The sequence below is a fragment of the Streptomyces sp. NPDC020299 genome (genome assembly GCF_044387825.1).
Taxonomy (GTDB): Bacteria; Actinomycetota; Actinomycetes; order Streptomycetales; family Streptomycetaceae; genus Streptomyces.
In genome coordinates this window covers 111,311-167,456 of sequence record NZ_JBIRWL010000009.1, presented here as the reverse complement: position 1 = coordinate 167,456, position 56,146 = coordinate 111,311, and the positions used below count along the sequence as shown (strand labels likewise).

Genomic DNA, 56,146 nt, shown 5'->3' with positions numbered 1-56,146 from the left:
GTACGGCGTCGAGTCGCCCGAGCAGTTCGGCATCCACCTCGCCCGGCACTTCGTGACCTCGCAGGAGCCGATCCACCGGGCCCGCATCCGCGTCGAGGAGTACGCCTGGGAGCGGATCGAGCACTCCGGGAAGGGCGCGCACTCCTTCGTCCGCAAGGGCCAGGAGACCCGGCTCGCCCAGATCACGTACGACGGCTCGTCGTGGGAGGTCCTCTCCGGCCTCAAAAACCTGACCGTCATGAACTCGACCGACTCCGAGTTCTGGGGCTACGTCAAGGACAAGTACACGACCCTCCCCGAGGCCCACGACCGCATCCTGGCCACCGAGGTCTGTGGCCGCTGGCGCTTCAACTGGACCGGCGACGAGCAGCGGGCACCCTCCTGGGACGCGTCGTACGCGCAGGTCAAGGACCACCTGCTGCGGGCCTTCGCCGAGACGTACTCCCTCTCGCTCCAGCAGACCCTCTACGCCATGGGTGCGCGGATCATCGACCACCGCGACGAGATAGACGAAGTCCGCTTCTCCCTCCCGAACAAGCACCATTTCCTGGTCGACCTGGAGCCGTTCGGGCTGAAGAACGACACCGCCGACGGAGCGGTGTACTTCGCCGCCGACCGGCCCTACGGCCTGATCGAGGCCACCGTTCTGCGGGAAGGGTGCGAGGCGAAGATCCCGGCGGACCTCACCAACCTCTGAAGGACGAACCATGGCAGCAGCCCAGCGCATCGTCATCGAGAACGCGGCGATCGCGACCGTCGACGCGAAGGACACCGAGTACGCCTCCGGACACCTCGTCATCGCCGGCCACCGCATCGAGTCGCTCGGCCCCGGCAGTGCCCCCGAGGGCCTGGAGGACGTCGTTCGCCGCATCGACGCCTCCGGGCACCTGGTCACCCCCGGCCTGGTCAACACCCACCACCACTTCTACCAGTGGATCACCCGGGGCCTGGCCACGGACCACAACCTCTTCGACTGGCTGGTCGCGCTGTACCCGACGTGGGCCCGCATCGACGAGCCGATGGTCCGCGCGGCGGCCCGGGGCTCGCTGGCGATGATGGCCCGCGGCGGCGTCACGACCGCCATGGACCACCACTACGTCTTCCCGGAGGGCTCCGGCGACCTCTCCGGCGCGATCATCCGCGCCGCCCAGGAGACGGGCGTCCGCTTCACCCTCGCCCGCGGCTCCATGGACCGCAGCGAGAAGGACGGCGGCCTGCCCCCGGACTTCGCCGTCGAGACCCTCGACGGCGCCCTCGCCGCGACCGAGGAGACCGTCGAGCAGTACCACGACTCCTCCTTCGACGCGATGACGCAGGTCGCCGTCGCCCCCTGCTCGCCCTTCTCCGTCTCCACCGAACTGCTCCGGCAGGGCGCCGAGCTGGCCCGCCGCCTCGGCGTGCGCCTGCACACCCACGGCTCGGAGACCGTGGAGGAGGAGAAGTTCTGCCACGAACTGTTCGGCATGGGCCCGACCGACTACTTCGAGTCCACCGGCTGGCTCGGCGAGGACGTGTGGATGGCGCACTGCGTCCACATGAACGACTCCGACATCGCCGCCTTCGCCCGTACGAAGACGGGTGTCGCGCACTGTCCGTCCTCCAACGCCCGCCTCGCGGCCGGTATCGCCCGGGTCCCCGACATGCTGGCGGCCGGCGTCCCGGTCGGCCTCGGCGTCGACGGCACGGCGTCGAACGAGTCGGGCGAACTGCACACCGAACTGCGCAACGCCCTGCTCATCAACCGCCTCGGCACTCACCGCGAGGCCGCGCTGAACGCCCGGCAGGCGCTGCGGCTCGGCACGTACGGCGGCGCCCGGGTCCTCGGCCGCGCCGCCGAGACCGGTTCGCTGGAGCCGGGCAAGCTGGCCGACCTGGTGCTGTGGAAGCTGGACACCCTCGCCCACGCCTCCATCGCCGACCCGGTGGCCGCGCTGGTCCTCGGCGCGGCGGCCCCGGTCACCGCGTCGTTCGTGAACGGCCGGCAGATCGTGGAGGACGGCCGTCTGCTCACCGTCGACGAGGACGAGATCGCCCGCTCGACGCGTCAGGAGGCCCATCGGCTGGCGCGGATCGCCGCCGAGGGCTGAGCGGACGAGGGCTGAGGGACGAGGGCTGAGCAGTGGATGGACTCCGGCCGGGGGGAGGGACGGCTCCCGGCCGGTCACCGTCCGCGGCGTGGCAGCGCGCAGGGCGTGGCCTCGGGCAGCCGGCCGGTGAAGTAGGAGCGGGGCGGGACGCCCATCAGGGTGCGGAAGTCGGACGTCATGTGCGCCTGGTCGTAGTAGCCGGTGGCGGCGGCGAGTTCGGCCCAGGCGACGCTCGGGGCCCGGTTCAGGACCGTCCGTACCCGGTCGATGCGGGCGTAGTGCTTGGGGGACAGGCCGACGCCCTCGGCGAACAGGTTGCGCAACTGCCGCTCGCTGACGGCGAGGTCGCGGGCCACTTCGCCCACCGGGCCGGGAACGCGGCCGAAGCGGACCGACAGCGCGTCGACACCGGCGCGGACCAGTTCGGTGCGTGCGGGATCGGCGGTGGTGGCGAGCCGCTCGGGAAGCACCTCCGCGAGCCGGTCCATCGCGTCGGCGGGCTCCAGCCGGCGCAGCTCCTGGGCCAGCCGGCGGGCGGCGGGACCGGGCAGATCGTCCAGCGGCACCGCACGGCCCACGAGGTCGACGGCCGGGACACCGAGCAGGGGGCGGACGGTGCCGGGCGCCAGCCGCACCTCGACGCACGAGACGAACCGCTTGCCCAGGTGGTACGAGGCACGAGCGCGCGGGCCGACGACCAGGGTGCTGCGCAGGCCGTCCTCCCCGACGCGTACGACCACCTTCGTGGCGGCGTCCGGGAGGTGGATGTACGGCTCCGACTGCTCGGCGGCCACCGAGACGGACCCGATGCCGGCGACCCACGGCCGCAGCACCTCCGGCGTCGGCAGGACCTGTCGGGACACGGTGTTCGCCACCCCTCCACCGTAAGCGGGGCGTGGGCTCGCGCGGGCCCGCGCGGCGACGCCAACCGTGCCGGAATTTACAAGAGTTGCGGGCCCGGCGCGCCGCATCGTGGTGGACATGATCCTCGTGACGGGTGCCACGGGCACCATCGGCAGTGAAGTGGTACGACAGCTCGCGGTGCGCGGCGAGAAGGTGCGGGCCCTGACCCGCGACCCGGCGGCGGCCTTGCTGCCCCCGGGCGTGGAGGCGGCGCCCGGCCACCACCGGGACCGGGCCTCGGTCGAGGCGGCGATGGCGGGCGCGGAGGCCGCCTACCTGGTCGGCGTGTTCGGGCCGGACGACGCCGAGCACGACCGTGGCCTGGTCGAGGCGGCGCGGGCGGCGGGCGTACGCCGGATCGTGAAGCTCTCCGCGATCGGCACCGGCGACCCACGGCTGGGCGTGTTCGCGACGTGGCACCAGCCCGGCGAGGAGGCCGTCCGGGCGAGCGGCCTCCAGTGGACGATCCTGCGTCCTTCGTCCTTCGCCTCCAACACGCTGACCTGGGCCCAGTCCATCCAGGAGGGCACGTCCGCGCCCAACCCGATGAGCGACGGCGAGCAGGGCGTCGTCGACCCCCGGGACGTGTCCGAACTCGCGGTGGCCGCCCTGCTCGACGGCCGGCACGCGGCACGCACGTACACCCTGACCGGCCCCGAGACACTCAGCGCGAGCCGGCAGGCCGCGATCCTCGGCGAGGTGCTCGGCCGCCCGGTCCGCCTCCGGGAGCTGACCCCGGAGCAGCGGCGCGACCAACTGCTCGCCGCCGGGCTGGGCGAGGCCTACGCGGACAGTCTCGTCGTCGCGGCCCGGTTCATCCAGGAGGGCGGCAACGCCGTCGTGACCGGGGACCTGCGGGAGACACTGGGGCGCCCGCCGCGCACGTACCGGGAGTGGGCCGAGGACCACAAGGGGATGTTCGCACCGGCCTGACCCCTGGGCGGGGGCGGCGGACACGGGGGCGGCGGCCAACGCGGCCCGACGCCCCCGCGGGATGGGGCGCGGGTGTTCTACAGCCCGAACAGGCTCAGGTCGGAGGCCAGTTCCTTGAAGATCTCCCCCGGATCAGCGACCAGCTTTCGCGCCTGGAGGTCCAGTATTCCGCCCACCCCGACGACCTCGGCGGCCACCGTGCCGTCGGCCTTGCGTATCTCCTGCCGCATCCGGAAGGTCTTGCCGTCACCCCACTCGAACTCGCACGTCACGTCGACCTCGTCACCGGCGACCAGCTCGCGCCGGTAGGCGATGGTGGTCTCCAGCGCCACCGGGCCCACACCCCGGCCGAGCAGCTCGGCCTGGCTGATCCCGGCCGCCTTCAGCAGCATCCAGCGGGCGTGCTCCGCGTAGTTGAGGTACACCGCCTGGTTGAGGTGACCCTGTACGTCGGTCTCGTAGCCCCGGACGGTCACCCGCACGGAAAACGGTTCGGCCACTGTTTTCCCTTCTCGCGTTCGAATCTCGGATCCACTCTCGGACCCACCGATCCTGGCACGCGCCTCACACCCGCCGTGGCGATGCCAGCAGATACCGCGCTCTCGTCCTGGGCTCCGTGTACTCACCGGCCTGCCAGCCCGCCCGCTCCAGCGTGGCCGCGCAGGCCCGCAGCGCCGCCCCGTCCGGCGCGTACACGGCGACCGCCTCCGGCTGCGGGGTCGCGCGCACCCGGTAGCCGTCGGCGCCCCCGCCCTCGGGACGATGCCCGGCCGCCTCCAGCGCGAGCGCGGCGGCCCGCACCAGGTGCGTCCGCTCCCAGGAGCACGGCCGGTCCGTGGCCCCGTCCGGGTTGGTCATCCGGCGCAGCTCCACGAGCCCCTGCCAGGCACTGTGCACCTCGCGCTCACGAGCCGGCCCCGCGGCGGCCTCCCCGTCATCCCCGTCATCCCCGTCCTCCCCTCCGACACGCGCCGCGAAGACCCCACCACCCGCGGGCCGTGCCACCGGCTCGGCGGGCGCGTCCGGCACCGCCTCCCGTATCCGGTGGCCGGCCGGCGTCAGGAAGTGGTCGTGCGGAGGCCGCGGATGCCGGAACGCCAGCCCCCGCTTGACCAGCGCCTCCAACTGCGCCTCCGTCCCCTTGAGCCGCCCGGTGACGGGGTCGGCGGCATCGATCACACGCCGCTGCGCGGCGGTCGGCGGTCGGCTCACGGCGTACTCCTTCCCGGGTGGTGGGCACGCTCCGCAGCCTACGACCGAGCACTGACAACGGGCCGGTCCGCGCCCGCCCCTACGCCTCCGCCCGGATGTTCCACCCGGCGATCACCGGCCGGCCATGCTCAGTCCCCAGCCGGCACAGTGTCCCGGTCGCCAACTGGAACAGCGCCCCGTCCCGCGCCGGCAGCCCCAGCCGCCGGGCGGTGAGCACCCGCAGGAAGTGACCGTGCGCCACCAGCAGCACGCCGCCCTCGGTGTCGGCTGCCTCCACCTTGGCCAGGACCCGGTCGGCGCGTTCCCCGACCTGCTCCGGCGTCTCGCCGGGATGCTCCGGCGGTCCCGGCGCGACCCCGTCGGTGAACAGGAACCAACCGGGCCGGGACTGCTGAATCTCCGGGGTCGTCACACCCTCGTACCCGCCGTAGTCCCATTCCCGCAGATCGCCATCGACCCAGGCATCATGCACCCCGATGAGCTCGGCGGTCTCCCGCGCCCGCCGCAACGGACTGACGAACGCCGCCCCGATCCGCTCCTCCCGGACCAGCGGCCCCAGCCGCCGCGCCTGCTCCCGCCCGTCCTCGGTCAGCGGCACATCCGTCCAACCGGTGTGCCGCCCGGACCGCGACCACTCGGTCTCACCGTGCCGGACGAGAAAGAGATCACCCATGTGGACAGGCTAGGGGCGGGATGCTCACACTCGGCGGCATCACACGCACGAAGCCGGAGGGGATGACATGAAGTGGCTGCGTAGGGGCGGCGGCAAGGCGCCTGGAGGAAAGGGACCGATCCCGAATGACGGGGTCTTCAAGACGGACGGGTCCGCGACCGTCGCCGACGGTTCGGGCCCGGTGCTGGTGGGTGCGGGCGGACCGGTGCTCCAGCGGCTCTCCGGCGACGGCAGCCGGGTGATGGAACTCGCCACCGGAGCGGAACCGGTCATCCTCGGCATCACGCACCACGGTTCCGGCCACTTCGTGGTGGACGCCCTGGACGACAGGATGCGCTCGGGCAGCCAACTCGTGTACACCGACGGCCCCTTCGCCTGCCGGGCCCTGGCGAACGCCGATGACCGTCCGGTGCGCGCGCTGCGGATCCAGGCGGGTGGTCCGTGGGTGGTCGAGGTGACCGGCCCGGACGACGCCGTCGTCCTCGACGGCCATGCCGAGCGCCGCGCCTCGGACGTCCTGCGTTACGAGGGCGGACCCGCCGTCGCACACCTGCGCTACACGGGGGCCCCGCGATCCTCCGACGGCGGCTACTTCCTCACCGACACCTTCGAGCCCGACGGCTCAGGCTTTCTCGACGAACTGGCCAACCACGTCGGCCCCTGGACCGGGGAGGTCCCACTCTCCGGGCCCTGCCTGGTGTACGCGCGGTCGGACGGGCCGTGGTCGATCAGCGTCCGGGCGATGGGCCGGCTGGGCAGTTGACCCGGTGCAGGACCGACGTATGCCTGAGTTACAGCTGCTTCGTCTGGATCACGCCGCCGCGCTCCTCGCCTTCGAGCTGGAGAATCGGGCCTACTTCGCAGCGTCCAGGCCGGGGTCTGCTACTTCCACGTGCTGATCGGCGCCGCGGGCGAGGTGCTGGGGCGGGCGAACCTGGTGGACGTGTCAGACGGCGGCGCCGAACTCGGGTATCGGATCGCAGAGCGGGCCGCGGGCCGTGCCGGCTCGTACAGGGTTTACCGTTACCGGCGAGACGCGGCTCTCTGGCCGCCCCGGCCTGACGTACCTTCGCAGCCTTGAGGACTTCTCTGCTCCGCACTGTCGGTCTTTGACATCAGCGGCGTGGTACGTCAGTGATCGGCGGTGTACGAGATGAAGGCGGCCCACCCCTGTGTCCCGAAGGCGAGTTGGGGGCCCTGGCTGTGCTTGGAGTCCCGTACGCGGATGGCCTTGGAAGCGAAGGCGACCTCAACGCACTCCGGGCCGTCGTTCGTGCTGTAGCTGCTCTTGAACCACTCCAGCGCGGAGCCGTTCCCCGTCGAGGGGTTGGTCATCGTGTCTCTCCCAGCAGTTTCTCGATGAAGGTCAGCGACTCACGGGGCGTGAGAGCCTGGGCGCGGATGATGCCATAGCGGATCTCGAGGACCTGGATCTCCTTGGGATGGGAGATCAGTCGGCTGGTGAGCTGGACCTCGTTGTGCCCCACTGTGTCTCCCTCCTTGAGCCGCAGTAGTTGGAGCGACCCCGCGAGACCGGCGTGGTCCTCGCGGTCGGTGGGCATCACCTGGATCTCCACGTTCCGCCGCTGGCCGAACTCCAACAGGCGTTCGAGCTGCTTCCGCATCACCATTCTGCCTCCGATGGGGCGGCGCAGGGTCACTTCCTCCTGGACGAAGCTGAAGACGGGTGCGGGCTTCCGGTCGAAGATGTCTTGCCGTGCCATGCGCGCGGCGACAAGCTGCTCCAACTCCTCCTCGGTGAAGGGCGGTCGGCGCACCGCGTACAGCGCCCTCGCGTACTCCGGAGTCTGGAGCAGGCCGTGTACGACCGAGTTGGCGTAGGCGCACAACTCGGCAGCCTCCCCCTCCAACTTCGCCAGATCCCGCACCTTCTTGGGATACCGGGCCTCCTCCACGTCCTTCCTCAGCCCGGCGATCATCCCGCCCGCGTCCAGCACCCGGTCGGCAGCCTCCAGGAACTGCGTCTTCGGTGCCCGCCGTCCCCGCTCGACCGAGGACACCTGCTCCTCGCTGTACCCGATGGCCGTCCCCAACTCGGCCTGGGTGAGTGCCTTCCGTTCCCGGCACATCTTGAGGACCTTGCCGACCGTCCGCAGTACGGCCGCCGACTCCTCGTCCTCGCCGCCGTATGACTCCATCCGCCCACCTCCACGTGCCGCCGGTGCCCAACGCCCCACCGGCCCGCCGCGTCACGCGTCACCCTCCGGACAAGCCCGGACAGCGACCGTACAGTGACGCTGCGTACTGTCGTCGTTGCTGTTCACCGTAGGGACAGTCGACCACGCTGGGTGACATGAACGCCGATATCGCCACCTTGACGGATGAACACCCCGCCCCCACGGAGCACTTCACCATCCGTCTCTCGGCCACTCCCAAGGGCGCCCGTCTCGCCCGCCACCTCGCGGCCGAGCGGCTCCACGCCTGGGGCTGGCCGTACGCCTGCGAGGCCAACCGCACGGCGACGCTGCTGGTGGCCGAACTCGCCACGAACGCGATGCTGTACGGCCGGGCGCCGGGCCGGGACTTCCAGCTGCGCCTCACCCTCTACCCGGAGAACCCCACGCTCCGTATCGAAGTGACCGACGCCCGCGCGGACCGCCGCCCACCCGCCCCCGGCGCGCTCCCGCCGGCGCCACCTGAAGGCGAGTCCGGCCGGGGCCTCCTCCTCGTCGAGGCGTTGTCCACCCACTGGGGAACGACCTGCCAGGACCCGTACACCAAGACAGTCTGGTGCGAGGTCGCCCTGGGCTGACCACCGACTGGCTCAAGACCTTCCGTTCGGTCGCGAACAGAGCTCGGTGGCGCTCGGGTAGTGGTGGCGAAGTTCGCTGAGCACGCGCTCGTCAGCGGCCCTGACGTCCCAAAATGAACTGTCCACTTCGGTCAGGACGACGACCAGCACGCCCTCGGCGAACCCACAGGCTTCGGCGTCGATCAGCTGGACCGCAGGTGTTGTCAGGGAGAGCAGCGTCAGGGTGTCCATCCCCTCGCCCGCGGAACGACGCTCCAACTCCGCGGGGAGGTCCCATTTCTCGTCGCACTCAACGCGCCACCGCAGCCCCAGGCCGTAGCTGCCAAGGTGAACCAGCAGTTCAGCAAGGGTTACATAGTGAGGTCCTTGCCAGGCGGGGAAGGTGATTCCTCGCATCCCTGCCTCGGCTTGAGCTGTGTACCACGACAAGTGATCCCCCCGTTCGACATCAGACACTGGATCACCCGGCTACTGCCGGTACCCGCTCAGGAACCGCCCGATCCGGCCGATCGCCGCCTCCAGGTCGTCCGCGTACGGCAGGGTCAGGATGCGGAAGTGGTCGGGGGTCGGCCAGTTGAAGCCGGTGCCCTGGACGACCTGGATCTTCTCCCGCAGGAGCAGGTCGAGGACGAACTTCTCGTCGTCGTGGATGGGGTGGACCTTGGGGTCGATGCGGGCGAAGGCGTAGAGCGCGCCCTTGGGCTTCACGCAGGACACGCCCGGGATCTCGTTGAGCTTCTCCCAGGCCACGTTGCGCTGCTCGTACAACCTCCCGCCCGGCAGGGACAGTTCGCGGATGGACTGGCGGCCGCCGAGCGCGGCCTGGATGGCGTACTGCGCGGGCGCGTTGGCGCACAGGCGCATGGAGGCCAGCATGGTCAGGCCCTCCAGGTAGTTCTTGGCGTGCTGCTTGGGGCCGGTCACCACCAGCCAGCCGGAGCGGAAGCCCGCCACGCGGTAGGTCTTCGACAGGCCGCAGAAGGTGAGGACGACCAGGTCGGGGGCGAGCGCGGCGGCCGAGTGGTGCACGGCGTCGTCGTAGAGGATCTGGTCGTAGATCTCGTCGGCGAACACCATCAGACCGTGCCGGCGGGCGAGGTCGAGGATGCCCTCGATGATCTCCTTCGGATAGACCGCGCCGGTGGGGTTGTTGGGGTTGATGATGACGACGGCCTTGGTGCGGTCGGTGATCTTCGCCGCCATGTCGTCCAGATCCGGGTACCAGTCGGCCTGTTCGTCGCACAGGTAGTGCACCGCCTTGCCGCCGGCGAGCGTCGTCACCGCCGTCCAGAGGGGGAAGTCGGGGGCGGGGATGAGGACTTCGTCGCCGTCCTCCACCAGAGCCTGTACGGCCATCGAGACCAGCTCGGACACGCCGTTGCCGAGGAACACGTCGTCGACGCCTACCTCCAGGCCGAGCGACTGGTAGCGCCCGGCCACCGCCCGGCGGGCGGAGAGGATGCCGCGCGAGTCGGTGTAGCCGTGTGCCTGCGGGAGCATCCGGATCATGTCCTGGAGGATCTCCTCCGGCGCCTCGAAGCCGAAGACCGCGGGGTTGCCGGTGTTCAGGCGCAGCACGCTGTGGCCCGCCGCCTCCAGTGCGTCGGCGTGCTCGATCACCGGGCCGCGGATCTCGTAACAGACCTCGCTGAGCTTGTTCGACTGCCGGAACTCCATGCGCTCTCGCCCCTCCGGTTCGATGTGTTGCTTGGTTTTACCAAGTTCGAGCTTGGAAAGTCCAATGACATGTCTAGACTGCGGGGCATGTCACCTCGCCGAAGCTACGACCAGTACTGTTCCGCCGCCCGCGCCCTCGACCTCGTGGGCGACCGCTGGACCCTGCTGATCGTCCGGGAGCTGCTCGCCGGTCCCCGCCGCTACACGGACCTGCACGCGGACCTGCCCGGCGTGAGCACCGACGTACTCGCCTCGCGGCTGAAGGACATGGAGAGGGATGGGCTGGCGACCCGGCGCAGGCTGCCTCCGCCCGGGGCCGCGTCTGTGTACGAACTCACCGGAAGAGGGCGCGAGTTGCTGCCCGTGTTGCAGGCGCTCGGGGAGTGGGGCGGGCCCGAGCTGGGGGAGCGGCGGCCCACCGACGCCGTGCGCGCCCACTGGTTCGCGCTGCCGTTGCTGCGGGAGCTGGAGGGGGAGACGGGGCTCGTCGAAGTCCGGCTGGAGGAAGGTGACTTCCATCTGTGCCTCGGGGCCGAGGAAGGGCCCGTGTACGGCGACGGAACGGCCCCGGCCGAGCCCGACGCCCGGCTCGTGATGGACGCCGGGACGTGCACGGCCCTCGCGCGCGGCGAGCTGGGGCTGCGGGACGCGGTGCGGGACGGGCGGGTCGAGGTGTCCGGGGACGGCGCCGTGGCCAAGGCGCTGCGGGAGGCATGAGAGGCCGCAATAAGGCGAAGGCCCGCCTGACGGCGGGCCTTCTGTCACGTCAGGCGTTCGGTGGCACCCCTCGCGGGCGTCCCGAGCCGCGGGTCAGCGCGTACCCGCCGATGCCGGCGAGCGCGGCCAGTACACCGCCGACCGCGGTCCACACCCAGCGGTCGGTCCACCAGCCGGAGGACCAGCCGTCGTCCGGCTCGATCGCGGACAGCACGGCCGACTTCCCCGTACCGTCCTCGCCGCTCTGCGACTTGACGGCGATCCCGGGGACCAGCGGCTTCGCCAGCGAACCGTCCACCGCTGCCGCGCCGCCGATGTCCTTGGAGTCGACCCGGACCTCGGCGCCGACGGGCTTGCCGAGGTCGGCCGAGGTCAGGTCGAGGACCGTCAGCCGGATGTAGTACGTGCCCGGCAGCGGGTCGTTGGCCCACGGCTCCGACCAGGCGCGGACCGTGCGCAGGACGCAGGCCAGCTCCACGGAGGCGGTGCCCTGGGCGGCGGTGCGGGTCTGGGCGCCGTACTGGCAGGACTGGCGGCGCCGCAGACCGTCGTACACGTCGATCTGCCAGGTCTGCCCGGCGTGTGTGCCGGGCAGCTTCACCTTCGCCTTGACCGTGGGGCGCTGCCCGGAGTCCGCTGGGAAGGACCAGTACATGTAGTCGCCGGTGGAACCGCTGGCCGTGGCCTGCTGGCCCTGGTCGAACTCGGTCGCCGTGCGGAACGAGGTGCCCGCCTGGGTGGGCGCCTTGCTGTCGTCCGAGGCGCTCGGGGACGGCGAGGAGTCGGCGACGGCCGGACCCGCGGCCGGCCCGAGGGCGGCCCCGAGCGCCAGCAGCGTGGCACCGAACGCACGTGTGATACGCATCAGTTGGTCCTCCAGATCGCGAGCCGCCAGCGCGACAGCCAGCCCCACAGCAGACCCGCGACGAAGCCGGCCAGCACCAGCGCGCCGAGCAGCCACCAGCCGCGCCCGAGGCCGAAGGAGGCCACGTCGCCCGCCTTGTCCGGTCCGTCCACGACGTCCACGGTCAGCTCCAGCGGCAGACCTGGCTTGGTCTTCACACCCGAGGCCGGCGAGAAGGAGTTGGTGACCTGGAGGCACACGGTCTCGGCGGGGGTGTTCTCGTCGTCGCTCTCCGGCCTCGGGTAGCGCAGACCCGTCGAGATGACGTCCGTACGGCCGTCGCCCGCGGCCTCGCCGCGCACGATCTCCCGGTCGTGCACCGTCACCGCCCGCAGCAGCACCCCGTAGTCCGGACCCACGGCCCGGTCGGCCGCCACGCTCACCGAAGCACGCACTTCCTGACCGGGCTTGACGTCCACCTTGTACCAGCGCTGCTGCCCGAACTCCTCGCGGTCCGTGTAGAGGCCGGACTTCAGCGCGGGCGCGTCCGAGCACTGCGCCGCGCCCTGAGTGGCCACCGGCGTCACCACCGGATCGGCGGCCCGGTCGACCAACTGGCCGACCCGGTCGCTGAGTTCCTCCTTGTGCCGGACGTCGGTGTAGGTGCCGCCCGTCGCGTCCGCGATGCAGCTGAGCTGGTCGCGGGTCTTGGCGTCGGGGACCAGGCCGAGGGTGTCGATGGTCAGCCCGATGCCCTTGGCGGCTATCTCGCGGGCCACCTCGCACGGGTCCAGCGGCTGGCAGGTGTCCTCGCCGTCGCTGATCAGGACGATCCGGCGGGTGCCGTCACCGCCGTCGAGATCGTCGGCCGCCTTCAGCAGCGCGGGACCGATGGGGGTCCAGCCGGTCGGCGTCAGCGTGGCGACCGCGGTCTTCGCCTCGGTGCGGTCCAGCGTGCTGACCGGGTAGAGCTGCGCGGTGTCCTTGCAGCCCGTCTTGCGGTCATTGCCACGGTAGTTGGCGCCGAGGGTGCGGATGCCGAGCTGGACCTCCTCGGGCGTCGCGTCGAGCACCTCGTTGAACGCCTGCTTCGCCGCGGCCATCCGCGACCCGCCGTCTATGTCCCGCGCCCGCATGGAACCGCTGACGTCCAGCACCAGTTCCACCTTGGGAGCGGCCTTGCCGTCCGTCTCGTCGGCGACCGCCCCGGCGGGGAACGCGAACCCTGCCGTCAGCGCGGCGAGGAGGGCACAGACCCCCGCCGCCAGCCGTTGTCTTCTGATCATCGGCGGATCCTATTGATCTCGGGTGCCGTGCTCCAAAACGAGCGGGTTGGGCAGGGTGGTCCACTGATCACCCGGCGTCGTCGGCGACAGCCGCATCAGCGTCAACGCCTTCGTGGGGACGGGGGCTTCGCGCAGGGCCGTCAGGTCGGGGCCGGGCGGCAGATCCCGTACCGCCGTCTCCAGGGCCGTGGCGAGGGCCGGTCCTGAGCCGGCCGTCGCGGCCAGGGCGCCGGCCACCAGGGAGCCGAACAGCTTGCGGCGCAGGGTCGTTTCGTCGTCGGTGATCAGCCGGCCGGTCAGCGCCGGGGGAGTGATGCCGTGACGGGTCAGCCGGGCGGGGCTGATGCGGATATCGGCGAGGTCGCGGTAGACGAGGCGGCGGGGGGAGCCGTCGGGGGACAGGACGACCAGGAGGTTCTGGCCGTGGGCCTCCAGGGCGACGCCCAGCTCCAGCAGGCGCAGGCCCACTTGGAGGGCGAGGCCGGTGAAGTCGGCCAGCCAGGCGGGGGATCGCGGCAGATCGGTGGTGGCGAGGGCGGCCACCGGCAGGACATGCTCGTCCCCGGAGACGTACAGCCGCGGTGACTCGCGCAACAGGGCCGCCAGATCGGGGGAGCCGGCGGACACCGCGCCGAGGGTACGCGTGACGTGCAGCGCGCCGTCCGTGCGGGCCGCCAGATCCTCCGCGAACGCCGACAGCGTCGCCGACGCCCCCACCGAGTACGCCGAGATGTCCCGTACCGAGGACGTCAGCCGGGCGCTCAGCGCGGTCTTGACGTGCGGTCCGCCGGGCAGCGCGAGGGTGCGCAGCGACATCAGGGGATGGGCGTCCGACCAGGCGTCGTACGGGCGTTTGAGCACATGCGCCGTCTGCCACGGGTGAACCGGGACCAACAGGTTCTCCCCGTCCCGCAGTTCGTCCGGCCACGCCCCGGCGACCAGACACTCCCGCGCCGGGACCGGGACCGTCCCCAGCTCCACCACCGGCCGGTGCTCCGGCCCGTAGGCGAACTGCTCGGCCACCGAGAAACCGGGCCGGGAACGGCAGTTGGGGTGGAAGGGATGCCCGTCGACCACCCGCTGCTCCCACTCCCAGTCCTGGTCCCGCTGAGGCCACCCCTGAGGACGATCCGGCCGGCCGGCGCGCGAGAGCGCCAGCGAGGCGACACTGTGCCCCAGCTCGCCGGCGAAGGCCGCCGCATGCGGCACCGCGAGGTCCGTCATCAGCCGGGCCGGGTCGTCGTGGGTCACGCCGCCGAGGTGGACGGCGGTGACGTACGCGTCGGTCGCGTACGGATCCGGGTGCGGGCCGCGCAGCCCCCGGCCGTCGGCCAGCCGCAGCACCAGGCCCCCCGCCTCGGTCACCCGGCGGGTGATCCACGGCAGCGGCTCATGGGCGAGCGCCCGCCACAGACGGGTCAGCACGGCCGCCCGCGCACCCGGCAGCGCGGCCGAGTACCGGGGCACCAGATCGGGCCGGACGGCGGCCAGCTCCTTGGCGACCTCGATCTCGGCCTCGGCGGTGGGGGGACGGTACACGGACGGCTCCTCGGGTACGGAATAGTGACGGGCACGATGGCCAGGGACGACAGACATACTGATCGCGATCGGATCCCGGACGAAGAACGAATGGATCGCGTGGACCACATGCTCCCCAGCGACCGCGACGCGGAACGCGCCGACGCGTACGCGGCCGCCCCCCTGCTCAACTGTCTGCTGCGGGAGGTGGCCGAGCCGCTCGCCATGTCCGGGGGACGGCGGACGTACCGGCTGCCCGGCACCGGCCGCCTGCTGCGGGCGCGCGGCCGGCGGCGGCCCGCCGAGCCCGAGGTGCGCACGGCCGGCGGCTGGCAGCGCGTCGGCCACACCGAGCTGGTGAAACTGGTCGCCGAGGAGCTGCGCCGCCACACCGGGATCTCCAACGACGACCTGCCCATCGAGATGACCGACAGCCGGGACGCGGTCGCCGCGCTGCTCGCCGCGCGCGCCCGGGCGACACCGCCCGACGACCCGTATCTGCGCTCCGAACAGTCCCTCATCACCGGACATCCTCACCACCCCGCGCCCAAGGCACGCGGCGGCGGCCCCGTGGCCGGCTGGCTGCCGTACGCCCCCGAGGCCCACGCCCGCTTCCCGCTGGTGCTGCTCGGCGTGCGCGAGGACGAGGTGGCCGAGGAGGGCGACACCCGCGCGCTCGACGCCCTGGGCACCGCCCCGCCCGGCTACCGGCTGCTGCCCGCCCACCCCTGGCAGCTCGATCTCGCCGGGCCCGCCCTCGCCCCCGCCTTCGCCGACGGCCGCCTGGTCCGCCTGGGCACGACCCCGTTCGAGGCCTGGCCGACGGCGGCGGTGCGCACCCTGTACGAGCCGCGCCGCGACCTGCACCTGAAGTTCAGCCTGGACGTGCGCATCACCAACGACATCCGCCGCCTGTGGCGCCACGACCTGGCGAAGCTGCGCCGCAACGACACGGCCGCGGCCGAGGCCCTCGCCGCGAGCGACGGCCCGGCGGCCTGGCTCGGCGACCGCGGCTACCGCACCGCCGCCTTCGCCTTCGAGGAACTGGCCGTCCTGGTGCGCGACGGTCTGCGCGGCCTGCTGCTGCCCGGCGCCACCCCCCTGCTCGCCGCCGGACTCGTGGAGGGCTTCGACGGCAACCCCCTGGCCCGCGCCGCCGACCCGGCCGCCTGGTGGGAGGCGTACCTGCACCAGGTCGTCCCCCCGGCCCTGACCGCCTTCGCCGATCACGGCGTGGTGCTGGAGGCGCACCTGCAGAACACCCTGGTCGCCGTCGACGCGTCCGGTACGCCCGTCCAGGCGCTGTTCCGGGACGCCGAGGGCGTCAAGCTGCTGCCGGACGTGACCCGCGCGGCCGGCTGGGAACGGCTGGTGTACTGCCTCGTCGTCAACCACCTCACCGAGATCGCCGCCGTCCTGGCCGAGCACCATCCGGGCCTCGACCCCTGGCCCGCCGCCCGCCGCGCCCTCGCGGCCCACGACCTGCCGGAGATCCCCGCCCTGCTCGCCTCGCCCACCCTGCCCGGCAAGACGAACCTGCTGCTGCGCTGGACCGGCGCGGACGGCGCCGACGCCCGCTACCTGCCGCTGCCGAACCCGCTGGCCCGTACATGATCTGAATTACCCTGGCCGGTGTGCTGCGTGACGTGACTGCTGTTCGCTATGTGACCCCGCTGCGGTCCGGCGGCTCCGTGCCCGGTGTCGTCGAGGCCGACGACCTCGGCACCTACGTCGTGAAGTTCACCGGCTCCGCGCAGGGCCGCAAGGCGCTGGTCGCCGAGGTGATCGTGGGCGAACTTGCCCGTGCGCTGGACCTGCGCTTCCCCGAACTGGTCCTGGTGCACTTCGACCCGGCGATCGCCGCCCACGAGCCCCACCAGGAGGTACGGGAGCTGCACGGCGCCAGCGCCGGCGTCAATCTCGGCATGGACTACCTGCCGGGCGCCGAGGACTTCACCCCGGAGGTCGCCAAGGCCTTCCGGGTGGACCCGCTCGAAGCGGGCAGGATCGTCTGGCTCGACGCCCTGACCGTGAACGTCGACCGCACGGTCCACAGCTCGAACCTGATGGTCTGGCCCACCTTCGGGACGGCCCCGCCACGCCTGTGGCTCATCGACCATGGCGCCGCCCTGGTCTTCCACCACCGCTGGGACGCCTCCGACCCCACGAAGGCGTACGACTTCCGCCACCACGCGCTCGGCCACTACGCCCCCGACGTACGGGCCGCCGACGCGGAGCTCGCACCCAGGGTCACCCGGGAACTGCTGCGGGACATCGTGGCCGAGGTCCCGGACGCCTGGCTGGCCGGCGAGGAGGGCTTCGCCACGCCGGACGACATCCGCGCGGCGTACGTCGACTACCTCCACGCGCGCGTGCGGGCCTCCGAGGCCTGGCTGCCCACCGACTTCCCCAGCCGGGAGGAACTCGCCACCGAGGAGGCCCGGCGCGCGGCACGGACCCGGCAGGGCCGGCCGAACTGGCTCAAACGGGTCCCTGACCTGCACGGCAAGCCGGCCGCGGAACAGGACTGGTCGGTGCACCTGGGATGAACACCCGTGCCGAGCGGGTCGAGATCGAGTACTGCACCCAGTGCCGCTGGCTGCCCCGCGCGGCCTGGCTGGCGCAGGAGCTGCTGACGGGAGCAGGTCTTCCCGGAGCCGACAGCGGTGAAGCGGGCCGTACGCGACCGAGTGGCCCCGGGCAGGTCCCTGGGCCACTCGGACACGCCCGCGTGAGAGTCAGCCCTCCAGCTGCTCGTACGCCGGCAGCGTCAGGAAGTCCGCGTAGTCCTCGTCGAGGGCGACCTTCAGCAGCAGGTCGTGGGCCTGCTGCCAGTGCCCGGCCGTGAAGGCCTCCGCGCCGATCTCCTTCCGGATGCCGTCCAGTTCCCGGGCGGCGACCTGCCGTGCCAGCTCCGGGGTGACCTTCACCGTGGTCCCGTCGTGCTCGAACTCGACGCCCGCGTTGATCCACTGCCAGATCTGCGAGCGGGAGATCTCGGCGGTGGCCGCGTCCTCCATCAGGTTGAAGATGGCGACCGCGCCGAGGCCGCGCAGCCACGCCTCGATGTAACGGATGCCCACCTGGACGGCGTTGACGAGCCCGTCGTAGGTGGGCCGGGCGGCCAGGGAGTCGATCGCGATCAGGTCGGCCGCCGTCACGTGGACGTCCTCGCGCAGGCGGTCCTTCTGGTTCGGCCGGTCGCCGAGCACCCGGTCGAAGGACTCCATGGCGAGCGGGACCAGGTCGGGATGGGCGACCCAGGAGCCGTCGAAACCGTCGTTCGCCTCGCGGTCCTTGTCGGCGCGGACCTTCTCGAAGGCGACCTTGTTGACCTCCGCGTCCCGGCGCGAGGGGATGAACGCCGCCATGCCGCCGATCGCGTGCGCGCCGCGCTTGTGGCAGGTGCGCACGAGGAGTTCGGTGTACGCCCGCATGAACGGGGCGGTCATCGTGACCGAGTTGCGGTCCGGCAGGACGAACTTCGCGCCGCCGTCACGGAAGTTCTTGACGATGGAGAACAGGTAGTCCCAGCGGCCGGCGTTCAACCCGGAGGCGTGGTCGCGGAGTTCGTAGAGGATCTCCTCCATCTCGTACGCGGCAGTGATCGTCTCGATCAGGACGGTGGCGCGGACGGTGCCCTGCGGGAGGCCCACATACTCCTGCGCGAAGACGAACACCTCGTTCCAGAGGCGGGCCTCGAGGTGCGACTCGGTCTTCGGCAGGTAGAAGTACGGGCCCTTGCCGAGGTCGAGGAGGCGCCGGGCGTTGTGGAAGAAGTACAGGCCGAAGTCGACCAGGGCGCCGGGCACTTGCTTGCCTTCGGCGTCGACGAGGTGGCGCTCGTTCAGATGCCAGCCGCGGGGGCGCATGACGACGGTCGCCAGCTCCTCGTCCGGCCGCAGGGCGTACGACTTGCCCGACGCCGGGTCGGTGAAGTCGACGTTCCGGGTGTAGGCGTCGATCAGGTTGAGCTGGCCGATGACCACGTTCTCCCAGGTGGGCGCGGAGGCGTCCTCGAAGTCGGCGAGCCAGACGCGGGCGCCCGAGTTGAGCGCGTTGATGGTCATCTTGCGGTCGGTGGGGCCGGTGATCTCCACCCGGCGGTCGTTCAGGGCGGCCGGGGCCGGGGCCACCCGCCAGGAGTCGTCGGCGCGGATCGCGGCCGTCTCGGGGAGGAAGTCGAGCGTGGAGGTGCGGGCGATCTCGGCGCGGCGCTCGGCGCGGCGGGCGAGGAGTTCGTCACGGCGCGGGGTGAACCGCCGGTGCAGCTCGGCCACGAAGGCGAGCGCCGCGTCGGTCAGGACCTCGTCCTGCCGGGGCAGGGGCGCGGCGTCGACGACGGTCAGCAAAGACGGCGCTGGTGCGGACATGAGCTGTCACTTCCTTCAGCGGGGGCACCGAGTATCAGTGGATAATAGTTTCCTCATTGTGGAATTTCAATGATTTGTTGATGTTGAGGCCAGACCCTCGGGCCGTCCCCCTCACTCGAGGTGCGCGAGGTCCGCCTCGGTGTCGATGTCGTACGGCCGCGCCACGTCCCCGCACTCGACGAGCGTGATCGCTCCGGAGTTCTCCCTCAGATACGCGCGTGCCCCCCGGTCGCCCGTCGCGGTCGCCGCGACTCCCGCCCAGTGCGCCGCGCCGAGCAGGACGGGGTGGCCGCGCACCCCGTCGTACGCCGCCGAGACCAGGGACCGCTCGTCCCGGTACGCGGCGAGCACCCGCGCCACCGCCTGAGGTCCGATGCCCGGCTGGTCGACGAGCGAGACCAGCGCGGCCCGGGCGCCGGTGCCGGCCAGCGAGTCCAGCCCCGCCCGCAGCGACGTGCCCATGCCCGCTTCCCACGCCGGGTTGTCGACGAGCACGCAGCCGGCCAGCCGCGTCCGCTCCCGTACGGCGTCCGCGCCGGCCCCGAGGACCACGTGCACCTGCTCGCAGCCTGCCGCGCGCAGTACCCCGGCCGCGTGCTCCACCAGGGGCCGGCCGCGGTGTTCGAGCAGCGCCTTGGGCCGTCCGCCGAGCCGTCTTCCGCCCCCCGCGGCGAGGAGCAGCCCGGCGATCCGGTGCTGGTTGTCCGTCATGCGTCCTGCATACCCGACGCCGGGCGGGGCGGCCGGTTTCCGCGGACGGAATTTCGGTCCGCACGCTGGCGCACCCCGCACCGGGTGGCGTTTACTGGCCCGCATCCCCGGCGCCCGGCCAGTGCCATGGGGGGCGTGCGCCGGGGGGAGACGGGGAGCGTGGGCGCACCACGGAGTGTGAGGGGGAGGGCTGTGTTGCGGAGCTTGGGGCAGAGGCCAGTGACCGGCAGCGACGAGGATCCGAGGGTGGCGGAACTGCGGACCGCGGTGTCCCGCCTGCGCCGGGAACTCGCCACGCATCCGGCGGAGTTCCCCGACCGGGCGATCGCCGAGGACGAACTCGCCGCGCTGGCCGCGATGACGGTCGGCGGAATCCCCGAGATACCGCGGCTGCGTCGCTCCCTTTTACTGATCGCGAGCGCGATCGGCTCCGTCAGCGCTCTCTCGCGGGGTCTGTCGGACGTCCGTGACGCCGTGGACCTGTTCGGCGAGCCGCCGCGTGGCTGACCCCCGGGGGCCCCGGCCAGGGGTTCCCGATCAAGGGCTCCCGGTCAGGACGACAGCGCCCGGGACAGTTCCGCCGCCACCTGCTGAAGGACCGGCACGATCCGTTCCGTGGCCGACTCGGTGACCCGGCCGGCCGGGCCGGAGATCGAGATGGCGGTGGCGGTGGGGGAGTCGGGGACGGACACCGCGAGGCAGCGGACTCCTATCTCCTGCTCGTTGTCGTCGACCGCGTAGCCGTGGCGGCGCACGTCCGCCAGGGCCGCCAGGAAGCCCTCCGGCGTGGTGATCGTCTTCTCGGTCGCGGCCGGCATGCCGGTGCGGGCGAGCAGGGCGCGCACCTCGTCGTCCGGGGTGGTGGCGAGCAGGGCCTTGCCGACGCCGGTGGAATGCGGCAGGACGCGCCGGCCGACCTCGGTGAACATGCGCATGGAGTGCTTGGACGGCACCTGCGCCACGTACACGACCTCGTCCCCGTCGAGCAGTGCCATGTTCGCCGTCTCGCCGGTCTCCTCGACCAGACGGGCGAGGTGGGGGCGGGCCCAGGTGCCGAGCAGCCGGGAGGCCGACTCGCCCAGGCGGATCAGGCGCGGGCCGAGGGCGTAGCGCCGGTTGGGCTGCTGACGTACGTATCCGCAGGCCACGAGCGTGCGCATCAGGCGGTGAATGGTGGGCAGCGGCAGCCCGCTGCTCACCGAGAGCTCGCTGAGGCCGACCTCGCCGCCCGCGTCCGCCATCCGCTCGAGCAGATCGAAGGCGCGCTCGAGGGACTGGACCCCACCGCCCGCGGACCTCGCGGACTCGGTGGTGCTGGCGCGGGACGTCGGCACGGGCGCGTTCCTTTCAGACCTTCGAACGGTATTCTGTTGTTCAGAAGCTTAATTCCGCTATGCGGAAAAGTCTAGGCGCGCCGGTCGGAGGTGCCGGGAAGCAGTGTGCCTCTTGACTGCGGCGAAGGGGGAGTGAAGACTCCTTCAACAGAAAGTTGAATCCCGTTTCCCGTCAGTGAACGGCGACCGAGAGGGGTCCGGGGTGTCCGAGGCTGAACTGGTTCTGCGCTCGACACGGGTCGTCACCCCGGAAGGGACCCGTGCGGCCTCGGTCGCGGTGTCCGCCGGGACGATCACGGCCGTACTGCCGTACGACGAGCCCGTACCCGAGGGCGCCCACCTGGAGGACCTCGGCGACCACGTGCTGCTGCCCGGCCTGGTCGACACCCACGTCCACGTCAACGACCCGGGCCGCACCGAGTGGGAGGGCTTCTGGACCGCCACGCGCGCGGCGGCGGCCGGCGGCATCACCACCTTCGTCGACATGCCGCTCAACTCCCTCCCGCCGACCACGACGGTCGACCACCTCCGCACCAAGCGGGAGGCCGCCGCCGGCAAGGCCCACATCGACGTCGGCTTCTGGGGCGGCGCCCTGCCCGACAACGTCAAGGACCTGCGCCCGCTGCACGAGGCCGGCGTCTTCGGCTTCAAGGCATTCCTCTCCCCGTCCGGAGTGGACGAGTTCCCGCACCTCGACCAGGAGCGGCTGGCCCGGTCCCTGGCCGAGATCGCCGGCTTCGGCGGCCTGCTGATCGTGCACGCCGAGGACCCGCACCACCTGGACGCGGCTCCCCGGCAGGGCGGCCCCCGCTACGCCGACTTCCTCGCCTCCCGGCCGCGCCACGCCGAGGACACGGCCATCGCGAGCCTGATCGACCAGGCCAGGCGCCTGCACGCGCGCGTGCACGTACTGCACCTGTCCTCCAGCGACGCGCTGCCGCTGATCGCCGCCGCGAAGGCGGACGGCGTCCGCGTCACGGTCGAGACCTGCCCCCATTACCTCACCCTGACCGCCGAGGAAGTCCCGGACGGCGCGAGCGAGTTCAAGTGCTGCCCGCCGATCCGCGAGGCCGCCAACCAGGACCTGCTGTGGCAGGCCCTGGCCGACGGCACCATCGACTGCGTGGTGACCGACCACTCGCCCTCCACCGCCGACCTCAAGACCGACGACTTCGCCACCGCCTGGGGCGGCATCGCCGGCCTCCAGCTGAGCCTGGCCGCCGTGTGGACCGAGGCCCGCAGACGTGGCCACGGCCTGGAGGACGTGGTCCGCTGGATGTCGGCGCGCACGGCTCAGCTGGCCGGCCTCGACCGCAAGGGCGCCATCGCACCGGGCCGTGACGCCGACTTCGCGGTCCTCGCGCCGGACGAGACGTTCACCGTGGACCCGGCGGCCCTCCAGCACCGCAACCGTGTCACGGCGTACGCGGGCCGCACCCTCACCGGCGTCGTGAAGTCCACCTGGCTGCGCGGCGAGCGCATCGTGGCGGACGGCGAGTTCACCGCTCCGAAGGGCCGCCTGCTCACCCGGACCCCCTGACACCCGCCTCCCCGCCCGCGGCGGCCGAGACCCGAGAGGAACCCCTGATCGACGTGACGGCGATGTGGAACTTCACCGGCGACGCGTACCCCTACGGAGGCGGTGACCCGTACGCGGACTACCGCACCGCGGACTTCCCCTTCACCCACCACACCGACCTCGCCGACCGGCGGCTCGGCGCCGGTGTCATCGCCGCCAACGACGAGTTCTTCGCCGAGCGCGAGAACCTGCTGCTGCCCGGGCGGGCCGAGTTCGACCCGGAACGCTTCGGGCACAAGGGCAAGATCATGGACGGCTGGGAGACCCGCCGCCGGCGCGGCACCTCGGCCGAGCACCCCTGGCCCACGGCGGAGGACCACGACTGGGCACTGGTCCGCCTCGGCGCCCCGGGCGTGATCCGGGGCATCGTCGTCGACACCGCCCATTTCCGCGGCAACTACCCGCAGGCGGTGTCGATCGAGGGCACCTCGGTGCCGGGCTCCCCGTCCCCCGAGGAGCTTCTCTCCGGCGAGGTGAAGTGGACGACGCTGGTCCCGCGCACGCCGGTCGGCGGCCACGCGGCGAATGGTTTCTCCGTATCGGTGGAGCAGCGCATCACCCACCTGCGGGTCAACCAGCACCCCGACGGCGGCATCGCGCGCCTGCGTGTGTACGGCGAGGTCGTCCCGGACCCGCGGTGGCTTGAGGTCCTCGGCACCTTCGACGTGGTCGCCCTGGAGAACGGCGGCCGGGTCGAGGACGCCTCCGACCGCTTCTACTCCCCGGCCGGCAACACCATCCAGCCGGGCCGCTCCCACAAGATGGACGACGGCTGGGAGACCCGCCGCCGCCGCGACCGCGGCCACGACTGGATCCGCTACCGCCTGGCCGCCCAGGCCCAGGTCCGGGCCCTGGAGATCGACACGGCCTACCTCAAGGGCAACAGCGCAGGCTGGGCATCGGTGTCCCTGAAGGACGGCGAGGGCGGCGGCTGGCGGGAGGTCCTGCCCCGCACCCGCCTCCAGCCCGACACCAACCACCGCTTCGCCCTCCCGGCCCCCGCCGTGGGCACGCACGCGCGCGTGGACATATTCCCGGACGGAGGCATCTCCCGCCTGCGACTGTTCGGCTCACTGACGGAAGCGGGGGCGGCGGACCTGGCGGCACGCCACCACACGCTGGGCGGCTGAGCCCAGGATCACTCAGCCCGTCTGGGGGTCCCCCCTCTGGGGGGGGTGAGCAGGCCGACAGCGGGGGTCTGGGGGCGGCAGCCCCCAGGGACGGGAAGGGAAGGGGCGGCGGGGGCGAAACAACCCCACCACCCCTCACGCCGCGAACCCCCCGTCCACGGAGAACTCCGCCCCCGTCACATAGGTGGCCCCCGCCAGATACGCGACCATCGCCGCCACCTCCTCCGCCGTCCCGTACCGCCCCAGCGCCGTCATCCCCGCCTGCCCCGCCGCGGCCGGCCCGTCCGCCGGGTTCATGTCGGTGTCGATCGGTCCCGGATGGACGATGTTGGCCGTGATCCCACGGTCACCGAGCTCCCGTGCCAGCGCCTTGGTCAGCCCGATCAGCGCCGACTTGCTCATCGCGTACAGCGTCCCGCCGGGCCCCGGCACCAGCTGCGTCATGCAGGACCCGATCGTGATGATCCGGCCCCCGGCGGCCATCCGCGCGGCGGCCGCCTGGGAGGTCAGGAACACCCCGCGCACATTGACGGTCAGCACCCGGTCCACGTCGGCGAGCGACAGGCCGTCCAGCGGGCCGAGCACGCCCACGCCCACGTTGTTCACCAGCACGTCCGGCCCGCCCAGCTCCCGCGCCGTACGGTCCACCGCCGCCGCGGCCTCCTCCGCGTCCGCCGAGTCCGCGCGCAGCGCCACCGCACGCCGTCCCAGCGCCTCGACGGCCCGTACGACGTCCGCGGCCGCCTCCTTGCCGTTCACATACGTCAGGGCGACATCCGCGCCCTCCCGCGCGAGGCGCAGCGCCGTCGCCGCCCCGATACCGCGGCTGCCGCCGGTCACCAGGGCGACCTTGCCTTCAAGAGTTTCTTCGCGAGATCCATTGGGTGTGGTCATGGGTCCATCCCAGCGGCCCCGGCGGGCAGCCGCTGGCGGCGAACGGACACCGATGTCGGCCGGCCGGAACTCTTCACTCCACCTCCCGCGTTCTCCCCCCGTGACCCTTCAGCAAGAAATCGTCGGCAACGCCATGCAGATGGCGGTCGTCAACCTCAGCCCCGGCCAGACCGTCTACTGCGAGGCGGGGAAGTTCCTGTTCAAGACGACGAACGTGACCATGGAGACCCGCCTGGGCGGACCGTCGAACAACGGCGGCCGGTCCCAGAACGGCGGTGGCGGTGGCGGTAACGGCGGCATGGGCGGCATGCTGCGCCAGGCCATGGGCACCGCCATGCAGGTCGGCCAGCGCATGCTGGCCGGCGAGTCGCTGGCGTTCCAGTACTTCACCGCGCAGGGCGGCGAGGGCACCGTGGGCTTCGCGGGCGTCCTGCCCGGCGAGATGCGCGCCCTGGAACTGGACGGCACGCGCGCGTGGTTCGCGGAGAAGGACGCCTTCGTCGCCGCCGAGGCCGGCGTCGACTTCGGCATCGCCTTCCAGGGCGGCCGCACCGGCACGAGCGGCGGCGAGGGCTTCATCCTGGAGAAGTTCACCGGGTACGGCACGGTGATCATCGCCGGTGCGGGCAACTTCATCGACCTCAACCCGGCCGACTTCGGCGGCCGTATCGAGGTCGACACCGGCTGCGTCGTCGCCTTCGAGGAGGGCATCCAGTACGGCGTCCAGCGCGTCGGCGGCCTCAACCGCCAGGGGGTCATGAACGCCGTCTTCGGCGGCGAGGGCCTGTCCCTGGCCACCCTGGAGGGCAACGGCCGGGTCATCCTCCAGTCCCTCACCATCGAGAGCCTCGCCAACGCCCTGAAGAAGGCCCAGGGCGGCGACAAGCAGGGCCCGACCGGCGGCCTCTTCTCGACCCACACGGGCTGAACCGCCGTACCCACCGCCTTCCGGCACACGGACTCGCCGAGAGCTCCCAGCCCCCCGGGGCTCCCGGCGCCGCGCAGGTTAACTTCCCGAAAACTCACCGGACTTGACGGGAAAATCTTCAACATTGTCATTGACATGCCAGGCTCTACGCGCGTCATCATGAGGCCCATGAGATTCCCCCCACGGATCACCCGCATCGGTGCCTCGGCCGCCCTCCTGTCCGCCCTCTTCGTCGGCGGCACCGTCTCCGCCGGCACGGCGGACGCGGCCGCAGCCTCCGTCGGCAGCATCTGCTACAGCGACCTGCCCTCGCAGGCGTACACCACCCTGAAGCTCATCGACCAGGGCGGTCCGTTCCCGTACTCGCAGGACGGGGTCGTCTTCCAGAACCGGGAGAGCGTCCTGCCCAGCCAGCCGAGCGGCTACTACCACGAGTACACGGTGAAGACCCCCGGTTCCTCCACGCGCGGTGCACGGCGCATCGTCACCGGCGAGGACAACCAGGAGGACTACTACACCGCGGACCACTACGCCACGTTCGACCTGGTCGACTTCGGCTGCTGAGCCGAGGCGACGGGCCCGAGGGAACAGGCCCGAGGGAACGGCGCGACCCGCCGGGGCCCCGGCCGGCGCTCAGCCGGGGTCCCGGCTCTCCGCGGCGGCGAACAACGCGAACGCGAGCACCACGAGCGCGATGCTCGCGTAGACCTCGTAGCCGTCGAGGAAGCCGAGCCGCTGCACGAGACCCACGTGCCAGTGGGTGAACTCGTGCACCAGGCCCAGCACGCCCTGTACCAGGGCGATGAATCCGATCAGTTCCAGCACCTGTTTCATGACACGACCCTCGCCCCGCGGCCTCCCCCCACGCATCGGCCGCGGGGCGAGTCGTGCCCGCCCAAGGACTGCGCTGCCGCCGGGGCGGGCCGCCGAAAGTCCATGGTGGCCCGACTTTCGTCGCCGATCCCGCGCGAGGGGCGGTGCCCCGTCCGGTGGCCGCATAGATTTGCCGACCGTGAAGTCGTCGATCGCGCAGGTTGAGATGCCGCCCGGGGCGCCGCAGGCGTTCGCGGTCCGCCGGTGGCTGTTCCCGTCCGCCCTGATCCACGAGCTGGACCCGGACGCCGTCACCGCCGGGCGGCGGCCCCGGCGCACCGCGCGCGACTGGCTCGTCGACTTCTGCTGCTTCCTGCTCGCCGTCGCCGTGGGCCTGGCCGCGGCGGACACCCTGCGGCACGACCCCCACATACCGCACGCGCTCGCCGTTCTCGACCAACTGCTCGGCGCGCTCGCCTGCGCGGCGCTCTGGCTGCGCCGCCGGTGGCCGGTCGGGCTGGCCGTCGCCATGGTCCCGGGCAGCTTCCTGTCGGACACGGCGGGCGGCGCCGCCATGGTCGCCCTGTTCACCCTCACCGTGCACTGGCCCTTCCGGTACGTGGCCTGGATCGGCGGCATCGAACTCGCGCTCGTCCCGGTCTACTTCTGGCTGCGCCCCGACCCCGACCTGGACTACGCGGGCATCGTCGCGTTCACCGTGCTGCTCACCCTCTCGGTCATCGGCTGGGGCATGTTCGTCCGCTCCAAACGGCAGCTGATGCTCAGCCTGCGCGACCGCGCCCGCCGCGCCGAGACCGAGGCGCGGCTGCGGGCCGAACAGGCCCAGCGGCTCGCCCGGGAGGCCATCGCCCGCGAGATGCACGATGTGCTGGCCCACCGGCTCACGCTGCTCAGCGTGCACGCGGGCGCCCTGGAGTTCCGGCCGGGCGCGCCCACCGAGGAGGTCGCCCGGGCCGCCGGCGTCATCCGGGAGAGCGCGCACGAGGCCCTTCAGGACCTGCGGGAGATCATCGGCGTACTGCGGGCGGGCGAGCGGGACGACGCGGGCCGGCCCCAGCCGACGCTCGGCGCGCTGGACGCCCTCGTCGCCGAGTCACGCGCGGCGGGCATGCGGGTCACCCTCGACGCCCGCGTCACGGACTCCGCCGCCGTTCCCGCTTCCGTCGGCCGCACGGCCTACCGGATAGCCCAGGAGTGCCTGACCAACGCCCGTAAGCACGCCCCCGGCACGGAGGTCACGGTCACCGTGGCGGGAGCCCCGGGTGACGGCCTGGCGGTCACGGTGCGCAATCCGGCGCCCGGGGCCGAGGTGCCGCCCGTCCCCGGCTCCGGCCAGGGCCTGATCGGGCTGACCGAGCGGGCCACCCTGGCCGGGGGACGGCTGGAGCACGGGGCGACGGGAGGCGGCGGTTTCGAGGTGCGGGCCTGGCTGCCGTGGGCAGAGCAGTGATTTTGTAGTGCCCATGGCTGCGATCAGACTGCTGCTCGTCGACGACGACCCCCTGGTGCGGGCGGGCCTGTCCTTGATGCTGGGGGGCGCCGACGACATCGAGATCGTGGGGGAGGCCGCCGACGGCGGCCAGGCCGAGGCGCTGGTCGAGCGCACCCGTCCGGACGTCGTCCTGATGGACATCCGCATGCCCTCGGTGGACGGCCTGACCGCGACGGAGCGGCTGCGCGGCCGCGCGGACGCCCCGCAGGTCGTCGTCCTCACCACCTTCCACGCCGACGAACAGGTGCTGCGGGCGCTGCGCGCGGGCGCCGCCGGGTTCGTCCTCAAGGACACCCCGCCCGCCGAGATCGTCGCGGCGGTCCGCCGGGTCGCGGCCGGCGACCCGGTGCTGTCGCCCACCGTCACCCGCCAACTGATGGCCCACGCGGCCGGCAACGCCGCCGACACCCGTCGCACGCGCGCGCGTGAGCGGCTCGCCGACCTCAACGACCGCGAGCGCGAGGTCGCCGTCGCGGTCGGCCGTGGGCTCGCCAACGCCCAGATCGCCGCCGGGCTCTTCATGAGCATCGCCACCGTCAAGACCCACGTCTCCCGCATCCTGGCCAAGCTCGACCTGAACAACCGCGTGCAGATCGCCCTGCTCGCCCATGACGCGGGGCTCCTGGAGGAGAAGGACTAGGGGGTGTTTCGAAAGTCCCGCACAGCACCCACGGCGCCCGGCACGCACTCTCGCCGCACCGGCCAAAAACCCAAGTACGTCCAGTACGAGGGCTTTCGTCCGGCACGCCGAGAGCACGCACCGGACACCGCGGGCACCGCACAGGACTTTCGAAACACCCCCTGGGAGATGGACCAGGCGAGCCAGTCGGTGTAGCGGGTGGGGATGACATATGGACCAGCGTGTGGGCGCGGCAGCCATGCGTGGGCGGGACCCCGCGGGCAGCCGGTCAGCCCGGTGCCGACTCCCGTTCGCCGGGGATCTCCGCCAGCCGTACCGGCCTGTGCTCCCGGCGGGACAGTTCGCAGGCCTCGGCCACCCGCAGCGCCTGCAAGGCCTCGCGGCCGTCGCAGGGGTTGGCACGCTCGCCGCGGACGACCTCGACGAAGGCGCACAGTTCGGCCTCGTAGGCGGGTCCGAAGCGTTCCAGGAAGCCGGTCCACGGCTTGTCCGCGGCCGGCGGCCCGGTCGGCTCGGTGGACGCGATGGGCGTACGGTCGTCCAGGCCGACCACGATCTGGTCCAGCTCACCCGCGAGCTCCATGCGGACGTCGTAGCCGGCGCCGTTCAGCCGCGTCGCCGTAGTCGTGGCCAGCGTGCCGTCGTCCAGGGTGAGCAGGGCCGCGCCCGTGTCGACGTCACCGGCCTGACGGAACATCGCGGGCCCGGCGTCCGACCCGGTCGCGTACACGTCGACGACCTCCCGCCCCGTCACCCAGCGCAGCACGTCGAAGTCGTGGATCAGCGTGTCCCGGTACAGCCCGCCGGACAGCGGCAGCCAGGCGGCGGGGGGCGGGGACTGGTCCGAGGTCAGCGCCCGTACGGTGTGCAGCCGCCCGAGCCGTCCCGAGCGGATCGCCTCGCGGGCGCCCGCGTAGCCGGTGTCGAAGCGCCGCTGGAACCCCATCTGCAGGACGGTCCCGGCCGCGTCGACCTCGGCCAGCGCTTGCAGCGTGCCCGGCAGGTCCAGGGCGATCGGCTTCTCGCAGAAGACGGGCAGGCCGGAGCGTGCCGCCCGGCCGATCAGGTCGGCGTGGGCCGAGGTGGCCGTGGTGATCACCACGGCGTCGACGCCCCACCTGAAGATCTCGTCCACTCCCGGCGCCGCCGTCTCGCCGAGGCGGTGCGCTAGCTCCTGCGCCCGCGCCGGTTCCGAGTCCGTGAGAATCAGGGAACCGACCTCGCGGTGGCGGCTGAGCGTGTTCGCATGAATGGTGCCGATGCGGCCCGTCCCGATGACCCCGATGCGCATGGAAACAAAGTGAGGGCCGACCCCGTACGCTGTCAATGCGTATGTCCGGACAATCGGACTACACGACTTCCCGTCAACCAGCCACGGAGCTACGCTCGGGCCGTGCCGAAACCAGATGTGGACCCCACAGTGTCGCTCGACCTCAGTGTGGACCGGAGCTCGCCGGTGCCGTTGTACTTCCAGCTCTCCCAGCAGCTGGAGGCCGCGATCGAGCACGGCGCGCTCACCCCGGGCAGCCTGCTGGGCAACGAGATCGAGCTCGCCGCACGGCTCGGCCTGTCCCGGCCCACCGTGCGCCAGGCCATCCAGTCCCTCGTCGACAAGGGCCTCCTCGTCCGCCGCCGCGGCGTCGGGACGCAGGTCGTGCACAGCCAGGTCAAGCGCCCGCTGGAGCTCAGCAGCCTCTACGACGACCTGGAGGCGGCCGGGCAGCGCCCCGCCACGAAGGTGCTGGTCAACACCGTCGTCCCGGCGTCCGCCGAGGTCGCGGCGTCGCTCGGCGTCGCCGAGGACAGCGACGTGCACCGCATCGAACGGCTGCGGCTGGCCCACGGGGAGCCGATGGCGTACCTGACCAACTACCTGCCGCCCGGCCTGCTCGACCTGGACACCGCCCAGCTGGAGGCGACCGGCCTGTACCGCCTGATGCGCTCCGCCGGGATCACCCTGCACAGCGCCCGGCAGTCCATCGGCGCCCGGGGCGCCACGGCCGCCGAGGCCGAGCGGCTGGCGGAGACGGAGGGCGCACCGCTGCTCACGATGCAGCGCACCACCTTCGACGACACCGGCCGCGCGGTCGAGTTCGGCGACCACACCTACCGGCCCACGCGCTACTCCTTCGAGTTCCAGCTGCTCGTACGGCCTTGACGCCGGGGCGGTCGCATCGTCCACCTCGTCTACATGTCCGGACAATATGACCGAAACTTCCGCCCCGTCATAGGGAATCTGTTCCCTGTGCCCGGCACGGGTGTTGTGTTGGTCACCCACAATCCTCAAGACGGCGGCCACGCAGCCCTCCTTGTCTCCCCCTGACGGCGCCGCCCCGCGGGGTGAGGCAGAATCGGGGCCGATGAGCACCTACCGCGACCTCACCGCCCCCATCGGCTCCCGCCGGGCCACCGTGCTGCGCACCGTGGGCACACGGGAGCGCCGGTCCCTCCTGACCGCGCCCCGCGTGCCCACGGTCGGCATCGACATCGGCGGCACCAAGGTCATGGCGGGCGTCGTGGACGCCGACGGCAACATCCTGGAGAAGGTCCGCACGGAGACCCCGGACAAGTCCAAGAGCCCGAAGGTCGTCGAGGACACCATCGCGGAACTGGTCCTGGACCTGTCCGACCGGCACGACGTGCACGCGGTCGGCATCGGCGCCGCCGGCTGGGTCGACGCCGACCGCAACCGCGTCCTGTTCGCCCCCCACCTGTCCTGGCGGAACGAGCCCCTGCGCGACCGCCTGTCGGGACGGCTGTCCGTCCCGGTCCTCGTGGACAACGACGCGAACACCGCCGCCTGGGCCGAATGGCGCTTCGGCGCCGGCCGCGGCGAGGACCACCTCGTCATGATCACGCTGGGCACCGGCATCGGCGGCGCGATCCTGGAGGACGGCCAGGTCAAGCGCGGCAAGTACGGCGTCGCCGGGGAGTTCGGACACATGCAGGTCGTGCCCGGCGGCCACCGCTGCCCGTGCGGCAACCGCGGCTGCTGGGAGCAGTACAGCTCCGGCAACGCGCTGGTCCGCGAGGCACGCGAGCTGGCCGCCGCCGACTCCCCGGTCGCCTACGGGATCATCGAGCACGTCAAGGGCAACATCGGCGACATCACCGGGCCGATGATCACCGAGCTGGCCCGCGACGGCGACGCGATGTGCGTCGAACTGCTCCAGGACATCGGCCAGTGGCTCGGCGTCGGCATCGCCAACCTGGCCGCCGCCCTGGACCCGTCCTGCTTCGTCATCGGCGGCGGCGTCAGCGCCGCCGACGACCTGCTGATCGGCCCGGCCCGCGACGCCTTCAAGCGCCACCTCACCGGCCGCGGCTACCGCCCCGAGGCCCGTATCACCCGCGCCCAGCTCGGCCCGGAGGCCGGCATGGTCGGCGCCGCCGACCTGGCCCGCCTGGTCGCCCGCCGCTTCCGGCGCGCCAAGCGGCGCCGGGTGGAGCGCTACGAGCGCTACGAGCGGTACGCCGAGTCCCGCCGCACCCAGGACACCGCATGACCGCCTCGCTGCCCCGCCAGGCCGCGCCCCCGGACGAGCAGACGCGTCATCCGGCCGAGGACCCGCGCCACAAGGCGAAACGCAGGACGCTCACCCTGCTGATCATCGGGCTGCTCATCGGCGTCCCGGCCGGCTACCTGGTGATCTCCGCCAACCAGAGCCGCGACAGCGGCAAGGACAAGGAGCAGAAGTACTCGGCGACCGGCCTCACCGCGGGCTGGCCGTCGAAGGTGCAGCGCCGCCTCTACCGGGTGCCCGTCCCGCACCCGGCCGACCAGATCGCCTACTACGAGACGAACAACTGGAAGACCAGCCGCCTCTACGTGCAGTTCCGGACCAACAGCGCCGGTCTGGACAGCTTCCTCGAGAGCATCGACGTCAGCCGGGACGACCTGAAGAAGGGCGACATCAGCATCAGCGCCCGCGACCAGAAGATCACCGGCTGGACCTTCGCCGGCGCCGGGCCCTGGTGGGGCCTCACCCACAAGCAGAAGAACCCGGCGCCCACCGAGGACGTCATCGTGAACCTGGCCGACCCGAACTTCCCGATGGTGTACGTCGTCTCCCGCACCGTTCCCTGACGAGGCGAGTTCCTTGAGGGCCGGCCCCCGGCAGTCGCCGGGGCCGGTTGTCAGACCCCGCCCGTAGAGTCGGAGACGTCTGATCCGACACAGGGGCGGGAGGTGGCAGAACGTATGAGCGGCACGGCTGCGGTGGCCGGACGCGCGGGAGGACCCCCCGGGGAAGGGGAGGCCGTCCCGCTGCGGCTCGCGGCCGTCTACCTGCCCGCGCCCCTGCCGCGCGAGGGCCGGATCGCCTTCTGGGACCCCGGCGACGGACCGGCCGCACCCGAAGCGGCCGAGGAACCGGCGGGCGTGCGCCGGGACGAGCTGACGGTCGTACGGCGGCACGGCCCGGGCGTGCGCCGCAGGCAGGTGCCCGCCCTGTCCCTGCCGCTCGAGCAGGCCCTCCCGTTGCTGGTGCGGGCCCGCCGGGACCCGGCCGCCCACCCGGCCACGGCCTGCTGGGGCGCCGCCGCCCTGTACGCGCTCCGGCTCGCCGCCCGCGGCCGCCTGCTGCCCGGGCTCACCCCCGCCGGGCACGACGCCTGGCGCGCCGGCCCCCTGGACCCCGACGACATCGCCCACCTGCGCGCGGTGGCCGCGGCCCTGCCCGCCGAGGGCCACGCCGTGCCGCTGCCCGGACCGGGCCCGCTGCGGCTGCCCGAGCCGGAGGCGCTGCTGCGCTCCTTCCTGGACGCGGTCGCGGACACCCTGCCCCGCACCCCTGCCGCGCCCCACACCTCCGGCAGGCCCTTCGCCGCCCGCGAACCCCAGTCGCTGCCCGACGCCCGCGACTGGGCCGCCGAGGTCGCCGCCGGCATGGACGCGGGCGTGCGGATCTCGCTGCGCCTGGACCTGTCCGCGTACGACCTCTTCGACGGGGACGCCGACAGCACGGGGGCGCGCGGCGCGGGCGCGGCCATCGTCCAGGTGCACAGCCTCGCCGACCCCACCCTGATGGCCGACGCGGCGGCCCTGTGGGCGGGGGAGGCCGACGCCGCGTTCGGGCCACGCGCGCGCGTGGACGCGGCTCTCGCGGTGCGCCGCGCCGCCCGGGTGTGGCCGCCGCTGGACCGGCTCGCCGAGCACGAGGTGCCCGGCGTCCTCGCCCTGTCCGAGGACGAGCTCGGCGAACTGCTCGGCGTGGCGGCCGGCCGGCTCGCCGCGGCCGGGGTCGCCGTGCACTGGCCCAGGGACCTGGCGCAGGACCTGAGCGCCGCCGCCGTGGTCCGGCCCGCGCCGGGCTCGGCGACCGACGGCACCGGCTTCTTCGAGAGCGAGGAACTGCTCCAGTTCCGCTGGCAGCTGGCGCTCGGCGGCGACCCGCTCACCGAGGGCGAGATGGACGCCCTCGCGGAGGCCCACCGCCCGGTCGTCCGGCTGCGCGACCGCTGGGTGCTCGTCGACCCGGCCCTCGTCCGCAAGGCCCGCAAGCGCGAACTGGGCCTGCTCGACCCCGTCGACGCACTGTCCGTGGCGCTCACCGGCAGCGCCGAGGTCGACGGCGAGACCGTGGAGGCGGTGCCCGTCGGCGCGCTGGCCGCCCTGCGCGACCGCCTCACGGCCGGGATCCGGCCCACCGAGCCGCCCGCGGGCCTCGACGCCACGCTCCGCGACTACCAGCTGCGCGGCCTGGCCTGGCTCGACCTGATGACCTCCCTCGGCCTCGGCGGCTGCCTCGCCGACGACATGGGCCTGGGCAAGACCATCACGGTGATCGCCCTCCACCTGAAGCGGGCCCGCCCCGAACCGACCCTCGTGATCTGCCCCGCTTCCCTGCTGGGCAACTGGCAGCGCGAGATCGCCCGGTTCGCGCCCGGCGTCCCCGTCCGCCGTTTCCACGGCCCGGACCGCACCCTGGACGGCCTCGACTCGGGCTTCGTCCTCACCACGTACGGCACCATGCGCTCGACGGCGGCCCGCCTGGCCGACCAGCCGTGGGGCATGGTCGTCGCGGACGAGGCCCAGCACGTCAAGAACCCGTACTCGGCGACCGCCAAGGCCCTGCGCACGATCCCGTCCCCCGCGCGCGTGGCACTGACCGGCACCCCGGTGGAGAACAACCTCTCCGAACTGTGGGCCCTGCTCGACTGGACCACCCCCGGACTCCTGGGCCCCCTGAAGGCCTTCCGCGCCCGGCACGCGCGCGCGGTGGAGAACGGCGAGGACGAGGAAGCGGTGCGGCGCCTCGCCCGCCTGGTCCGCCCCTTCCTGCTGCGCCGCAAGAAGTCCGACCCCGGCATCGTGCCCGAACTGCCGCCCAAGACCGAGACGGACCACCCCGTCCCCCTCACCCGTGAACAGGCCGCGCTGTACGAGGCGGTGGTGCGCGAGTCGCTGCTGGTGATCGAGACCGCGGAGGGCATCGCGCGCCGGGGCCTGGTCCTGAAGCTGCTGGGTGCCCTCAAGCAGATCTGCGACCACCCCGCGCTGTACCTGAAGGAGGAGGCACCCGGCGACCGGCTCGCCGCCCGCTCCGGCAAACTCGCGCTGCTGGACGAGCTGTTGGACACCCTGCTCGCCGAGGACGGCTCGGCGCTGGTCTTCACACAGTACGTCGGCATGGCCCGCCTCATCACCGCCCACCTCGCCGCCCGCGCGGTCCCGGTCGACCTTCTGCACGGCGGCACGCCCGTCCCCGAGCGCGAGCGCATGGTGGACCGCTTCCAGAGCGGTGGGACGCCGGTCCTCGTCCTCTCCCTCAAGGCCGCCGGGACCGGCCTGAACCTCACCCGCGCGGGCCACGTCATCCACTTCGACCGCTGGTGGAACCCGGCCGTCGAGGAACAGGCCACCGACCGCGCCTACCGCATCGGCCAGACCCAGCCCGTCCAGGTCCACCGCCTGGTCACCGAGGGCACCGTCGAGGACCGCATCGCCGAGATGCTCGCCGCCAAGCGCGCCCTGGCCGACGCGATCCTCGGCTCCGGCGAGTCGGCCCTGACCGAACTGACCGACCGTGAGCTGTCCGACCTCGTGTCGCTGAGGAGGCCGTCGTGACGGGCGCGGAGACGGGCGAGGAGAGGCGCCCGGGGGACGCGGCGCGACGGGCCCTGCGGGAGGCGCTGGAGGCCCGGGAGCGGGGGAGCGGCCTGCTGCGGAGCAAGGACCGGGCCGTGGCAGCCGAGGCCGGGGCCGCGACAGCGCCCGAGGCCGGGCCTGGGGGCGGCCCCGGGCCGACCGGGGACGCGGCCGGCCATGAGGTGCGGATGCCGGGACCCGGTGCCCGGGAGGAGGGCCCGTCGCTGGAGGGTGCGGCCGGGACGGCGCCCGAGGCCGGGCCTGGGCGCGTCCCCGGGCCGACCGAGGGCGAGACTGGCCGGGAGGAGGAGCCGTCGGCGGAGGGGGTCGCCGATCGGGCGGGCGCGGCGACCGGGCGTGACGCGCCGCGGCCCGGTGATGCCGCGCGCGCGGCGCTCCGGTCGGCCGTCGCCGCCCGGCGGGGTGCGGGTGCGGCTGCCGAGTGCGGTGCCGGACCGGCCGCGCCTGCCGCGCCTACCGCCCCTGCGACTCCCCCGCAGGAGCCGGCACCGGGCGCCGGGGACCGCCCGGCTCCGGAGGCGGCACCGAATCATGGGCCGGTCGAGCCGGGCGGACGTCCGGGAGACATCGCCCGGGAGGCGCTGCGAGCCGCTCGCCGCGCGACTCGCGAGACGGAGCCCGCGCATGGCACCGAGTCCGCGGGCCGCCCGGCCACGGCCACGGCCCGCGGTGAGGTACCGCAGCGCGTCGAGCGGCGCAAGGTGGCCCAGGACATGCGGGAGTTCCTCGCGACCGCCTTCCGGATGCCCGCGATGTCGGACGAGCCGAGCGAGACGGCCGACGCCGGTGACCCGCCGGCGCCGGCGACCGTACCCGGCCCGCCGGACAGTTCGCCCACCGCCGCCGCACCCCCGGAAACCCCGGCACCGGCAGCCACGCCCCCCTCGACGACGGCACAGCCCCTCCCGAGCGCGCCCCTACCGACCGTCCCCCACACCATGGCCACTCCCCACCGCGACCACGACCTGCGCCGCACCTTCCCCGCCTTCCCGGCCCGCCCGACGCAAGGGGCCCGGTTCGCCGGGACATGGTGGGGAAATGCCTGGGCCGACGCGCTGGAGCAGGGCGCGCTGGACGTGAAGCGGCTGGCGCGCGGGCGGGGATACGCCGAGCAGGGGCATGTGGACGCGATCACCGTGACGCCGGGACTCGTGCTGGCGTACGTGCGCGGCAGCCGCCCCCGGCCGTACCGCGTCCAGGTGCGGCTGCGCACGCTGGAGGAGGCCGACTGGGAGCGGTTCCTGGACACGGCCGCCGACCGGCCGGGACACATCGCCGCCCTGCTCGACAAGGAACTGCCCCACTCCCTCGCCGACTGCGGCGTCCCCCTGCTGCCCGGCCCCGGCGACCTGGCGCCCCGGTGCAGCTGCCCCGACTCCGGCCACCCCTGCAAGCACGCGGCGGCGCTGTGCTACCAGACGGCCCGCCTGCTCGACGCCGACCCCTTCGTGCTGCTCCTGCTGCGCGGCCGGGGCGAACGCGACCTGCTGGACGCGCTGTCCCGCCGCAGCGCCGCCCGCGCGGCCCGCGCCGACCGGGAACGGCAGCCGGCGTCCCTGCCCGGCGTCCGCGCCGCCGACGCCCTCGCCCCACGCGGCCTGCCGCCGCTCCCGCCGCCGCTGCCCGCACCCCCGCACCCCCAGCAGCCCCCGGTGTACCCGGCGGCGCCGGGCGGCCCCGACCCCTTCGCGCTGGACCAGCTGGCGACCGACGCCGCCGCCCGGGCCCACACCCTGCTGACCACCGGCCGCGACCCGGTCGGCGAACTCACCCTCTGGCAGGACGCGGTACGCCAGGCGGCGGCCCGCCCCGGTTCCGGGCTGACCGCCGGCACCCGCGCGCTCTACGCCGCGCTGGCCGCCGCCGCGGCCCGCACCCCGGCCGAGCTGGCGCGCGCGGTCGCCGCCTGGCGGCAGGGCGGGCTGGAGGGGCTCACCGTCCTCGAGGAGCCCTGGGACCCGCCGGCGGGCCGCTTCGACCGGGCCCGCCCGCTCCTGCTCGCCGCCGACCTCCCGGCCTTCCGCCCCTGGCGCAACCGCCTCACCCACCCCCGGGGGCACGTCCAACTCCGGCTCGGCCGCGACCACTTGTGGTACGCCTACGAGTCGGAGCCGGACCACGACGACTGGTGGCCGCGCGGCACACCCGATCCGGACCCGGTCGGCGCGCTGACGGGCCTGGGCGTCCCCGGTGAGCCGTGAGGCCGGCCGGCCGCGGCGACCCCGATGGCGATGAACAGCCAACCGGTCGTCAGCTTCCAACGCCGGCAGATCTTCGGGAGGGCGAGCAGCTCGCGCAGCCGTGCGGGACGGCGGCCAGGGCGAACCAGTAGGCGACGCCGATCAGGACGTCCAGGATGCAGAGGAAGAAGATCTGCCGTGCCGTGGACCCGCCGCCGTGGACGAACTGCGGCAGGATGCTGAGGAACAAACAGCGCCGCCTTCGGGTGAGCACGTTGGTGAGGAACCCTGGGTGAAACCGGCCCGCCGGGCGGCTGGCATCGCCCGGATGCCCAGGTGGACGAGACAGGCCGTGCGCAGCAGCTTGATGGCGTCGTAGACGACCGTGGAGCGGGTGGTGATCAGCGACAGCCCGAGGGCGGCGGCGAGCAGGTGCACGCACAGCCCGCTCTGGGTGCCCAGCGCGCCGTCGGACCAGAACACCCCGTGTGCGCGGGTGCCTGTGACGAACGCGGGGTTGTAGCCGCGGAAGGTGCCGTTGTGCTCGCCGGGCTTCCACACGTCGCACTCGTGGCGCACCAGCGTCGGTTCGAAGAGAAGAACGGGTCTGGTGCGCCACTGAGCCTTTTCCAACCTCGTCCCTACGATGGCCAGTTGGGCTGACAGCGCAGTGAAGCCCCTGGTAGATGGGGTTTCGACCAAGAGAACCATCTCCACCAGAGGCTTCGCATGCTTGTCTATCCGTCTGGGATCGACCTGTCCAGCTCCGCCCTGCGCTTCCTGTCGGCTCAGCTGCGGGCCCATCGTCGACGACGCGGCACCCGCTGGCGACGACTGAGTGCCGACCGCCAGGCCCTGCTGGCGCTGGCCCACCTGCGGTGCGGGCACACCTATTCCCAGCTCGCGGCCGGGTTCGGTGTCGGCACCACCACCGCCTACCGGTACATCGCTGAGGCCGTCGACGTTCTGGCCGCACTCGCCCCGGACGTGGCTGCCGCGGTGAAGATGGCGGCACGCAAAGCGTTTCGTGATCCTCGACGGGACGCTGCTGCCGATCGACCGGATCGCCGCCGACCGCCCGTTCTGTTGAGTCGGCACGGAGCGCGGTGCCGGTGTTGCCACCGGTCCGTTTCTCCGTGCCGCTCGCCGAACCCGGCGTGCGGCTCTCACCGCACCGGGCTCTCCACCGTCTCTGCCGTTCAAGCGTGGTTGAGTGTCCAGGGGTTGGGGATCGTGTTGCCCCGGTATCGGTGGCGTGTGACCGCGATCGAGACCATGGGGAACAGTTCGATCCCGTCCGCCGAGAGCTTGTGCCACCGGCCGTTGCAGTCGGTGAAGCGTCGGCGGACGTCCTTCCATCTCCAGCGATGCAGCACCATCCACCAGCTGGTCACCCGTCGCCATACGAACTGGTCCAGGGCTTTCAGCGTGGTCTTGCATACCGCATGCTTGAAGTAGTTGACCCAGCCGCGCAGAATCGAGTTGATCCTCTTCAGCACGGTCCCCGGGTCCTGCTGCGACGTTCTGTTCGTCAGGGCACGGATCTTGTCCTTCAGCTGCCGGATGGGCCTCTTGGCGATGAAGGTGTAGACGTACCACTTGTTCGAGCCTCGCTTGCGACGCCACTGGATGTGGAACCCAAGAAAGTCGAACCCGTCCGACATGTGCACGATCTGCGTCTTGGCCGGTGACAGCCTCAGCCCGAGAGGGTGCAGTACGTCGGCGATGTCCTCGCGCAGACGGGCGACGTCATCACGGCTGCCGTCGACCAGGACGACGAAGTCATCCGCGTAGCGGACGATGCGCCAGTTGGCGCGGCCGTGGAGACGATGGTGTGCCCGCCTGCCTCTGGTGGACATCCTCCCGCCCGGCTCCCACGGCTCCATCACGCGCTCGTCGAGGGCGGACAGGGCGATGTTCGCCAGCAGCGGGGAGAGGATGCCGCCCTGCGGAGTGCCGGTGAAGGTCTCCTCGCGGCCGCCGCCCTCAGTGAGGACGCCGGCCTTGAGGAACGCCTTGACCAGCCGCAGCACGCGCTTGTCCTTGACTCTTGCGCGCACCCGGTCCATCAGGGCCGTGTGGTCGATGGAGTCGAAGCACGCCTCGATATCCGCATCCAGCACCCAGCGGTAGCCGCTGGTGCCGTAGCGGTGGATCTCGGCGATCGCGTCGTGTGCGCGCCGCATGGGCCGGAAACCGTAGGAGACCGGCAGGAAGTCGGCCTCGAAGATTGGCTCCAGCACCAGCTTGAGGGCTGCCTGGACCACCCGGTCGGAGACGGTAGGGATGCCGAGCTTGCGCACCTTCCCGCTTCCGCCGGGCTTGGTGATCTTGCGTTCACGCACCGGCAGCGGGTGGAATTCACCCGTCTTCAGCACGCGTTGCAGGTCCTCCAGGTAGCCCGGGAGGCCGAGTTCCCGCTCGACGTTGACGACCGTGAGGCCGTCGACGCCCGGGGTCCGGGCTCCCTTGTTACCCGCGACCCGTTCGAACGCCACGAGCAGCGTCGCCGGGTCGCATACGAGGTTGAACAGATCGTCGAACCTGCGGCCATGGTCGGCCGCCGCCCAACGGTGAAGTTTGGCCTGCATCCCCGATACCCGCTGGTGAGACCCCAACGGGGCCTCGGGGGCACCACTGTTCAGCGGTGCGTCTTTCGGCATTGCAGCCTCCTTCCCTTCTCGAAACCGCTGCCGCCCTTCCCCATGTACCGGGCTCTCCCCGGCTCGGAGTACTACGGCGGCTCCGCCCCGTCCCGGCCCGATCGGCCGACGATGGACCCAGCCCTCCGCCCGAGCTGGATGCGCGGCAGGAGGGCGGAACCGGGACGGTTCCCGTGTTCGCTCGCTGTTCGATCGTCGGAGTAGGAGCCCGGCTATGCCCCCGCGGCCTCGCCACGGCTACCCCGCAGCACTTCACCGTGGCCTCCCCGCGCGACCGAAATAGACCACCCGGAAAGTTCCCCGCCAGCCGAATATCCAGCAGGGACGCACCGCATCCAGCCCTCATCCACCAGGTTCGAGCTGGCGTGCCTTAAGGAGGCGTAGACGCCGGTTCCTCGCGTACTCCTCTCCGTCTCGCTTGCCGGACCCGCACCATCTGGCAGTACTGGCACGTCCCGGCTTTGTCGGGGCTGCTTCCCGCCGTCCCCGGCACCTCCCGGTTCAGGCTGCCCCCAGCTTCAACCGCCCTGCTGCGACAGGGCGATGGCGGTGGTCTTTCACCTCCGCTCGAACAACGAGCGCCTCACGGCGCACACTCCGGGAAGCACAAAAAGCACGGCATGAACGTGCAGGTCATCGCCGATCCGCATGGCCGATTGCTGTGGGCCTCGCCGGCCTTGCCGGGCGCCGTTCACGACATCAAGGCCGCCCGCACCCACGGCATCATCGACGCCCTCACCGATGCGGGCTTGGCCTGTTGGGCGGACAAGGGCTACCAGGGTGCCGGTGGGACCGTCCGGGTGCCCTTCCGCGGCAGGTGGGATCGACTTTCTGCAGGTCAGCAAGCCGTCAACCTGTCACATGCGCGTATCCGCGCGTTGGGTGAGCAGGCCATGGCTGCCCTGAAGCAGTGGCGCCTGCTGCGGAAGCTCCGGTGTAGCACGACCCGTATCACCGACACCGTGAAGGCCGTCCTGGTCCTCCACCTCGCCACTGCGGGCTGAGCTCAGCCCGCAGCATTCACCAGGGCCATCAATTCGGCCTCGCTGGTCCCGGTTGGCAGACGCACGTCGAAGGTGTAGCCCTCATCGCAGAACACCAGGTAAAGGTGCATGGGTACCAGCCTACGGAAGGCGATCGCCAACCAGATCGCGTCCTCCTCCCAAACGTCCATGTACAGGCAGGTCCCGTCCTCGTGCAGATAAGCCTCACGCGGGCCGTACTCCGTGTCGAACCTCCAGATAAGACTGCGCACTTCACTACGGTGCGACGAATCGATCTCGACCTCGGCCCACCGAGCACGGATCGCTTCGGTCAGCGCATCCCGATCGACGTGCCACCCGCCCGCATCACCCTCGACCACTGCCAAGAACGTCATAGCCAGGGTCTATCAGATGCCCATGACACAGCGCGGATCAGCGGTTGCCCGAAGTTGGAATGGGCTCACTGACCGCTCGGTGTCGTCCGCGGGGGACGCCGAAGGGCACCGGCACGGTCTGCGGCAGCGGCACCGCCGCCCCGACGGGCTGCGAGTTTCAGGGCGTGGAAGCCGCTCCGGAAGATTTGGGCTCTTTTGCTTGCCCAGGTACGTTCTGGAGCGTTCGTCACCTCCAGGGATTTTGAGACCCATGCCAGCACTCACGGCCAATCCACCTGGACGCTCCATACATCCGATGTGACCTGCCGCAGGCGGAACGAGATCGCCGGGAACTCTGCCGGTCACATTGCCTGGTTGGAGGTCGAGGCCCCGAGCAAGATCAAGGGCGTGAGAATCCGCGGATCGGTCGTGGATCACGAAAAAAGGAGCAGTGATGGCTGACGAATACTCGCTCGATGCCGCCAGTATCAACATTTCCTACCCGGCCGGCGTTGTGACGCCGAACGATGCCAACAAGGGTGACAAGGACTTTTCCCTCGCCCACTGGAACGAGGACCACAAGGACGACCGGGACTGGTAAGTAACACCGGGTCATTCAGCGGTAACCGGCACTAAGAAAGAGACGCCTCCGTGCAATCAAATGCCGCTCTCCTTCGGGTTGCAAGCCTGAGCGTCGAAGAGATTTCACGGGGCGACTCCGAAGCCGATCGCCTGCGTGAAACTTTCGTCAGGCAGGCGATCGGTCTCGCTGCTGGCCATGACATTCTGAACGGTTCGAGCCAGCGTATCGAGGAAGCCATCGCGCGATACGTGTCAAGAATGGGTGGGCGGGCTACACCATTCGGACTGCTGGCCGGCACGGCCTTTGTCGACACCGGGGCCACGCGCCGTCTGGAACTTGCGGACCGCCGTTCCCACCAGGCATTCATCAGGATCGACATCGCTGCACTGGAGCTGCTCGTCGCCGCCTACTGCCCCTCCGTGCCGACCACGCTTCTGCGGCCCGGGGAGGAACCCCTTGCGCTGACTCTGTCCGCGCTGAGGCAGGCTGGCGCCACACCACAAGCCGACGCGCTCCACGCACTCGCATCGTCCGTGTGCGGACCCCGGCCAGTCGCCCAGATATCAACGGACCAGCTCAACATGGCCTGGCACGCTGCAGCAGCAACGCTGCCCGAGCTCGCCGGAATTCATGAGAAGAAGAGGTTCCACGTAGACCTGGACCTCATGCTCACTGCGACTCAAATCGAAGGGGGCCTGGCCGAGGAACTCGACCTGGCTCTTCGGCGACTGCAACTACTTTTCCGTTCGAGCGACCCGCTGAAAGATTTTCGTGAAGAATTTCGCTGCCGCTTCGAAGATGGGGCAGTACCGCTGTGTGAGGTACTTGATTTCAAGCATGGCCTCATGGAAAAGAGTGTCGCCGTCACATCACAGCTGGCCGACAGGGCGGGCGTGGAACGAAGACGAACGTCCACGAGTGAATCGACCGTTCCAGATATCTCGATCGCGGCGTACGACCATTGGCGCTCGACGGGACGGCCGTACGACCTCACCGACCAGCCGGTCGCGCCGCATGGTGTGGCCCGATCGGTTCAAGCAGCGCTCATCGGACCTCAGGCGGAGGCACACGACGCCGTGCTGATCAGTGGCCAGGAGCGATCCCCACTGGCTTCCCTGGCGCGGTTCGCTCTTTCACGACCGGACCGGGAGGCGGCCTTGCACGACTGGCTCGCGTCCCGTGACTACGGGCCGGAAGACCCCATCGTCGCCGAGCTCGTCCATACGTCCAGGGGGCGAGTCGGCAACATCTTGCTCCGTCCGCGCTTGCACCGATGGAGCATGGGCTCGGGGCAGCAATCGGATGCCACTCTGCATCCGGAGCATCTGCTGGTCTCACTTGCGGGGGACCAGTTCGTCCTGCGACATGCCCCGACCGGCAGGCCGGTCCTGCTGGAACTCAACTCGGCTCACTCTGTGGACCATCCGGGCAATGACCCTCGCTATCGACTCCTCGCGAACATGAGTGGCGTCGCGGGCATCGGCTGGAGATGGGGTGGACTCACGCGGATGTCACACCTGCCCCGGGTCACCTGCGGGCGGATCATCGTCCAGCCCGAGCGGTGGCGCTTGGGTCCGGACGAGGTGAACCGCGTGCTCGAAGCCTCCTCTCCGGCAACTGCTTTGCAGGCACTACTGCCCGGCCTGGAAGACCGCAGATGGGTCGGCTGCGGCACGAAGGATCGGCTGATCCCCGTCGACCTTCACTCCTCGCGTGCAGTCTCCGCGCTGATCGGCAGGGCGGCCCGTACCGGGGCGATCGACCTCACTGAACTTCCTCACGTGGAGAGCCCGGCGGTGTCGAGTGCTCAGGGACACCATGTGGCAGAGGTCTGCTTCCCCCTGTCCACCACGGGAATACGGGCGTCGAGCTCCCCGCAGGGCCATGCCCCCCGTGTCAGCGGTGCCTCATGGGTGTACTTCACCTACTACTGCAGTGTGTTGACCGCCGACGAGGTCGTTCTTCAGGCACGTGAGTGCGCAGATCGCCTCCGCGAGGACGGGCGAGCATCCGCCTGGTTCTTCGTCAGATATGGAAAGGGCGGAAACCACGTACGCGTACGCCTTCGTCCGTCCGGTGACGGGAACCGGGCAGATGTGGTGGCAGAACTCGACGCTCTCGGCCTTCGCCTCATCAGTTCCGCACTGGCGACTCGCGCCACAACAGATCAGTACGTACCGGAGGTCGCAAGGTTCGGAGGACCTCAGGGTCTTGCACGCGCCGAGGAGCTCTTCACGGTCGACAGCGACTGTGTATGCGATTTTCTCGCGCAACGTCCGACCGAAGAAAAGCGCTTGTTTCGAGGAATCGCAGACATCTTGCAGTGGTCGGAGACCTTCTTTCCGGAATATCACGAGAAACGACTTATCGAAATTCTGCGAAGAAGAGGGAACCCCTCGACGTCGGGACGTCAACTCGGCAGTCGCTACGGCGAATTCTTCCGTGAACAGAGGAAGAACCTGGACGACTACCTGTCTACCGGCAAAGCAGGCGTCCGCACCCATACTGCGCTTCGAGGAGTCCGAGACACACCACCGCCACCTGGGATCGCTGAAATCTCAGGCCGCGATGGAAAGGAAGAGGTCTTTCGCGCGATCATGCACCTGCATTTCAACAGACTTTTCGCGGTCGACATCCAACGTCTCGAACGCCTCGCTTACGACTTCGCCGTGCGCAAGATCCTGGAACGTCATGCCCGAGCCATGCAGTAAGAAGAGTTGTCACGAACACGAACGGATCGAAATGAACCATCGCGAAGAAACCACCATGGCTTTTGACCTGTCGCGGTTGATCTCCCCCATCGAGACCAAGCAGTTCCAGCACGACTACTGGGAACAGAAGCCGTTGCACATAGAACGGCAAGATCCGAACTACTACGCCGAGTTGCTGACGCTCGACGACGTGGACCGGTTGCTGATGTTGGCCGGCCCGAGCTTCGACACCATCCGTGTGGTCGTCGACGGCCATGAAACACCGATCTCGGAGATGACTCAGCGCGGCCCACAGGGGCGTACGAACACCCTGGAAGCCATCTACGACCATTATCGTTCTGGCTCAACCGTTGTACTGAACTCCCTCGACGACCGGTGGGAGCCGCTGCAGCGCCTCACCCACGCCCTGGGCGCTGAGGTAAGCGCGGGGTTCCAGGTCAACGTCTACCTGACGCCTGCCGGAAAGGCGCAAGGCTTCAAGCCCCACTACGACACCCACGACGTGCTCGTCGCGCAGGTCCACGGAAGCAAGCAATGGCGCCTGTACGGAGCCCCCTACGAATTGCCGCTCGCCGGACGCCCCAAGTTCGGCGAGAAGTTCGACAACGATTCCGTCCCCGCCCAGCAACTCACGTTGAAGTCCGGCGACTTCCTCTACCTTCCCCGCGGTGAGGTGCACGCCGCCTCGTCCAACGATGAAGCGTCGATCCATCTCACGATCGGCGTACACCAGGCCAACTGGGCTTCGATACTGCAGACCGCCATGCAGAAGCTCTTCGACGAAGACGTGCGATTCCGTCGTGGCCTGCCCCTGGGCTTTGCCGGGAACCCGGACCTTCAGGGCATCGCCGCCGACACACTCCGCGAGCTGTTGAACGCCCTGCAGGAGCAGCTGTCTCCGGCACAGGTCATGGACGAGACAGTCGCGCAGGCTGTCTCGTTCAACTCGCCGAAGCTCTCGGGGCATCTGCGTGACTTGGAGCACCTCAGGGATCTGACTCCCGAGACCCGTCTGCGTCGTCGAGAAGATGTGCTCTGTCACGTGTGGCAGAGCGATTCCACAGTGAGCGTCACCTTCCACAACAAGTCGGTCGAGCTGCCGGCCCAGGTGGCGGAGCAGGTGAGATGGGTCGTGTCGGGCAGCACTCCGACGTTCAGCCCCGCCGAGATCCCCGGCCGTCTTGACCTACCGGGGCGGATGGTCCTGGCGCAGACCTTCGTGCGGGAAGGCCTCCTCACGTTCTGATTCCGTCCGGGAGCCCGCTCTGCGCGGGCTCCCCCCCCACCTGTGGAGAAGCTCATGCTCAAGCCAACCGGACGCTCGATGGTCATGTATGACTTCGACGCGGACAGTTCGACAGCCGGGTGCCTCGACATGTTAGGTGAGGCCTTCACCGAACCCTTCATGATCGACACGATCGAGCGGCGGCTACGTGAACGGCCACGTCCGTTCGCTCTGGCCGGCGAGTGGGGGGAAGTTTGTGATGTCCTCCAGGATCAGCCGTCACTGCCCTTGCGGGGCATGATCTTTCATACCGGCCGCTGCGGGTCGACCTTGATGGCGAACGCCTTCTCCGCCATGCCACAGGCCATGACGCTCAAAGAGTCTCCGTTCCTCTCCGCCACGGCGGCCAAGGCGATGTCGGCCAGCTCGGACGTCACCATGACACACGAGGTGCTCCGAGCCCTGCAGAGGAGCTGCCTGCCTCCCACGACCGCGGAACAGAAGTACCAGATCTGGAAGTTCGCGAGCTGGAACGTCCTCGCTGACCCCGTTTGGTCGACTGCCTTCCCGGACAGCGCTCGTGTCTTCATGTGGCGCCCCTGCGCGGAGGTCATGGCGTCCGAGATCGCGGCCCCTCCGCTGTGGGCCAACGGGAAGGGCCGCGTCAACCATTCGATGTTCGGCACTGGGAGGGCCTTGATGCAGGAGGCGGGCCTCACCGGTCTCCCGACGCCGCAGGCCCTGAGCCTGGCGGCGTGGTTGTCGACAGCCACAAAGGGTATTGAGCTCGGCGAACGAGGTGATCTCGTAGTGGCCTACGACACAGTGCGAAGCGATCTGGCCGGCTCAATTCGAGCCATCGCCGGTCACTTCGGTATTCCAGTGACAACAGAGGAAGCGGAACGAGCGGCGCAGGTCCGCCATTTCTACTCCAAGGACCCAAGCGGGACGAAGAAGTTCCAGGAATCAACTACCTCAATACCCTTGGACCGGGAAACGATGCGGCGGATACGCGACCTGACGGTCGGCATCGAGGAGCGACTCTCGAAGCTGAGTTGTGCCATAAACTGACCCAAACCACCCAAATCAAGGCTGTCTGCATCGCGGCTAACCGTATCTCGTCTGTATTTTTACTCGAGATTTACCAACACGAGTATCGCCTCATGTAACTTTCTCTGCATGGGGGATATTGGAACCAGTATTAAGCAACTGCGAATAACAACCGGAATGACCCAAGAACAGTTAGCGGAGTCTTCCGGGCTTAGTATTCGTGCAATCAGAGACATAGAGCGGGGTTCGACCCAGCGTCCCTATCGCCATTCACTTGAACTTGTCGCAGCGGCCATGGGGCTGAGCGAGCAAGATACCAACGAGCTGATCGGGACCGTCTACGTGCCACCAAACCTTAGGCGTCGAGGATCCGGAGTCGGACCACGGGAGCACGCCAAGGGCCGGGCTGTACCAAGGGTGGCGCTGGTACATCTGCCGCCTGCACCCCTGAATTTCGTTGGACGCCGTGACGCGCTGCAGAAGCTGGACGCTCTACTCGGAGCCGGCTCAGCCAATGCCTCCGCAGTCGCACTCCTGGACGGAGCACCTGGAGTCGGTAAGACGACACTCGCTCTGCGATGGGCGCACCGAGTAGCGGGGCAATTCGCTGACGGTGTGCTCTATGCGGACCTCCGAGGTTACCACGCGCAGTCCCCGCTCGTCCCGGAATCAGTTCTCCGGCGCTTCTTGCGGGCTTTGGGCGTCCCTGATCACCGTGTGCCGTTATCGAAGGAGGAGTGCTCTGCCTTGTATCGGTCAAAAATGGCCGATCTCCGCATGCTCATCGTGCTCGACAACGCGGCCTCGGCTGAGCAGGTCCGCCCCCTGCTCACTGGGGCTCCCCACTGTTTGGTTGTCGTTACCAGCAGAAATTCGATGACTGGGCTGGTGGTGCGCGACGGCGCGCAACGCATCCGCGTCGATTCCCTCACCGACGCTGAATCTCGGGAGCTGTTCGGGAGCTCCGTGGGAGTGGCGCGCAGCAAGCGCGAGCCGGAGGCCATTGCCGCACTGCTGGCCATGTGTGACGGTTCACCACTTGCCCTGCGCGTCCTGGCAGAGCGGACACGAGACCAACCGCACGCTGCCTTGCGGGAGATCGTCACACGCCTGGCCGGTCGACTGAGCCAACTCAGTCCCTTCGATACTCCGGGTGATCCGCAGTCCAGCATCCGAGAACTCCTGTCCTGGTCCTATCGCAACCTCCCCGCGCCTGCTGCCCGGATATTCAACGGTCTGGGCAATGTACGTCAGGGAAATTTTACAGTCACGCAGCTACTCCCCGTTCAGTCATATTCCGGCATGGGGGAGGAAACCCTCACGGATGCTCTCGACTGGCTCGTGGAGGAGAACCTGATCGAGAGCGAAAAACCCGGGCACTACAAAATCAACAGACTCATCTGGCACTACGCCAGAGAACGACTGGGCGAGGTTACGGGGCATTGAAACATCATGCACTACCTGAGGGTTCCTCAAGAGTTCCACTGCTGCGTATAATCAGATTATTTCGCCCATATCGAGGGCGCCTCGTCCTCATTGCAGCGCTGATAGGAAGTTCATCACTCATCGCACTGACGGTCCCGCTCATGGTGCGTGAGCTCTTCGATGTCGCCCTGCCTCAGGGGCGTACTGGCCTGCTGTCCGCACTGGCTCTGGGTATGGCACTCGCATCCGTCACGGGCAGCGCCATCTCGGTACTGGAGTCGTTCATCTCCACCTTCGTGGGACAACGGGTGATGCACGATCTCCGAACCGAGATCTACACCCATCTCCAGGAACTGCCACTCGCGTTTTTCACGCGAACTCGCACCGGCGAAGTGCAGTCACGTATCGCGAATGACATCGGCGCCATGCAGGCGACGGTGACCTCCACGGCCAGTTCCCTGGTCTCCAGCCTCACCACCGTGACCGCCAGCGTCATTGCGCTGCTGATCATGGACTGGCGCCTGGCATTGGTCTCCTTGTCGGTCCTGCCTCTTTTCATTTTGATCAGCCGCCGGGTCGGAGAGTTACGAAGAGCATTCACTCGCCAGCGTCAGCAGCAGATGTCCTCGATGTCCGCCATGGTGGAGGAGCAGCTTTCCGTCAGTGGCGTTCTGCTGGCTCGCACCATGGGGCGCTCCAAAGAGCTGGCCGAGATGTTCGCTGTCGAGTCAAAGGCCCTCAGCGACCTTCAGGTGCACTCGAACATGGCGGGCCGCTGGCGGCAGTCGGTGATCCAGACGGTCATGTCGCTCATGCCGGTAGCCATCTATTGGTCCAGTGGCATCACCGCGGCCAACGGACACGCAGCCATCTCGCTCGGCACTCTTATTGCGTTTGTTTCTCTGCAGCAGGGGCTTTTTAATCCCACGCTGACGCTTCTCGGAATCGGAGTCACGATTCAGGGGTCGATGGCGCTCTTCGAGCGGATTTTTGAGTACCTCGATCTGCCGACCACGATCGTTGAATCAGACCAACCCACCACGCTCGTGAACATCAAGGGTCACGTGCGGTTCGAGAACGTCGATTTCGCGTACTCCGACGACGCCCCGACACTCAGTCAGCTAAGTTTTGACGTGCTGCCCGGCAACAGCCTCGCCATAGTTGGTGAAACAGGTGCCGGAAAGACCACGATCGGTTATCTCATGGCCAGGCTGTACGACGTGACTGGTGGACGCATCACGCTGGACGGCGCGGACATCCGTGACTTGAGCTTCGCCACCCTGACATCCAGTGTGGGGGTCGTAGCCCAGGAGACGTACCTGTTTCACGCCACCATTGCGCAGAATCTCCGGTTCGCCAAGCCGGACGCCAGCGACGAAGAATTGATCGAAGCGGCCAAAGCCGCTCAGATCCACGAGCACATCGCGGCACTGCCAGAGGGGTACGACACGGTCGTCGGTGAGCGTGGGCTCAGGATGTCAGGGGGAGAACGGCAACGCATCGCCATCGCCCGTACCTTGTTGCGCAATCCTCCGGTTCTGGTATTGGACGAGGCGACCAGTGCCCTGGATACCCAGACCGAACGTTCTGTGCAGCAGGCCCTCGAGATGCTGTCGGCCGGCCGAACCGTGATCACCATCGCGCACCGGCTTTCCACAACGCGCGATGCAGACGAAATCGTCGTCCTGGACCGAGGCAGGATCAAGGAGCGTGGTACACACGAGGACCTTGTCTCCCGCGGTGGCGCCTATGCCGCCATGTTCACAAGCGGTGCCACCTCCAGGAACAGCCAAAGCCGAGTGCGGGAGGTAACGCGCAGTGCGTGACAAGTGGTGGAAGTCCGCCCGACTGGCAGGGGCCATAGCACTTCCCGTCGCCACGGCGTCGATCGTCATCGGACCGGGCGCGCTTGCGGGCCACGCCGAGACGTACGAGGTACCCGTCAGCAGACCGGCTTGGGCCACTCCCGCCGCCGACCATGGGCCGGCGAAGGGCGACGCTCCTGTCGAGGCACGCATATGGTTTGCCGCACGCGATCGAGCCGGCCTGTCGCGGTATGTGCAGGCAGTGTCAAGTCCTCGGGACCCTCTGTACCGGCACTTCCTCTCTCCGAGGGAATTCAGTAGCCGGTTCGGTCCAACCGCCGCTCAGGTATCCTCGATCACATCATGGGCCAGTTCGCAAGGGCTGCGCGTGACGGGCGAGACGAACCATTATGTGAATGTCAGCGGCTCCGTATCGAAAACTCAGAAGGCACTGTCAGTCTCCTTGCACTCCTTCTCCGGGAACGGCATGGCCGGCATCGCGCCCGTAACCCTGCCCAGGATCCCCAGGAGGCTTGCGCACGCAGTTCTGACAGTGACCGGGCTGGACCACGAGACGGAAATAGCGAAGACCTCCAAGGGCCTTCCACCGCCGCCAAAGAATCGTTGGTGGCCCGAGCGCTGCAGTTCTGGAGGAAAACCTCAGGAGGCTGACTTCCCGAGCCGGGACGGGAACAAGCCGACATGGGTTCCCTGTTCGTATACGCCGGAGCAACTGCGCGCCGCGTACGGAGCGGATCACGGGAGGTTGAATGGTCACGGCGTCACGGTCGCCGTGGTGAATGCCTATTCCTCCCCCACCATGGCCAACGACCTTGCCCGGTACTCACGCGACTACCATATTCCCCTGAATCCCGGTCAGTACCGCGAAGTGCTCAGTCCGACGTGGGACCAGATGAATACCTGCGGCGCCCCCGGTTGGTACTCGGAGCAGGCCAAGGACGTGGAAGCTGTCCATGCGATGGCCTCCGATGCCGACATCGTCTATCTGGGCGCCCAGAACTGCACAGCGAGTGCCCTCAATGATGCCCTGGTCAAGGTTGTCGATCAGCGTCTGGCCGACATCGTCAGCTGCTCCTGGGGATCGCCGACGGACGGCTATCCCGTGCAGGACCGCCTGGTGGCGCACAGCATCTTCGAACAGGGCGCGGCCGAAGGCATCGGCTTCTACGTCTCGTCGGGAGACGCGGGCTACGAAGACCCCGCAACCAGCGCCGGTCACGGAAGTGGATCCCGGCGTCTCCAGGTGGACTATCCGGCTTCGGACCCCATGGTGACCGCGGTCGGAGGGACATCCCTCGTGATCAATGCGAACAACAGCTACGCCTACGAGACAAGTTGGGGGCAGTACAGGATCAAGCTCGGAGAAGGCGGGACCAACTGGACAGCTCCCCCGCCCGGCAGGTATCCGCAGGACTGGTCCGGAGGGTCGGGGGGCGGCACCAGCACCATGTACGAGCAGCCCTGGTACCAAGCGGCTGTCGTACCCACCGAGCTCAGCCGCGGTCTTCCTGGCGGGCGTAGAAGTACGAAGCCCATGCGAGTCGTTCCGGACGTAGCGCTCGACGCGGATCCACTCACTGGCATGACGGTCGGAGAAACCCTGCGGATGCCGGACGGAAAGACACTGCGATACACAGAGGGCCGGTCCGGCGGGACAAGTCTGTCCTGCCCGCTCTTCGCCGGCATCCAGGCACTGGTTCAACAGGCGCAGCACGGCAAACCGCTGGGTTTCGCCAATCCCGCGATCTACCTCCGCTACGGAACGTCCGCGTACAACGACGTGACTGACACTCCGCTCGGCCCGAACCACACCTTGTCCTGGGTGTTGAGGAAGTACGCCGACCAACGGAATGCCAAGGGTCCGCTGCTCACTTACCTCGCGACCACCGGACATGATGGTGAAGGTGCTGCCACCCTCCGGGCCGACCCCGGCTACGACAACACCACGGGCGTAGGCTCGCCGAACCGTCACTATCTGGATTCCTACCAGTAGCCCGAACAGAGTCGGGACCGGAAATCCCCTGGTTCCGTCTGCGGCCAACCGGTTGAAAGGCGGAGAAGATTGAAGCAGGAAGAGTTCTGCAGGTGTCGGCCAGGGATGACCGTCTGGTTCACCGGGCTGCCGAGCGCCGGCAAGTCCACGATCGCGCACGAGCTCGCGGCTCGCATGCTGACTGACGGGCGTCGAGTCGCGGTGCTCGACGGGGACGAGTTGGGGAAGTCCCTGGCGGCGGGCCTCGGCTTCGGCCGCGAGGACCGGCACACGAACGTACAGCGCATAGGGATGCTCTCGGAAGTACTGGCCCGGAACGGCATCGTTGTTCTCGTCCCGGTCATCGCTCCGTACGCGGTCAGCCGCGAGGCGGTGCGCAAGCGACACCAGGAGGCCGGGGTGGCATACGTAGAGGTGCATGTGGCAGCTCCGGTCGAGGTGTGCCGCAAGCGAGACGTGAAGGGCCTGTACATGCAGCAGACGAGGGGAGAGATGTCCGGGCTCTCCGGGGTCGACGCCCCGTACGAGGTGCCGGGCTTCCCCGACCTTCGCATTCCGTCGCACACACAGAGCATCCCGGAGTCGGTGAACGATGTGTGGCACTTGCTCGCCACCCGGGAACTCGTGTGAGCGCACCCACCTTGTGTCATGCCGAGGACGGCGGACGGCGACGATCAGCCGGGCGTCGGCGTCGATGACGATCGTGCTCCACATCCCTGACCGACAACGGAGTGCCGATCGACCGGCCCTCTACGACACCGGATCATATTGATCGTGTGTGGGAAGGATCTTTGCGGAGTCACCACAAAGTGGGACGGCTTGTACGGGGTTCCGACCCATGCGCGTGAGAATTCGTGAGATATGAAAGCGTGCAGGGCGTGAGTGCGACACCGACGAACACCCTGCAATACCGCTTTGACGGGCCAGAAGACGCCCCAGTCCTGATCCTGGGTCCCTCACTGGGCACGACATGGCACAGGTCCGGGGCGATGTCGGGGTCGAGATCCTCGTGGTTGGGGTTGGTGTGGTGGCGGGTGTGTTTGTCCTGCCACCATCCGTAGCCCATCCCGATCGCGGCCCCGGCGATGCGGCCGGCCGTCTCGCCGGGCCGGCGCCGGCGGAAGACCTGGCGGTGCGCGACGTCGTGGGCGAGCAGAGCCACCTGCCCGAACATCACGGCGAGGAACGCGGCGAGCGCCAGGGTCCACCACCCGGCGCCGATGACGACGAACGCGCTCCAGCCCCCGGCGTAGGCGACGGCCACGACGATGGACCGGACGGTGTAGTAGCCGGGGCGCCGGTTCATCAGGCCGGCCTCGGCGATCTTCTTCGACAGGCGGGCGAAATCACTGCCACCTGCGGGGGGAGGCGGGCGACGGCGCGGGGTATGCGTGGTCATGGTCTCGGAGTGTCCTTCCCGGCTGACGAGCCGCATCCGGTCGCGCGGTGTACGCCGGATGCGATGCGGCAGCCGGGTACCCACATCCCTGCCTTCGGACCGGCACCCGATGCTCGTCGGTCGGAGCTCCGGATGTCGCGGGCTTTGACGTAAGGCCCCCGCGGAGGGTGGCTGCTGTCGATGAACCTGCCGCGCTGGCAATCGGGGCGAAGCGGCATGACAGGGGTATAAGACACTAGCCTCGGGCCATGGTGACGCGTACCCGGCTGTATCACGACGGCACTCTGGTCCTGGAGGGCTTTCCCGCCAGTGACGTCTCTGCGCATCTCGCTGATCCGGCGTCGGTCCTGTGGCTGGATCTGCACCGGCCCGGAGCCGCTGAACTCACCATGCTCGGTCAGGAGTTCGGCATCCACGAACTGGCTCTTCACGGGTGTCACCGTGCACCCGGCCTACTGGCCCGTCCTGCCGCATTGGGTGTCCTACGCCGGGCGCACCGTGCAGGTGGGCTGGTCCACCGAGGAGCAGGATCCCCACAGACTCACTCTTTTCTCCGCTGACGGCCGCCGGGACGTGCTGGTGATTCCGCCGGAAACCGGTGCGGATGCCGCCGCGTAGTTGATGGTCGGCGACGGCGTCGATGCCTCGGCCCGGGAGCAAGCAGCAGACAGGATCGATGCACGAAACAGGGAAGAAGCCTGCGCAGCAGCCGTCGCTCGTCGTCGTAAAGGTGGTCCAGGGTGACGGCCATCACGCCCACCTGGTCTCCACCGTCCAGCAGGGGAAGGTAGACCCGCACACCGCCGGCCTGCGAAACCTCGACGGGACGCGCCTCCCGGAAGGCGCGTCCGGCGTCGGAGCCGTCGATCGGCTGCGGTTCCCCAGCCGCCAGCCCGTCGCCCGGCAGGGGGACGAGCCACACCTGGCCGTAGTCCTGCAGGAAGATAGAGGTCTCGCGGCCGTCGAGCCTGCCGATCTGCCGTGCGACGAGCGGACCGAGTTGGTGCGGCGGCAACTCGTGCCCCTGGTCCAGCAGGACTCCCAGAAAGGTCGTGTCCCCCGTCGTGGTGTAGCCGATCACGGTCCGTCGCCTCCGCTTCGGAGCCGTCCGGCTCGTGCCGCGATTCCGTCGTGCGATCACCGCTGGTCCCGGCTCGGGGAGCCTCAACACGGCCTCCGACGAAGGCGATTCGGGTCGCGACCAGGGATTCCGCCAGCTTGATCGGCTACACCACTCGGCAGGACGCCATCCCCAGAAACTCCTCCCCGAAGCACTCCGACCGGTGGAGCCTTCCGCGGGTCCTTGCCGCTCACCGCCCGCCATCGCCGTGGCCCCGGAGGACGTTCGGGCGGATCCTCACGAAGGTGCTGTGCATACGAACTCCCGACGGAGATTCACGGGCCGACGCGGTGGGGAACTTCCGCCCGGATCGTGGGGGCCGATCCACCGACTCCCCAACGAGTCGGCCGTGCGCTCGTGCGGCGAGGACCGGCACAACGGCCACCGGGCGCCCCGCGTCCGAGCCGCGGCGGCTGACCGGCACCGGCGGCGGCCTCCGCCGGCTCGACCTCTCCGCCGCTGTCGTCCGCCGCCGCGAACGTCTTGGTGGGGTCCGCGACGTCTGCCGGCCTGCCCGCAGCCTGGATCACTGCCCTGCAGGGCGACGATCCCGCCTACCAGTAGTGGCGTCGGCCGGCGACGGCGTGTCCCATCGCGCCGAGGATCCACAGGATGGCTCCGACGACCAGCAGGATGATCCCGATGGTCCACAGGATGGACAGGCCGGTGAGGAAGCCGACGACGAGCAGTATGACGCCCAGGATGATCATGATCTCTCCTTCGGGGAGTGGTGCCGGCGCGCCCGCGAACGCGGTGGGCCGCAAGGGCGTCGGCGGGAACGGCCGATCTCCTCCTCACTCCACGCGGTGTGGTCCGTGGCGGCTGACCTCTAGGCGGACCTCGGCGGGCATGTCGGTGAGGCCGGTGGACCGACGCGCGGTGCCGATCGGGCCTTCGCACAGGGCACCGAGAGTGGCGCCGGGCGTGCCCTCGGGGGTGAGGGTGAGGTCGATGCGGGTGCGGTG

General features: G+C 70.1%; 50 protein-coding genes and 8 pseudogenes (2 of these 58 cut by a window edge). 34 read left to right on the top strand and 24 right to left on the bottom strand.

The genetic code is table 11. From position 1 onward, the window contains the following. Window positions 1-697 carry the 3' portion of a factor-independent urate hydroxylase gene (pucL, locus tag ACH45E_RS23725; RefSeq protein WP_361439491.1) on the top strand. It extends 206 nt beyond the left edge of the window, so only the last 697 of its 903 coding nucleotides appear in the window; its start codon lies beyond the left edge, outside the window; it ends in the stop codon at window positions 695-697. Between the two features lie 10 nt (window positions 698-707). Beyond that, on the top strand, window positions 708-2,087 hold the full coding sequence (locus ACH45E_RS23720) for an 8-oxoguanine deaminase (protein ID WP_361439489.1): 1,380 nt from the start codon (window positions 708-710) through the stop codon (window positions 2,085-2,087). 74 nt (window positions 2,088-2,161) lie between these two features. Here the strand turns inward: ACH45E_RS23720 and ACH45E_RS23715 are convergent, their stop codons facing one another. After that, window positions 2,162-2,962, bottom strand: coding sequence for a helix-turn-helix domain-containing protein (locus ACH45E_RS23715; RefSeq protein WP_361439487.1), 801 nt, complete (start codon window positions 2,960-2,962; stop codon window positions 2,162-2,164). Window positions 2,963-3,068: 106 nt separating this feature from the next. Here ACH45E_RS23715 and ACH45E_RS23710 point away from each other — a divergent pair, with 106 nt between their 5' ends. Further along, a complete protein-coding gene (locus ACH45E_RS23710; RefSeq protein WP_361439485.1) occupies window positions 3,069-3,923 on the top strand; it encodes an NAD(P)H-binding protein in 855 nt (284 codons plus the stop codon). A 77-nt stretch (window positions 3,924-4,000) separates the two neighbouring features. Here ACH45E_RS23710 and ACH45E_RS23705 read toward each other — a convergent pair whose 3' ends face one another. From ACH45E_RS23705 to ACH45E_RS23695, 3 genes are all read right to left on the bottom strand, one after another. Continuing rightward, on the bottom strand, window positions 4,001-4,423 hold the full coding sequence (locus ACH45E_RS23705; RefSeq protein ID WP_361439483.1) for an acyl-CoA thioesterase: 423 nt from the start codon (window positions 4,421-4,423) through the stop codon (window positions 4,001-4,003). A gap of 64 nt (window positions 4,424-4,487) precedes the next feature. Beyond that, a complete protein-coding gene (locus ACH45E_RS23700) occupies window positions 4,488-5,135 on the bottom strand; it encodes a hypothetical protein (protein ID WP_361439481.1) in 648 nt (215 codons plus the stop codon). Between the two features lie 79 nt (window positions 5,136-5,214). Beyond that, window positions 5,215-5,808 carry a histidine phosphatase family protein gene (locus ACH45E_RS23695; RefSeq protein WP_361439479.1) on the bottom strand — a complete coding sequence of 198 codons (594 nt, stop codon included), beginning with the start codon at window positions 5,806-5,808 and terminating at the stop codon, window positions 5,215-5,217. A gap of 67 nt (window positions 5,809-5,875) precedes the next feature. Between ACH45E_RS23695 and ACH45E_RS23690 the strand changes: the two genes are divergently transcribed. Next, window positions 5,876-6,571 carry a hypothetical protein gene (locus ACH45E_RS23690; protein ID WP_361439477.1) on the top strand — a complete coding sequence of 232 codons (696 nt, stop codon included), beginning with the start codon at window positions 5,876-5,878 and terminating at the stop codon, window positions 6,569-6,571. Window positions 6,572-6,590: 19 nt separating this feature from the next. Then, a pseudogene (locus ACH45E_RS23685) lies at window positions 6,591-6,965 on the top strand (hypothetical protein). On the opposite strand, the gene ACH45E_RS23680 reads toward ACH45E_RS23685, so the two are convergent. Continuing rightward, complete coding sequence (locus ACH45E_RS23680) at window positions 6,940-7,143, bottom strand: DUF397 domain-containing protein (RefSeq protein WP_361439475.1); 204 nt, start codon at window positions 7,141-7,143, stop codon at window positions 6,940-6,942. The pseudogene ACH45E_RS23685 and the gene ACH45E_RS23680 sit on opposite strands and share 26 nt — an antisense overlap. After that, window positions 7,140-7,967, bottom strand: coding sequence for a helix-turn-helix transcriptional regulator (locus ACH45E_RS23675; protein ID WP_361439473.1), 828 nt, complete (start codon window positions 7,965-7,967; stop codon window positions 7,140-7,142). Before ACH45E_RS23675 ends, ACH45E_RS23680 begins: the two co-directional genes overlap by 4 nt. Before the next feature lie 155 nt (window positions 7,968-8,122). On the opposite strand from ACH45E_RS23675, the gene ACH45E_RS23670 reads away from it, so the two are divergent. Beyond that, entirely contained in the window at window positions 8,123-8,581 is a 459-nt protein-coding gene (locus ACH45E_RS23670) for an ATP-binding protein (protein WP_361439471.1), read from the top strand. A 12-nt stretch (window positions 8,582-8,593) separates the two neighbouring features. Here ACH45E_RS23670 and ACH45E_RS23665 read toward each other — a convergent pair whose 3' ends face one another. Continuing rightward, on the bottom strand, window positions 8,594-8,977 hold the full coding sequence (locus ACH45E_RS23665; protein WP_361439469.1) for a hypothetical protein: 384 nt from the start codon (window positions 8,975-8,977) through the stop codon (window positions 8,594-8,596). 72 nt (window positions 8,978-9,049) lie between these two features. After that, window positions 9,050-10,258 carry a pyridoxal phosphate-dependent aminotransferase gene (locus ACH45E_RS23660; protein WP_361439467.1) on the bottom strand — a complete coding sequence of 403 codons (1,209 nt, stop codon included), beginning with the start codon at window positions 10,256-10,258 and terminating at the stop codon, window positions 9,050-9,052. A gap of 87 nt (window positions 10,259-10,345) precedes the next feature. Here ACH45E_RS23660 and ACH45E_RS23655 point away from each other — a divergent pair, with 87 nt between their 5' ends. Beyond that, window positions 10,346-10,975 (top strand): winged helix-turn-helix transcriptional regulator, encoded by a 630-nt coding sequence (locus tag ACH45E_RS23655; protein ID WP_361439465.1) that lies wholly within the window; start codon window positions 10,346-10,348, stop codon window positions 10,973-10,975. 49 nt (window positions 10,976-11,024) lie between these two features. On the opposite strand, the gene ACH45E_RS23650 is transcribed toward ACH45E_RS23655, so the two are convergent. From ACH45E_RS23650 to ACH45E_RS23640, 3 genes are read right to left on the bottom strand one after another with little or no spacing between them, the layout of a single operon-like run. After that, window positions 11,025-11,840 carry a hypothetical protein gene (locus tag ACH45E_RS23650; RefSeq protein WP_361439463.1) on the bottom strand — a complete coding sequence of 272 codons (816 nt, stop codon included), beginning with the start codon at window positions 11,838-11,840 and terminating at the stop codon, window positions 11,025-11,027. Beyond that, window positions 11,840-13,105: a VWA domain-containing protein gene (locus ACH45E_RS23645; RefSeq protein ID WP_361439461.1), complete on the bottom strand. Its 1,266-nt coding sequence runs from the start codon at window positions 13,103-13,105 to the stop codon at window positions 11,840-11,842. Before ACH45E_RS23645 ends, ACH45E_RS23650 begins: the two co-directional genes overlap by 1 nt. Window positions 13,106-13,114: 9 nt before the next feature. Then, a complete protein-coding gene (locus ACH45E_RS23640; RefSeq protein ID WP_361439459.1) occupies window positions 13,115-14,644 on the bottom strand; it encodes an IucA/IucC family protein in 1,530 nt (509 codons plus the stop codon). Between the two features lie 90 nt (window positions 14,645-14,734). On the opposite strand from ACH45E_RS23640, the gene ACH45E_RS23635 reads away from it, so the two are divergent. The 3 genes and pseudogenes from ACH45E_RS23635 to ACH45E_RS23625 all read left to right on the top strand — a co-directional run bounded on the left by ACH45E_RS23635 (window position 14,735) and on the right by ACH45E_RS23625 (window position 17,358). Then, window positions 14,735-16,237: an IucA/IucC family protein gene (locus ACH45E_RS23635; protein ID WP_361439457.1), complete on the top strand. Its 1,503-nt coding sequence runs from the start codon at window positions 14,735-14,737 to the stop codon at window positions 16,235-16,237. Window positions 16,238-16,257: 20 nt separating this feature from the next. Continuing rightward, window positions 16,258-17,172, top strand: coding sequence for a HipA family kinase (locus ACH45E_RS23630; RefSeq protein WP_361439455.1), 915 nt, complete (start codon window positions 16,258-16,260; stop codon window positions 17,170-17,172). Next, window positions 17,169-17,358: pseudogene (locus ACH45E_RS23625) on the top strand (SelT/SelW/SelH family protein). Before ACH45E_RS23630 ends, ACH45E_RS23625 begins: the two are co-directional and overlap by 4 nt. Before the next feature lie 3 nt (window positions 17,359-17,361). On the opposite strand, the gene aceB reads toward ACH45E_RS23625, so the two are convergent. Continuing rightward, window positions 17,362-18,996 (bottom strand): malate synthase A, encoded by a 1,635-nt coding sequence (gene aceB / locus ACH45E_RS23620; RefSeq protein WP_361439453.1) that lies wholly within the window; start codon window positions 18,994-18,996, stop codon window positions 17,362-17,364. A gap of 111 nt (window positions 18,997-19,107) precedes the next feature. Beyond that, window positions 19,108-19,707: a nucleotidyltransferase family protein gene (locus ACH45E_RS23615; protein WP_361439451.1), complete on the bottom strand. Its 600-nt coding sequence runs from the start codon at window positions 19,705-19,707 to the stop codon at window positions 19,108-19,110. A gap of 192 nt (window positions 19,708-19,899) precedes the next feature. Here ACH45E_RS23615 and ACH45E_RS23610 point away from each other — a divergent pair, with 192 nt between their 5' ends. Further along, entirely contained in the window at window positions 19,900-20,214 is a 315-nt protein-coding gene (locus tag ACH45E_RS23610; protein ID WP_361439449.1) for a DUF5955 family protein, read from the top strand. Between the two features lie 44 nt (window positions 20,215-20,258). Here ACH45E_RS23610 and ACH45E_RS23605 read toward each other — a convergent pair whose 3' ends face one another. Beyond that, on the bottom strand, window positions 20,259-21,041 hold the full coding sequence (locus tag ACH45E_RS23605; protein WP_361439447.1) for an IclR family transcriptional regulator: 783 nt from the start codon (window positions 21,039-21,041) through the stop codon (window positions 20,259-20,261). A gap of 202 nt (window positions 21,042-21,243) precedes the next feature. Between ACH45E_RS23605 and allB the strand changes: the two genes are divergently transcribed. Then, window positions 21,244-22,581, top strand: a complete 1,338-nt coding sequence (gene allB, locus ACH45E_RS23600) for an allantoinase AllB (protein WP_361439446.1) — start codon at window positions 21,244-21,246, stop codon at window positions 22,579-22,581. Between the two features lie 53 nt (window positions 22,582-22,634). Further along, entirely contained in the window at window positions 22,635-23,750 is a 1,116-nt protein-coding gene (alc, locus tag ACH45E_RS23595) for an allantoicase (RefSeq protein ID WP_361439444.1), read from the top strand. Between the two features lie 135 nt (window positions 23,751-23,885). Here alc and ACH45E_RS23590 read toward each other — a convergent pair whose 3' ends face one another. Then, a complete protein-coding gene (locus tag ACH45E_RS23590; RefSeq protein WP_361439442.1) occupies window positions 23,886-24,644 on the bottom strand; it encodes an SDR family oxidoreductase in 759 nt (252 codons plus the stop codon). Window positions 24,645-24,744: 100 nt separating this feature from the next. Between ACH45E_RS23590 and ACH45E_RS23585 the strand changes: the two genes are divergently transcribed. After that, window positions 24,745-25,572 (top strand): AIM24 family protein, encoded by an 828-nt coding sequence (locus ACH45E_RS23585; protein WP_361439440.1) that lies wholly within the window; start codon window positions 24,745-24,747, stop codon window positions 25,570-25,572. A gap of 168 nt (window positions 25,573-25,740) precedes the next feature. After that, window positions 25,741-26,136, top strand: coding sequence for a ribonuclease (locus ACH45E_RS23580; RefSeq protein ID WP_361439439.1), 396 nt, complete (start codon window positions 25,741-25,743; stop codon window positions 26,134-26,136). 69 nt (window positions 26,137-26,205) lie between these two features. Here ACH45E_RS23580 and ACH45E_RS23575 read toward each other — a convergent pair whose 3' ends face one another. Beyond that, the gene (locus tag ACH45E_RS23575) at window positions 26,206-26,406 is read right to left on the bottom strand and encodes a hypothetical protein (RefSeq protein ID WP_361439437.1); all 201 of its coding nucleotides are present in this window, start codon (window positions 26,404-26,406) and stop codon (window positions 26,206-26,208) included. 205 nt (window positions 26,407-26,611) lie between these two features. Here ACH45E_RS23575 and ACH45E_RS23570 point away from each other — a divergent pair, with 205 nt between their 5' ends. Beyond that, a complete protein-coding gene (locus tag ACH45E_RS23570) occupies window positions 26,612-27,856 on the top strand; it encodes a histidine kinase (RefSeq protein ID WP_361440239.1) in 1,245 nt (414 codons plus the stop codon). A 13-nt stretch (window positions 27,857-27,869) separates the two neighbouring features. After that, complete coding sequence (locus ACH45E_RS23565) at window positions 27,870-28,538, top strand: response regulator transcription factor (protein WP_361439436.1); 669 nt, start codon at window positions 27,870-27,872, stop codon at window positions 28,536-28,538. 268 nt (window positions 28,539-28,806) lie between these two features. Here ACH45E_RS23565 and ACH45E_RS23560 read toward each other — a convergent pair whose 3' ends face one another. Next, window positions 28,807-29,829, bottom strand: coding sequence for a Gfo/Idh/MocA family oxidoreductase (locus ACH45E_RS23560; protein ID WP_361439434.1), 1,023 nt, complete (start codon window positions 29,827-29,829; stop codon window positions 28,807-28,809). Between the two features lie 129 nt (window positions 29,830-29,958). Between ACH45E_RS23560 and ACH45E_RS23555 the strand changes: the two genes are divergently transcribed. The 5 genes from ACH45E_RS23555 to ACH45E_RS23535 all read left to right on the top strand — a co-directional run bounded on the left by ACH45E_RS23555 (window position 29,959) and on the right by ACH45E_RS23535 (window position 37,850). After that, window positions 29,959-30,696, top strand: coding sequence for a GntR family transcriptional regulator (locus tag ACH45E_RS23555; RefSeq protein WP_361440236.1), 738 nt, complete (start codon window positions 29,959-29,961; stop codon window positions 30,694-30,696). A gap of 202 nt (window positions 30,697-30,898) precedes the next feature. Next, window positions 30,899-32,044, top strand: coding sequence for an ROK family glucokinase (locus ACH45E_RS23550; protein WP_361439432.1), 1,146 nt, complete (start codon window positions 30,899-30,901; stop codon window positions 32,042-32,044). Beyond that, window positions 32,041-32,625 carry a sugar kinase gene (locus ACH45E_RS23545; RefSeq protein ID WP_361439430.1) on the top strand — a complete coding sequence of 195 codons (585 nt, stop codon included), beginning with the start codon at window positions 32,041-32,043 and terminating at the stop codon, window positions 32,623-32,625. The genes ACH45E_RS23550 and ACH45E_RS23545 overlap by 4 nt, the downstream gene beginning before the upstream one ends. A 114-nt stretch (window positions 32,626-32,739) precedes the next feature. Beyond that, a complete protein-coding gene (locus ACH45E_RS23540; RefSeq protein WP_361439428.1) occupies window positions 32,740-35,607 on the top strand; it encodes a DEAD/DEAH box helicase in 2,868 nt (955 codons plus the stop codon). Further along, window positions 35,604-37,850, top strand: coding sequence for an SWIM zinc finger family protein (locus tag ACH45E_RS23535; protein WP_399041370.1), 2,247 nt, complete (start codon window positions 35,604-35,606; stop codon window positions 37,848-37,850). The genes ACH45E_RS23540 and ACH45E_RS23535 overlap by 4 nt, the downstream gene beginning before the upstream one ends. A gap of 426 nt (window positions 37,851-38,276) precedes the next feature. Here the strand turns inward: ACH45E_RS23535 and ACH45E_RS23530 are convergent. Further along, window positions 38,277-38,414: pseudogene (locus ACH45E_RS23530) on the bottom strand (diaminobutyrate--2-oxoglutarate transaminase); the annotation flags it as partial. 144 nt (window positions 38,415-38,558) lie between these two features. Here ACH45E_RS23530 and ACH45E_RS23525 point away from each other — a divergent pair. Continuing rightward, window positions 38,559-38,913, top strand: a pseudogene (locus ACH45E_RS23525) (transposase family protein); the annotation flags it as partial. Window positions 38,914-39,028: 115 nt separating this feature from the next. Here ACH45E_RS23525 and ltrA read toward each other — a convergent pair. Further along, complete coding sequence (gene ltrA / locus ACH45E_RS23520) at window positions 39,029-40,492, bottom strand: group II intron reverse transcriptase/maturase (RefSeq protein ID WP_361439426.1); 1,464 nt, start codon at window positions 40,490-40,492, stop codon at window positions 39,029-39,031. Between the two features lie 593 nt (window positions 40,493-41,085). Between ltrA and ACH45E_RS23515 the strand changes: the two are divergent. Then, window positions 41,086-41,496: pseudogene (locus ACH45E_RS23515) on the top strand (transposase family protein); the annotation flags it as partial. Window positions 41,497-41,498: 2 nt separating this feature from the next. Here the strand turns inward: ACH45E_RS23515 and ACH45E_RS23510 are convergent. Beyond that, on the bottom strand, window positions 41,499-41,870 hold the full coding sequence (locus tag ACH45E_RS23510; RefSeq protein ID WP_361439425.1) for a hypothetical protein: 372 nt from the start codon (window positions 41,868-41,870) through the stop codon (window positions 41,499-41,501). 433 nt (window positions 41,871-42,303) lie between these two features. Here ACH45E_RS23510 and ACH45E_RS23505 point away from each other — a divergent pair, with 433 nt between their 5' ends. The 9 genes and pseudogenes from ACH45E_RS23505 to ACH45E_RS23465 all read left to right on the top strand — a co-directional run. Beyond that, window positions 42,304-42,450, top strand: coding sequence for a hypothetical protein (locus ACH45E_RS23505; protein ID WP_361439423.1), 147 nt, complete (start codon window positions 42,304-42,306; stop codon window positions 42,448-42,450). 50 nt (window positions 42,451-42,500) lie between these two features. Beyond that, entirely contained in the window at window positions 42,501-45,143 is a 2,643-nt protein-coding gene (locus tag ACH45E_RS23500) for a thiopeptide-type bacteriocin biosynthesis protein (protein WP_361439421.1), read from the top strand. Between the two features lie 31 nt (window positions 45,144-45,174). Then, window positions 45,175-46,389, top strand: a complete 1,215-nt coding sequence (locus ACH45E_RS23495; RefSeq protein WP_361439419.1) for a JmjC domain-containing protein — start codon at window positions 45,175-45,177, stop codon at window positions 46,387-46,389. Window positions 46,390-46,443: 54 nt separating this feature from the next. Then, on the top strand, window positions 46,444-47,439 hold the full coding sequence (locus ACH45E_RS23490) for a hypothetical protein (RefSeq protein ID WP_361439418.1): 996 nt from the start codon (window positions 46,444-46,446) through the stop codon (window positions 47,437-47,439). 108 nt (window positions 47,440-47,547) lie between these two features. After that, window positions 47,548-48,864: an NB-ARC domain-containing protein gene (locus ACH45E_RS23485; RefSeq protein ID WP_361439416.1), complete on the top strand. Its 1,317-nt coding sequence runs from the start codon at window positions 47,548-47,550 to the stop codon at window positions 48,862-48,864. Beyond that, window positions 48,861-50,669, top strand: a complete 1,809-nt coding sequence (locus ACH45E_RS23480; RefSeq protein WP_399041366.1) for an ABC transporter ATP-binding protein — start codon at window positions 48,861-48,863, stop codon at window positions 50,667-50,669. The genes ACH45E_RS23485 and ACH45E_RS23480 overlap by 4 nt, the downstream gene beginning before the upstream one ends. Continuing rightward, window positions 50,662-52,662 (top strand): S53 family peptidase, encoded by a 2,001-nt coding sequence (locus ACH45E_RS23475; RefSeq protein WP_361439414.1) that lies wholly within the window; start codon window positions 50,662-50,664, stop codon window positions 52,660-52,662. Before ACH45E_RS23480 ends, ACH45E_RS23475 begins: the two co-directional genes overlap by 8 nt. A gap of 69 nt (window positions 52,663-52,731) precedes the next feature. Next, on the top strand, window positions 52,732-53,292 hold the full coding sequence (cysC, locus tag ACH45E_RS23470; protein ID WP_361439413.1) for an adenylyl-sulfate kinase: 561 nt from the start codon (window positions 52,732-52,734) through the stop codon (window positions 53,290-53,292). Window positions 53,293-53,540: 248 nt separating this feature from the next. Continuing rightward, window positions 53,541-53,639: pseudogene (locus ACH45E_RS23465) on the top strand (3-oxoadipate enol-lactone hydrolase); the annotation flags it as partial. On the opposite strand, the pseudogene ACH45E_RS23460 reads toward ACH45E_RS23465, so the two are convergent. Continuing rightward, a pseudogene (locus tag ACH45E_RS23460) lies at window positions 53,639-54,061 on the bottom strand (fatty acid desaturase family protein); the annotation flags it as partial. The pseudogenes ACH45E_RS23465 and ACH45E_RS23460 sit on opposite strands and share 1 nt — an antisense overlap. A gap of 309 nt (window positions 54,062-54,370) precedes the next feature. On the opposite strand from ACH45E_RS23460, the gene ACH45E_RS23455 reads away from it, so the two are divergent. Next, entirely contained in the window at window positions 54,371-54,679 is a 309-nt protein-coding gene (locus ACH45E_RS23455; protein ID WP_361439411.1) for a DUF5994 family protein, read from the top strand. 76 nt (window positions 54,680-54,755) lie between these two features. On the opposite strand, the pseudogene ACH45E_RS23450 reads toward ACH45E_RS23455, so the two are convergent. The 3 genes and pseudogenes from ACH45E_RS23450 to ACH45E_RS23440 form a co-directional block, all read right to left on the bottom strand. Next, window positions 54,756-55,142 (bottom strand): annotated as a pseudogene (locus ACH45E_RS23450) (serine/threonine-protein phosphatase); the annotation flags it as partial. Between the two features lie 593 nt (window positions 55,143-55,735). After that, the gene (locus ACH45E_RS23445) at window positions 55,736-55,891 is read right to left on the bottom strand and encodes a DUF6131 family protein (protein ID WP_099054839.1); all 156 of its coding nucleotides are present in this window, start codon (window positions 55,889-55,891) and stop codon (window positions 55,736-55,738) included. 84 nt (window positions 55,892-55,975) lie between these two features. Continuing rightward, a protein-coding gene (locus ACH45E_RS23440; RefSeq protein ID WP_361439409.1) for an alkaline shock response membrane anchor protein AmaP crosses the window boundary here: on the bottom strand, window positions 55,976-56,146 show its end. 438 nt of this gene lie beyond the right edge of the window; only the last 171 of its 609 coding nucleotides appear in the window; its start codon lies off the right edge, out of view; it ends in the stop codon at window positions 55,976-55,978.

Excerpts from the sequence above, each read along its gene's own strand:
- ACH45E_RS23720 (WP_361439489.1), top strand. The coding sequence starts at position 708 with ATGGCAGCAGCCCAGCGCATCGTCATCGAGAACGCGGCGATCGCGACC.
- ACH45E_RS23710 (WP_361439485.1), top strand. The coding sequence starts at position 3,069 with ATGATCCTCGTGACGGGTGCCACGGGCACCATCGGCAGTGAAGTGGTA.
- ACH45E_RS23695 (WP_361439479.1), bottom strand. The coding sequence starts at position 5,808 with ATGGGTGATCTCTTTCTCGTCCGGCACGGTGAGACCGAGTGGTCGCGG.
- ACH45E_RS23690 (WP_361439477.1), top strand. The coding sequence starts at position 5,876 with ATGAAGTGGCTGCGTAGGGGCGGCGGCAAGGCGCCTGGAGGAAAGGGA.
- ACH45E_RS23680 (WP_361439475.1), bottom strand. The coding sequence starts at position 7,143 with ATGACCAACCCCTCGACGGGGAACGGCTCCGCGCTGGAGTGGTTCAAG.
- ACH45E_RS23675 (WP_361439473.1), bottom strand. The coding sequence starts at position 7,967 with ATGGAGTCATACGGCGGCGAGGACGAGGAGTCGGCGGCCGTACTGCGG.
- ACH45E_RS23670 (WP_361439471.1), top strand. The coding sequence starts at position 8,123 with ATGAACGCCGATATCGCCACCTTGACGGATGAACACCCCGCCCCCACG.
- ACH45E_RS23665 (WP_361439469.1), bottom strand. The coding sequence starts at position 8,977 with ATGCGAGGAATCACCTTCCCCGCCTGGCAAGGACCTCACTATGTAACC.
- ACH45E_RS23660 (WP_361439467.1), bottom strand. The coding sequence starts at position 10,258 with ATGGAGTTCCGGCAGTCGAACAAGCTCAGCGAGGTCTGTTACGAGATC.
- ACH45E_RS23655 (WP_361439465.1), top strand. The coding sequence starts at position 10,346 with ATGTCACCTCGCCGAAGCTACGACCAGTACTGTTCCGCCGCCCGCGCC.
- ACH45E_RS23650 (WP_361439463.1), bottom strand. The coding sequence starts at position 11,840 with ATGCGTATCACACGTGCGTTCGGTGCCACGCTGCTGGCGCTCGGGGCC.
- ACH45E_RS23645 (WP_361439461.1), bottom strand. The coding sequence starts at position 13,105 with ATGATCAGAAGACAACGGCTGGCGGCGGGGGTCTGTGCCCTCCTCGCC.
- ACH45E_RS23635 (WP_361439457.1), top strand. The coding sequence starts at position 14,735 with ATGGATCGCGTGGACCACATGCTCCCCAGCGACCGCGACGCGGAACGC.
- aceB (WP_361439453.1), bottom strand. The coding sequence starts at position 18,996 with ATGTCCGCACCAGCGCCGTCTTTGCTGACCGTCGTCGACGCCGCGCCC.
- ACH45E_RS23615 (WP_361439451.1), bottom strand. The coding sequence starts at position 19,707 with ATGACGGACAACCAGCACCGGATCGCCGGGCTGCTCCTCGCCGCGGGG.
- ACH45E_RS23590 (WP_361439442.1), bottom strand. The coding sequence starts at position 24,644 with ATGACCACACCCAATGGATCTCGCGAAGAAACTCTTGAAGGCAAGGTC.
- ACH45E_RS23580 (WP_361439439.1), top strand. The coding sequence starts at position 25,741 with ATGAGATTCCCCCCACGGATCACCCGCATCGGTGCCTCGGCCGCCCTC.
- ACH45E_RS23575 (WP_361439437.1), bottom strand. The coding sequence starts at position 26,406 with ATGAAACAGGTGCTGGAACTGATCGGATTCATCGCCCTGGTACAGGGC.
- ACH45E_RS23570 (WP_361440239.1), top strand. The coding sequence starts at position 26,612 with ATGCCGCCCGGGGCGCCGCAGGCGTTCGCGGTCCGCCGGTGGCTGTTC.
- ACH45E_RS23565 (WP_361439436.1), top strand. The coding sequence starts at position 27,870 with ATGGCTGCGATCAGACTGCTGCTCGTCGACGACGACCCCCTGGTGCGG.
- ACH45E_RS23560 (WP_361439434.1), bottom strand. The coding sequence starts at position 29,829 with ATGCGCATCGGGGTCATCGGGACGGGCCGCATCGGCACCATTCATGCG.
- ACH45E_RS23550 (WP_361439432.1), top strand. The coding sequence starts at position 30,899 with ATGAGCACCTACCGCGACCTCACCGCCCCCATCGGCTCCCGCCGGGCC.
- ACH45E_RS23545 (WP_361439430.1), top strand. The coding sequence starts at position 32,041 with ATGACCGCCTCGCTGCCCCGCCAGGCCGCGCCCCCGGACGAGCAGACG.
- ACH45E_RS23540 (WP_361439428.1), top strand. The coding sequence starts at position 32,740 with ATGAGCGGCACGGCTGCGGTGGCCGGACGCGCGGGAGGACCCCCCGGG.
- ltrA (WP_361439426.1), bottom strand. The coding sequence starts at position 40,492 with ATGCCGAAAGACGCACCGCTGAACAGTGGTGCCCCCGAGGCCCCGTTG.
- ACH45E_RS23510 (WP_361439425.1), bottom strand. The coding sequence starts at position 41,870 with ATGACGTTCTTGGCAGTGGTCGAGGGTGATGCGGGCGGGTGGCACGTC.
- ACH45E_RS23505 (WP_361439423.1), top strand. The coding sequence starts at position 42,304 with ATGGCTGACGAATACTCGCTCGATGCCGCCAGTATCAACATTTCCTAC.
- ACH45E_RS23495 (WP_361439419.1), top strand. The coding sequence starts at position 45,175 with ATGAACCATCGCGAAGAAACCACCATGGCTTTTGACCTGTCGCGGTTG.
- ACH45E_RS23490 (WP_361439418.1), top strand. The coding sequence starts at position 46,444 with ATGCTCAAGCCAACCGGACGCTCGATGGTCATGTATGACTTCGACGCG.
- ACH45E_RS23485 (WP_361439416.1), top strand. The coding sequence starts at position 47,548 with ATGGGGGATATTGGAACCAGTATTAAGCAACTGCGAATAACAACCGGA.
- ACH45E_RS23445 (WP_099054839.1), bottom strand. The coding sequence starts at position 55,891 with ATGATCATCCTGGGCGTCATACTGCTCGTCGTCGGCTTCCTCACCGGC.